The following is a 55,489-nucleotide window of genomic DNA, read 5'->3' as shown; positions in this document are numbered from 1 at the left end:
GGCAGCAGCTGCGACCGAGGTCGTTGCATAACCTGCACGATACCTTGCAGGTTATGCAAAAAGCCAGGTAAGGACGGGTTGCGCACCTCGCTGACTGGGCGGGGAGGTGCGCGGCTCACGATCAGAAGAGTTTGGCGGCGGTGATGGCGGTCTGGATCACTCCGTAGCCGAGGAGGATGGCTACCAGGAGCCAGGAAACGGCCAGGCGGGCGTTCATGCCGCGGCCTCCTTCTCGAAGGCGGTCTCCGTGGTGGCCGGCTCGTGCAAGGACGGGGGGACCGGGCGGATCAGCAGGTTGGCGAGGAAGCCGACGGCCAGGACGCCGACCATGGTGAGCAGGGCGGGCTGGTAGGCCGACGAGGTCAGCGTGCCGGGTTTGCCCTCGGCGTCGAGGAAGCCGTTGACGATCAGCGGGCCTGCGACGCCGGCCGCTGACCAGGCGGTGAGCAGGCGGCCGTGGATCGCGCCGACCTGGTAGGTGCCGAACAGGTCGCGCAGGTAGGCCGGGACGGTGGCGAAGCCGCCGCCGTAGAACGACAGGATCACGCCGGCGAGCAGGACGAAGAGCGGGATCGCGGAGTCGCCGATCGTGGCCAGGAGCAGGTACATGACCATGCCGACACCCAGGTACAGCATGTAGACGGGCTTGCGGCCGATCAGGTCGGACGTCGACGACCAGGCGAATCGGCCGGCCATGTTGAACAGGGACAGGACGCCGACGAATCCGCCCGCGGCGGCGACCGCGACAGCGGACTTGCCGTCGACGCGGAAGAAGTCCTGGATCATCGGGCTGGCCTGTTCGAGGATGCCGATGCCGGCCGTCACGTTGCAGAAGAGCACGATCCAGAGCAGCCAGAACGAGCGGGACCTGATCGCGTTGGCGGCCGACACCTGGGCGGTGGTGACCAGCGGCTTGGCCTTCACCGCCGCCGGGTCCCAGCCGGCCGGGCGCCAGCCGGGCGCGGGCACGCGGATGTTGGCGACGCCGAACATCATGATCAGGAAGTACCCGATACCGAGCGTGAGGAAGAGCAGGACCAGGGCGTGACCGTCCGCGACGGAGGTGGACACGGTGGGGTCGTAGCCGGAGTCGTAGTACGACAGCAGTTGCCGCGATGCCGGGCTGGCGATCAGTGCGCCGCCGCCGAACCCCATGATCGCCAGGCCGGTGGCCAGGCCGGGACGGTCCGGGAACCATTTGATCAGCGTGGAGACCGGCGAGATGTAGCCGATGCCGAGCCCGATGCCGCCGAGCACGCCGTACCCGAGATAGACGAGCCACAGCTGGCCGGTGCCGATGCCGAGCGCGCTGACCAGGAAGCCGGCGGCCCAGAAGCAGGCGGAGACGAACATGGCCTTGCGCGGGCCGTTGCGTTCCACCCAGGTGCCGCCGATCGCGGCGGAGAGTCCCAGCATGACGATCGCGATGCTGAAGATGACGCCGATCGCGGTCTGGCTGGCGTCGAAGTGGGCGATGAACGAGTTCTTGTAGACGCTGGTGGCGTAGACCTGGCCGATGCAGAGGTGCACGGCGAGCGCCGCCGGTGGGATCAACCACCGGCTGTAACCCTCAGGTGCGACGGTGTGTTTGTGATCGAGCGCAGATAACAGGGACATTGTTGACGCCTCCCCTCAGGCGCCCATCATCGAACGGGTTCGATCCGGCTGCAACTTTCCACACGTCAAACGTCAGGAGCCCGATCAAATTCGGTCCACTGTACGGGCGTGAGTGGCCAAAACCACACCTGTGAATATCTACCGGTCCGTGGGGTGGCGCGGGGCGGCGATACGCAGGTCGGCCTCGATGGCCGCGGTGGCGGCGAGCAGCGGTGGGAGCAGGCGCTCCCGGATGGTGCCGACGGTCGCGCGGGCCGCGTGGACGGAGATGTTGAGCGCGCCGGCGGCTGCCCCGGAACGGTCGCGGATCGGGGCGGCGATCGCCCGCAGACCCTCCTCCAGCTCCTGATCGACGATCGAGTGCCCGTCCTCGCGTACGCGCAGAAGCTCCTCCCTGAGGGCACCGGGTGAGCAGATCGTCCGGTCGGTGAGCGGCTCGAGCTTGGCGCGGTCCAGGTAAGCGTCGAGGTAAGGTGCCGGCAGGGCGGCCAGCAGGACGCGGCCCATCGACGTCGCGTACGCGGGAAATCGGGTTCCGACGTTGATCGAGACGCGCATGATCCGGCTGGTCGGCACGCGACTGACGTAGACGATGTCATCGCCGTCCAGAACGGACAGGGAGCACGACTCGCGGACCTCGCCGACCAGGCGTTCCATGTGCGGCTCGGCCACCTCGGGCAGGGTCAGGCCACCGAGGAAGGCGTAGCCCAGCTCGAGCACGCGAGGGGTCAGCGAGAAGAGTCGGCCGTCGGTGCGCACATAGCCGAGATCGGTCAGGGTCAGCAGGAATCGGCGGGCGGCGGCACGGGTCAGTCCACACTGGCGGGCCACGTCGCTGAGGGTCAGTTCGCGGTGTTCCGCGTCAAATGCACGGATAACTGCGAGCCCTCGCTCCAGCGATTGGACGTAGTACGGTTCCCGCGTCATCGGATGATCGATCCAAATCGTTGACGTGACACGAGCCACATCCTAGCGTTCTCTTTGAGAACTTCCGTTCGTTATGCGCACACCTTCTACGGAGGAATAGATTATGCGGCGGCGTTTGATCGCGGGCCTGGCACTGGCGCTGGTGGCCAGCTCGGTCGCGGCCTGCGGTTCGGACAAGGACTCGAGCAGCTCCGGCGGTTCCTCCGGGGGCGTGGACAACGTGACGGTCGGGGTCATCCCGATCATCGACGTGGCCCCGATCTACCTGGGCCAGTCGAAGGGCTTCTTCAAGTCACGCAACATCGAGCTCAAGCTGGAGGCCGGTCAGGGCGGCGCGGCGATCGTGCCCGGCGTGGTCAGCAACCAGTTCCAGTTCGGGTTCTCCAATCTGACCTCCCTGATGATCGCGCAGACCAAGAACGTGCCGGTGAAGGCGATCGCCGCCGGCGTCTCGACGACCGGCGAGCAGGGCAAGGACTTCGGCGCCCTGGTCGTCAAGGCCGGCAGCCCGATCAAGACCGCCAAGGACCTGGTCGGCAAGAAGGTCTCGGTGAACACGCTGAAGAACATCGGTGACACCGCGACCCGCAACTCGGTCCGCAAGGCCGGCGGCGACGACAAGGCCGTCAACTTCGTCGAGATGCCGTTCCCGAACATGCAGGCCGCGCTGGAGAAGGGCGACATCGACGCCGCGTGGGTCGTCGAGCCGCAGCTCTCCGCGATCAAGGCGACCGGTGGTACGGAGATCGCCTCGACCTACGTGGACGTCGACCCGAAGCTGAACGTCGCGGCATACTTCACCTCGCAGAAGCTGATCGCCGACAAGCCCGACCTGGTCAAGCGCTTCACCGAGGCGATCAACGAGTCGCTGACCTACTCGGACGCCCACCCGGACGAGGTGCGGCAGATCCTGAGCACCTACACCAAGATCGACGACAAGACCCGGGCCGCCGTGGTGCTGCCGAAGTGGCCCGTCGAGATCAACAAGGCGTCCGTGCAGACGCTGGCGGACCTCGGCACCAAGGACGGCATCTTCGCCAGCTCTCCGGACCTGGGCAAGCTGCTGCCGTGACCTCCGCTCGTCGTGGCAACCCGGTCCTGCTCGGCTCCGCCGGGCTGGCCGGGTTGCTTCTCCTTCTCGAACTGCTGCCGCGGCTCGGCCTGGTCGACGAGCGGTTCCTGCCGCCGACCAGCCGGATAGCGTCCGCGCTGGCCGACGAGGTGAGCACCGCCGTGTTCTGGCAGTCGCTCGGCGACACGCTGTACGCCTGGGCGGCCGGCCTGCTCATCGCGGTCGTCGCCGGGGTGCTCGCCGGCCTGGTGATCGGATCGGTGCCGGTGCTGCGCGCGCTGACCGCGTCCACGGTGGAGTTCCTGCGACCGATCCCCTCGGTGGCGCTGATCCCGCTCGCGGTGCTGCTCTACGGCACCGACCTGGGCTCCACCCTGCTGCTCGTCTGCTACGCCTCGTTCTGGCAGGTCCTGGTCCAGGTGCTGTACGGCGTCGCGGACGTCGACCCGGTCGCCGAGGAGACCGCGCGCAGCTTCCGGTTCTCCGCGTGGGGCCGGGTGCGGTACGTGCTGTGGCCGACCGCCCTGCCGTACGTCTTCACCGGTTTCCGCCTGGCGGCCTCGGTCGCCCTGGTCCTGGCGATCACCGCCGAGCTGGTCATCGGCTCCCCCGGGCTGGGCAAGGATATCGCGACGGCGCAGGCCTCCGACGCGGTGCCCACGATGTACGCGCTGATCGTGGTGACCGGCGCCCTCGGCGTGATCATCAACCTGCTGACCCGTACCGGCGAGCGCCGCCTGCTCGCCTGGCACCAGTCCGTACGCGGTGAGGTGGCCGTCTGATGGACATCCTGAAGAAGGCCGGTCTCGCGATCGCGCTGCCGATCGTGCTGTTCGCCGGCTGGTTCTGGCTCAGCGACGGCAGTGAGAACTTCTACTCCCCGCCGCTGCGCACGATCCTCACCGCGTTCGGCGACACCTGGACCCTGGAGCGGCTGCGCACCGACGTCGCGCCCAGCCTGCTCCGCCTGCTCGCCGGGTTCCTGCTGGCCGCCCTGATCGGTATCGGACTCGGCGTGGCGATCGGTCTCAACCGGCGGCTGCGTGCCGTCCTCGAACCGGTCCTGGAGTTCTTCCGGGCCATCCCGCCGCCGGTCCTGGTGCCGGTGATCATGCTGTTCGCCGGGATCGGCGACGGCATGAAGGTGATCGTGATCGTCTTCGGCTGCATCTGGCCGATCCTGCTCAACACGGTGGAGGGCGTGCGGGCAACCGACAGCGTGGTGCTGGACACCGCCCGCGCCTACGGTGTGACCGGCCCGGCCCGGCTCACCCGGGTGATCCTGCCGTCCGCCTCGCCGCAGATCGCGGCCGGGCTGCGCCAGGCGCTGTCCATCGCGATCATCCTGATGGTGATCAGCGAGATGTTCGCGTCCAGCAACGGTCTCGGCTTCACCATCGTGCAGTTCCAGCGCAGCTTCGCGATCCCGGAGATGTGGAGCGGGATCATCCTGCTCGGCCTCCTCGGCTTCGCGCTCTCGCTGCTGTTCCGGCTCGCCGAACGGTGGGCGCTGCGGTGGTACGAGGGGCTGCGCGCGGCGCAGCGCCGGGCCGGTTAGGAGGGCCACGATGCTCGAGGTCAAAGGCCTGCGAAAGGTCTACAGTTCTGGCAGCCGGGAGGTCGAGGCGCTGCGCGACCTCACCTTCACCGTCGACAACGGTGACCTGGTCTGCCTGGTCGGCCCGTCCGGCTGCGGCAAGACCACGCTGCTGCGCTGCATCTCCGGCCTGCTCACGCCGACCTCCGGGTCGGTCCGGGTCAACGGCGACGCGGTCACCGGCCCGCCGCCCGGCATGGCCGTCGTCTTCCAGGAGTACGGGCGCAGCCTGTTCCCCTGGATGAGCGTGCGCGACAACGTGGAGCTGCCGCTCAAGCAGAAGAAGGTGGACCGCGCCCGCCGGCGCGAGTTGGTCGACACGGCGCTCGACGCGGTCGGCCTGAGCGGCACCGCGTCGGCGTACCCGTGGCAGCTCTCCGGCGGCATGCAGCAGCGCGTGGCGATCGCGCGGGCGGTGGCGTACGAGCCGGAGACGTTGCTGATGGACGAGCCGTTCGCTGCCGTCGACGCGCAGACCCGGGCCGACCTGGAGGACCTGGTCCGGTCACTGTGGCAGCGGTTGAAGGTGACGGTGCTGTTCGTGACGCACGACATCGACGAGGCGGTCTACCTGGGCCGGCGGGTGGTCATGCTGTCCTCCTCGCCGACCGTGGTGCAGGACGAGCTGGTGGTGGACCTGCCCGCCGAGCGGGACCAGCTGAACACCCGGGCCGATCCGAGGTTCGTGGAACTGCGCACGCGCGTCTACGAGCAGATCCAGAAGGCGAAGAAGGCAGCGGTACGGTGATCACGCCGTACCGCTGAGGTGTCGTTCCGGCGTGGCATCGCCCCGCGCCGGAACCGCTGCCCCTGGACGGCGTCCCAGTCCCATGACGTCACCGATTCCCGGCCTCCTCGTCCTGCTGGTCACGCTGGCCGGCTGCGGCGGCGGCGCCGAACCGGTCCCGCCGCGGACCGGCACCGACCCGATCCTGGTGATCCGCCGGTACCCCGGGCTCGCCCCGGCCGCCTCCCGTTACGCCCTGCCCGCCTTCACGCTGCTGGCCGGCGGCACCGCCGTGCTGGCCGCCGCGGATCAGGGCATCGTGGTCACCGGTGACCGCCGGACGCTCACCGCCGACGAGGTCACCCGGCTCTACGACCAGGCGGCCGGCGCCGATCTCTTCGCGTCGCACCGCTACGGCGACGACGTGCCCGACGCGTCCGTCCTGGTGGTCCGGATCATGTCGGCCACCGCACGGTACGAGACGTCGGTGATCGCGCCGTCCATCTCCGACGGCGGCGACCGGGGCCGGGTCGTCGACTTCGCCGCTGCCGCCACCCGGGCGGGCACTGCCGCCGGCACGTACCTCCCGGAGCGGGTCGCGGTCGTGATCGTGGCCGACGGGGACGGCGCCTCCGACGTACGGCCGTGGCCGCTGACCACGCCCGCGACCGGGATGCCCGGCTACCCGTCCCGGCCGTGCCTGATCACCGGTGCCGGCGAGGTGCGCGCGGCAGTCCGGACCGCTACCACCGGCACGCGCTGGACGACGGACGACGGGCATCAGGTGGCGCTGCGGGTGCGGCCGCTGCTTGCGTACGAACGGTCCTGCGCCGATCTCGAGGTCTGAGGTCGGCTTCCGGCAGGTCACCCAGTCGAGCAGCTCGGGGTGGCTGAAGCTGGGGCCGATCGCGGCGGGCCGATCGCGGGGGACCGATCGCGGCGGGGGGCGGGAGGCGTCCGGCACGATCGGACTGGGAGCTCAGCGCCGGGCGAGACGCCGTTCCCCGCCGACGCCGGGCGTGTAGGGAACGCCGTAGTGGGCGAAGACCCGCGGCTCGTCGGTGGCCGCCAGCTCCCCGTCCATGTCGATCGAGGGCGCGTCCCCGGCGAGCTTCTTGTCGTACCGCACCCGGACCGCGTCGGGTTTGACGGTCGCGCCGTCGAGCGGCACGAAGGCCAGCCGGTGACGGCCGATGAACCCGACGCGCACGGTGACGAAGGCCGGCTCGTCGGTGGCCGTGTCGACATACACCGCCTCGAGGTCACCGATCTTGTCGCCATCCGGGTCGATGACTTTCAGGCCACGCCAATCACGCAAGTTCTCCGCCGGAAACATGCTCCTTGTTCTTCCCCCGGGCAGGAACTCGAAACGCCGCGTGGACGGTCCTCAGGGGCTGGCGCGGCTGCCCGAGGTCTGCGAGCCGTGGCTGCATGCCCTACATCAGCGCGGCCTTCCTAACCGCTATTGCAGCTTCCGGCCTTGGCGCCGAACGTCGCTTATCTCCTTTTCGGTGCCGCTCGGAGGAAATAGTTTTTGGCACGAGCTGGCGCTTACAGCAGCCTTTCTCGGGCTGGGATAATCAAATGGTGGCACAGATGTCGTTGTTCAACCGGGCCGAGCTCGCCGGAATGCGGGACCGCACGCTGTCGCGCAACTATTCGGCGGAGGCGGAGGAGTTTCGGCGTGAACATGAACGGCATCGTGCTTGGGGTTTACGTCAGCGCCATGCACGGAAACTGGTCCGGGTGGGATGGGGTGCTTCGGCGGCGTGGGCTGCCGTCACCGCGGGCGATGACCAGCGGCGGAAGGAGGTCCTCGCTCCGACGAAGCCAGCGGCTCCCGCTGCGAGCCCGCCGGTTCCGGTTGCGGCCCCAACGGCAGGCGAAGATCCTCGTGAACCATCACCATTGCCGCAGCCTGCGCCGCAGCACATGTCCGGGTCGGCCGCAGCGGCCAGCGCTCAGCTTGCGCCTCGGTCTCCCGCACCCGCCAACGCTCAGCTTCCGCCTGGGTCGCTCGCACCGGCCAACGCTCAGCTTGCGCCTGGGTCGCTCGCACCGGCCAGCGCTCAGCTTGCGGCCGGCCGTGGGCAGGCTGGGTTCTTCATTGTTTTAGTCGGCTGGTGTGTGATGGTGGTCAAGGTGGCACTCGATGAGGTGGAATGCCGCCGGGTCCGTCGTGGTCACCGGGCGGTGGTTCAGGTCAGAGCTGCCATTCTTGGAGTTTGTTGCTGTGGCGGGAAGGTTTCTGGCGGGCGTGGTCCACCGACATTTCGGTGTGCCTTTTCCAAGTCTCGCGGCCGCGAGGAATAACAGAGCGTGGGGCAGAACAAGGCGCAACGCTGCGCGCACGGCCGCAGGCAGAACAAGGCGCGACGCTGCCCACACGACCGCGGGGTAGAACAGGGCGGGGCAGAGCACGGCGGGATGCTGCTTCCGCGGCTGGACGTGGAACGGCCGCGACGTTGTTCTGGTGGCCTGGACGTGGAACGGGCCGCGCCGAAGCCGGCGCGGCCCGTTTGTTTCGGGAGGGTCAGCCGCGGGGGGTCGCGGCGCGGATGACGTCCCGGCCGCTCTCGCCCGTGGCGGTCTTCTTGCTGAAGGTGCTGACCGCGGTGGGGTCCGGCTGCGGGACCGGCTCGCACTGCTTGTCGGACCGGTTGCCGTTGACCCGCTTGGGCAGGGCGCCGGTCGCGAGGTAGTTCGCGATCGTGTCGTCCGTGCAGGCCACACCGCTGAGCGAGCCGGCGTGCGTGGTGCCGCCGACGCCCTCGATCAGGACGGACTTCGGGAAGAGCTTCCGGACCTGCAGCGCACCGGCGTACGGCGTCGCCGCGTCGTTGGTCTCACTGATCAGCAGGACCGATGGTGCCTTCTTGCCGCTGATCGTGACCGGCTTGCCCGGCTTGGCGCCCCAGTTGATGCAGGGCGCGTTGTACCAGGCGTTGTTCCAGGTGATGAACGGGTACTTGGAGTAGATCTTCCAGTTGTCCCGCTGCCACTTGGACCAGTTGGTCGGCCACTTCACGTCGCTGCACTGGGTGGCCAGGTACATGGCGTAGTTGTTGTCGGCGCCCACCGCACCCGGCTCGGCGTAGTTCGCCAGGAGCAGCGTCGCGTCCTTCTCGTTCACCCACGCGGCGAACGCGTCGGCGACGTCCTGCCAGCCGTAGACGTAGTAACCGGCCGAGACGAAGATGTCGTTCCACTCGTCCGGGCCGATCTTGCCGGCGGCCGGGGACTTGCGGAGCTGGTTGAGCACCGCGTAGTACTTCGCCTTGACCGACTTGCCGGTCGTGCCGAGGTGGTAGACCGCGTCGTACTTGGCGATCCAGGCGAAGTAGACGTCCATGTTCTTGTCGAACTGGACGTCCTGGTCGAGGTTCGCGTCGTACCAGACGCGACGCGGGTCGACGACGCCGTCGAAGACCGAGCGGCGGATCTTGTCCGGGTGCAACGTGGCGTAGACCTGGCCCAGGTACGTCCCGTACGAGAATCCGTAGTAGTTGATCTGCTTGGCGCCGAGGGCCTTGCGTAGGCTCTCCATGTCGGCCACCGAGTCGGTGGTCTTGACGTGGTCGAGCAGCGCGCCGCCGGCCTTGTCGCACGCCTTGGAGTAGTCGGTGGCCTTCTTCAGCCAGGTCTTCTCCAGGGACCGGGTGACCGGCACGTAGTACGGCCGGTTGTAGCCGGCGTAGTTCACGTCGCAGGACAGTGCCGGAACGCTGGAGCCGACGCCGCGCGGGTCGAAGCCGATCCAGTCGTAGTAGTCACCGGCGCCGTTGGGCACGGTCTCGCCGATGACGGGCAGGCCGAGGCCGGAGCCGCCGGGACCGCCCGGGTTGGTGAGCATGACGCCCTGGTACTTGTCGGCGGTGCTCTTGTGGTTGATCCGGGACACCGCGATCTTGATCTTGGTGCCGTTCGGCTTCGCGTAGTCCAGCGGGACGACCAGGAAACCGCACTGGGCGTTACGGGCCTTGAGGCTCGCCCGGGTGCAGGTACCCCAGTCGATGGCCGGCGGGGTGTAGCCACCGCTGTCGTGCCCGGTGTGGGCCGCCGCGGCGACCGGGATCGTGCCGGCGCCGACGAGGAGGCCGACCGAGGCGGCGATGGTGGCCGCCAGGATTTTGCGCATCCCTTGCCTTCCGTTGACGAAACGCCCTGCGGGCCGTGGTGGGCCCGGGCGATCTCCGCAGACTAGTTATCCAGACATGGAGATGTGGCACAACCTTTACGGCGAATTTCCTGACCGGATCGAGGCGCCGGATCAAACGAGGGCGAGGGCCGGAAATAGGTAGTGATTGATATGACCGGGAGACCCATGACAAATGTCATGCTCATCGATGCGTTTGCCCCCGAAGAAAGGGACACCCCTTGCGCTCGATAATCGGTGCCGCCGTGCTGATCGCCGGACTCGCCACCGCTCCCGCCCCCGCCCAGGCCGCGGCCGCCACTCCGGACATCCCGGTGGCCAACGTCAAGGCCCACCTCGCCCAGCTGCAGAGCATCGCGACCGCGAACGGCGGCAACCGGGCGCACGGCCGGCCCGGCTACCTGGCCTCGGTCACCTACGTGAAAGGCCTGCTCGACCAGGCCGGCTTCACCACCACGCAGCAGAGCTTCACGTACAACGGCGCGACCGGATACAACCTGATCGCCGACTGGCCCGGCGGCGACACCAGTGACACGCTGATGGTCGGCGCGCACCTGGACAGCGTCACGGCCGGTCCCGGCATCAACGACAACGGCTCCGGCTCGGCGGCGAACCTCGAAGTGGCGCTGCAGGTGGCCCGGTCCGGTTTCCAGCCTGCCCGGCACCTGCGGTTCGGCTGGTGGGGTGCGGAGGAACTCGGGTTGCGCGGCTCCACGGCGTACGTCAATTCCCTGACGAGTGCGCAGAAAGCGGCCATCACCGGTTATCTGAACTTCGACATGGTCGCTTCCCCTAACCCCGGCTATTTCCTGTACGACGGTGACAACTCGGACAACACCGGATCGGGTCCCGGACCGGCCGGCTCCGCCGCCATCGAGCGCACGCTCGCCGATTACTTCACCTCGATCGGGGTCCCGACCCGCGGCACCGACTTCGACGGGCGCAGCGATTACGGCCCGTTCATCAGCGCCGGCATCCCGGCCGGTGGCATCTTCACCGGGGCCGAGGGGACCAAGACGTCCGCGCAGGTCGCGCTCTGGGGTGGCACGGCCACCGCGTTCGACCCCTGCTACCACCGGGCCTGTGACACGTCGGCGAACATCAACGACACGGCTCTGGACCGGAACTCGGACGCGATCGTGTACGCGGTCTGGACGCTCGCCAACGGTGGCAGCACCCCGCCGACCGGCACCACGATCTGGTCGGACGGGTTCGAGACCGCGACCGGCTGGACGGCCGGCACCACTGACACCGCGACCTCGGGCCGGTTCGAGCGCGGCGACCCGGAGGCGACCAGCAGCTCCGGCGTGACCACCCAGCTCGGTACCGCCGCGGGTGGGACGTACGCCCTGGTCACCGGCGCGACGGCGGGATCGAGCGCGGGCGCGAACGACGTGGACGGGGGCGTGACCACGCTGACGTCACCGGCGATCACCCTGCCGAGCGGGACGCTGACGCTGAACCTGTCGTGGTACCTGGCGCACCTGAACAATGCGACCAGCGGCGACTACCTGCGGATCAGAATCGCCGGCGGCGCGACCCTGATCAACCTCAACGCCGCCGCCAGCAACAAGGCGGCGGCCTGGACGACCGCCACCGCGAACCTCTCCGCGTACGCGGGTCAGACGATCCGCCTGCAGGTGGAAGCCGCCGACACCGGCACGGCGTCGCTGGTCGAGGCCGCCGTCGACAACGTGGTGATCACCAAGTCGTGACCGGTCAGGAACCGAGATAGCGCAGGATCGCCAGGATCCGGCGGCTGTACCCGGTCACGTGGATCAGGTCCAGCTTGTCGAAGATGGTGTTGACGTGCTTCTCGACCGCGCTCTGCGAGATGTGCAGCCGGGTGGCCAGGGCCGCGTTCGTGTGGCCCTGCGCCATCAGGTGCAGCACGTCCCGCTCGCGCGGGGTCAGCCGCTCCAGCGGATCGGCGCGACCGGACATGAGCTGCCGGACCACCTCGGGATCCAGCGCGGTGGATCCGGCGGCCACCCGGGCGAGCGCGTCGAGGAAGTCGCCGACGTGCGCGACCCGGTCCTTGAGCAGGTATCCGACGCCCTCCGACCGGACGGCGAGCAACTGGGTGGCGTACCGCTTCTCGACGTACTGCGAGAGCACCAGCACCGCCGTGCCCGGCCACCGGCGGCGGATCTCCAGCGCCGCCCGGAGCAGCGCCGAGTCCTCGGCGAGAACTAGGCGCACGGCACCTCGACCCGGATCGTCGTCCCGCCGCCGGCCGGGCTGTCCACCTCGAGGCGGCCGTCCAGGGCGGCGACCCGGCGGGCCAGACCGTGCAGGCCGGTGCCGTCCGGGTCGGCGCCGCCCACGCCGTCGTCGTGGACACGCATCCGGACCCCCTCAGCGCTCGCTCCGATCACGACGGTGATCGTCGACGGCCTCGACCACCTCGGCACGGCTGGTGGCCAGCTCCCGGATCCGGGCGCGCAACGCCTCCCGGCTGCCGGAGGGCTCCAGCAGGTTCCGACTCAGGCGCTGTTCCATCCGGTCACCGCGGTGATCCCCTGCAGGTTCATGGTCAGCAGGGCCACGCCGAGCAACGCCTGCGCCAGGGCGTCCGGCACGCTCATGGCGCCGGTCACCACGGCCCGGGCCACGATGCCGGCCAGCGCGATCCCGACGACGAGCAGGCCGGCGACGACCGCGGCGAGCAGCGCCAGCGGGAGGCGGGCGGCGAGATAGCCGTACGCGCGGCGGGTCTTGATCGTGATCGGCGGTGGCGCGGGCTCGCCGAGGGCGAACGCCACCCGAAGACGCTAGGAATTCCCGGCTTCCGGCGGTATGTGGCGGCCCGCCGACCTCACCTGCGGAAAACCACAGGGTCTTCCGCTCCGGCGCTCGGATGCGTAATACTCGGCTGCGAGCATTCGGCGGCGAGAGGGTTGGGGAGGCGAGATGGCGAAGCGACGGAAGGTGGGCAACCTGCTCGGGTTGCACATCCTGGCGCAGCTGAGCATCCGGCCCTTGCATCCGTACGAGATCGCCGCCCAGCTCAAGGCATTCGGCAAGGACGCCGACATCAAGATCCAGTGGGGTTCGCTCTACACGGTCGTGCAGAACCTGGAGAAGCACGGTTTCATCGAGGCGGCGGAGACGGTCCGGGAAGGCCGTCGGCCCGAGCGCACGGTGTACCGGCTGACCCCGGCCGGCCGTGACGAGCTCACCGACTGGATGCGCGAGCTGGTCGGCACCCCCGCCGCGGAGTACCCGAAGTTGCAGGCGGCCCTCTCGGTCGTCGGCGTGCTCCCGCCCGACGAGGTGATCGAGCTGTTCGAGCAGCGGCTCGGCATCCTCGCGCTCGAGAACGACAAGATGCGTCAGGACCTGCGCACCCTGGTCCACGAGGTGCCCCGGCTCTTCCTGGTCGAGGCGGAATATCGCCTGGCCATGCGGGAGGCCGAGGTTGCCTGGATCACCGCGCTGCTCGACGAGCTGCGCACCGGCACGATGCCGGGAATGGCCACCTGGCGGCGCATCCACGAGACCGGGCAACTCCCGGAAGACCTCTCCGACTTCATGACGGAGACGTAAGAAGAACGGCCCCGGCGGTGCGGGAACACCGGCCGGGGCCGTTGCCCCATCAACCGGCCGCGGGAACGGCCTGGTCATCCGAGGCGTGTAGCAGCAACAAGGATAACCGGGACACGGCCCGTGGCGATCTGGAGAAGGATCACCATGACTGATGCCGTGACGGCAGAAGATCTGCGAAAGACCTATCCCGGCGGGGTGCGGGCCCTCGACGGGCTCACCCTCACCGTCCGCGCCGGCGAGGTGTTCGGCCTGCTCGGGCCGAACGGCGCTGGCAAGTCCAGCACCGTCAAGATCCTGACGACGCTGGCGCGTCCCGACTCCGGCCGGGCCACCGTCGCCGGCCACGACGTGCTGCGGCACCCCGATCGGGTGCGCCGCGAGATCGGCGTCGTCCCGCAGCGCTCCGCGCTGGACCCGGCGGCGAGCGGTCGCGACAATCTCACGCTGCAGGCCAGGATCTTCGGCGTACGGGGTCGTCGCCGCGTCGACGAGCTGCTGGAACGCTTCGACCTGGCCGGCGCCGCGAACCGCGCGGTCCGTGGCTGGTCGGGCGGTATGCAGCGCCGCCTCGACGTTGCGCTCGCCCTGGTCCACAAGCCGGGCGTGCTCTTCCTCGACGAGCCGACGACCGGGCTCGACCCGGAGGGCCGCGCCCAGATGTGGACCGAGATCGGCCGGCTCGCCGCCGACGAGTCGATCGCCATCCTGCTGACCACCCACTACCTCGACGAGGCGGACCGGCTCGCCGCCCGGCTCGCCATCGTGGACGGCGGGCGGATCGTCGCCGAGGGCACCCCGGCGCAGCTCAAAGGGGAGTTGCGGGGTGACGCCGTACACCTGGAGCTGCGTCAGCCACCGGACGAGCCGCAGGCGCGGCAGGCAATCTCGCACGTCGCGGGCCTGCGGGACGTCGCCCTCGACGGGCGGACGCTGAGCGCCCGTGCCGACGACGGCGCGGCCGCCGTGCCCGCCGCTCTGGCCGCCCTGGAGTCGGCCGGCATCCGCGTCGCGACGGTGACCGTCGCCCGCCCGTCGCTCGACGACGTCTATCTCCGCCACGCGGGACGGCGGTTCGCGTCATGACCACGCTCGTCACGCACACCTGGTGGATGACGAACCGGCGACTGAAGGTGCTGGTCAAGCAGCCCGCGTTCGTCCTCATCCTGCTGATCCAGCCGGCGATCTGGCTGTTCCTGTTCGGCAACCTGTTCCGCAAGGTCGTCGAGTTGCCCGGCTTCGGCGGCGGCTCCTACCTGGACTACATCATCCCCGGCGTCGTCGCGATGACAGCGGTCTCGTCGAACATGTGGTCCGGCATGGGAGTGCTCGAAGAGATCGAGCGCGGCACCCTGAACCGCCTGCTCACCACCCCGGTGGCGCGCGGCGCGATCATGAATTCGCTGGTCCTGGAGCAGGCGCTGTCCACGGCCGTCCAGGTCGGCGCGATCATCCTGCTCGGTCTGCTCGCCGGTGCGTCGTACCCGGGCGGCGCGGTCGGCCTGATCGTCATGCTCCTGGCCGCGCTGCTGCTCGGCACGATCTTCAGCGCCTTGTCGAACACGGTCGGCATGCTGGCCCGCCAGCGCGAGACGATCATCGGGATCAACACGCTGCTGCTGCTCCCGCTGACGTTCCTGTCGTCCGCGTTCATGGCGTCGACCCTGATGCCGGCATGGATGCGCCGGATCGCCGAGTTCAACCCGGTCAACTGGTCCCTCGACGCCGCCCGCGCCGCCATGCGATCAGAACCGGACTGGGGCGTCGTCGCGAGCCGCGGCGGCTGGCTGCTGATCCTGGCGGTGGTGATGCTGGTGCTCTCGACGCGCACGTTCCGCGCGTACCAGAAATCGGTTTAAGAGCTCAGAATCAAGAGCTTCATGTCCCCTCTCCGCTGTGGTCCGGATCGTCGCTCCCGCGGGGACCCTTCCGGGCCGAGCAGGGCGCTGGCGCGCCCAGAACGCTCAGCCCGCAAGGGCGATCTCCGTGGATGGGCACGGTCAGACCGAAACCCCGACCCCAGCCGACCGCCCCGGCTCGGCTCGGGCCGCCGAAGTCCGGCCGGTTCACTCCGACAGCAGAACCGCGGCATTCAGTTGGCTGACCCCCGCGATCGAATAGGCGATCAGCATGCCGGCCAGCGGGAAGAATCCGACGTCGTCCGGCACGCGGTAGAACGCGAAGAATGCGGTGAAAACGGTCGACACCACCAGGACAAGCCCGACCACGGCGATGGCGACCGCGGCGATCCGTATCGCGCGCCGCCCGGTGCGCCGAGTGGTCAGCACGAGCAGGAACACGCCGGCCAGCACCACCACGACCGCACCGGCCAGGGTCAGGAGACCGGCGTGCTCCGCCACCGCGTGCGTCTCGTACAACTCCCGCCGCATCGCCAGCAGAAGCCGGACGAGCAGGGCGAACGCCGCCACGCCGAGCACCACCGCCAGCCCGGACAGCACCACGGGCGCCACCGGCGGCGAAGCATCCGGCATCGGAGCATCCGGCGCCGGGGCTTCGGGCACCACGTCGTCCGGAGGGACGTCCGACTCCTGGAACAGCGAATCCGGCATGCCTCCGTTCATATCGCCCCGTGTCCACCGCCGAGCGGCGCTGATCACCGCGCGGTTCGCTCGGGTCTGGGCCACGCCGCGGCCCCGGGGTGATCCGCCGGACAGACCCTAAAGGCGGGGAGCCGCTGCCCGATGATGCGGCAGTCCTGGACCGCAACGGGAAACGGAGACCCGCGCCGATGACGATCCCCGCGCAGCCTGCCGGCTGGTACGCAGACCCGAGCGGCCTGCCCGCGACCCGCTGGTGGGACGGGCAGCAGTGGACCGACCACCTTCAGCCCGGTGCGGCCGTGCTGCCGCCGACGGCCGGGCTGGGTGGCTACTTCCCGCAGGTGGCGCCGTCCGGGCCGCTCGTGCCCGGGGCGCACACCGTGGTCCCTTCCGATCCGGAGTCGGCGCCGCTCTTCGCCACCCGGTCGACCGGCGCCACCGGCGGCCTCGCGGGTGACCGGAGCGGAGGCGGACCCGCGGGTGACCGGAGCGGAGGCGGACCCGCGGGCGAGCGGCGCGGTGGCGGGGTTGCCGGGGGTGGGTATCCGGGTGGGCGCGACGGCAGCTCGGGTGGCGCGCTGCCGGCGCCGGCCGCGGAACAGATCAGCTACGCCATGCCGCCGGTCGACGGTGGGTCGATGCCCTCGGCGGTGTCCCTGACGAACGATCATCCGGCGTTGTCCGCTGCCGACGCGTTGTCGGCCTTCGGGAACAGCGCGTCGCCGGAGCCGGACAGGCGCCCGGGCGCCCGCCACGCCACCGGCCTGCTCACCCACCCCCTGCTCCTGGCCAGCCTCGCCGCCGTGATCCTGGCCGCCCTGGTCGTCTACTCGTTGCTGCTGCGCTGACCACGGGAGACCGCGACGCGCGCACCCCGCCCCAGCAATGCCTCGCCGTCGCGGTGACCGGCTGGCGCTCACGGCTCCCGCCGGGCCGGAAATCAGCCGTGAGTGCCAGCCGGGGCCGTGACAGGTGCAAGGAGGATGACAGTCGGGCGGGAATTGAAAACTGTCCTGATTGGGTACTGGACGGCCAACGACGGAAGTGGCCGACAGTGACCGATCATGGACGGAACGCCGCGGCCAGCCACGGCGGCCGGTAACGTGGCGATCTCACTGCCGGCCCGGCGTCCCCGGGAGGTCCACGATGGCCGAACACGCGGCGGAACAACGCCGGAACTGGCTGATCGCGCTGGGCGCGGCGGCCGTGCTGTTGATCCTGCTCGCCCTGACCCTGTCCTTCTGCGACAACACGGCCGGCGACGACAACACCGCCGCGCTGCCCGGGACGACGGCGTCGGCGGAGACGCTGCCGCCGGTCGACGGGCCGGCCTCGCCGGGCACGCTGTCGCCGGGAACGCTGTCACCGAAGACGACCGTGACCCCGACCGGCAACGGCGGCCAGGGGGTTGACCCGGCCGCGACCACGCCGCTGGCGACCAAGTCGTCGCCCGGCAAGAAGGCGAGCACGAAGCCGACCCCGGCCGGCGGGGTGGACGCGGGCGGGGGCAGCGGGCTCACCGGGCGGCGGGTGTCGCTCCTCGTGGCGGGCGTGTTCCTGCTGGTGGCGGCGCTGATCACCGCACGGTTCGCGGTCGGTCGCACGGCGCGCGACTGACGGCCGTACGCGCAGATGTCCTTGATGACACGGCGGAGCCCGCGCCGCGCCGGGCTGCCGGGGCCGGAGCGGAGCTGGCGGGGTTTCCGGATCCGGAATCCGCGGGCGGCGGCGTTCTCGGCGGTCCTGGCCGTCCTCGGCTCGACGATCACCGTGATGGGCCTGCTCACCGACGACGCGCTGCCGCCTCCGGCACTCGAGGCCGCGGCGCCCGAGACACCCGAGACAGCGGCGCTGACGTGGGATAACGTCCCCGCGCCGAGCCCGAGCACCAGCACCAGCACCAGCACGAGGCAGCCCGCGAGGCCGGGCAAACCGCCGGCGCGGCTCGACATTCCGGCGATCGGCGTGCACACCGCCGTGACCTCGATCGGCCTGCGTCCGGACGGCACCCTGGACACGCCGCCGCTGCGGTCCGACGCCCCGGCCGGGTGGTATCGGGGTTCGGCGACGCCCGGCGCGCCCGGCCCGGCGATCATTGTCGGTCACGTCGACACGGCCAGGGACGGCCCGGCGGTCTTCTTCCGGCTGCGGGAGCTCAAGCCCGGCGACGAGATCGAGGTGCGCGGCGACAGCCGGACCGTCGTCACGTTCAAGGTCACGAAGGTCGCGAGTTACCTGAAGAAGGCCTTCCCCAGCGAGGCGGTCTACGGGCCGACGCCCGGGCCGGCGCTGCGGCTGATCACCTGCGGCGGCTCGTTCGACCGCGACCGTGGCAGCTATCGGAGCAACATCGTGGTCTTCGCGACGGCCCTACCATAGCGCCCGCGAGAGAGCGCTCTCGGTACCGGTTCCGTCTCGGACGGGCATCGAAGTTCCGGAACCTGGGCGGCTTGCCCGCATTGGCGGGGGTACGCGCTGAGAGCGCTCTTGACATGGAGGGCAGCCGATTGCTTCGGTGACGTGGATCATTGCGATCTTGTTTCGGAAGGGGCTCCTTCGCATGACGACTTCTCCCCGGCGCACCGCTGCGCGCCGGACCACCGCCGGAGCGTTCGCGCTCGGCCTAGTCCTCACGGCGGTGACGGCGCAGGCGACGCCGGCCGCCGCGCATCCCAAGACCAACTCGCCCGATCTGGGCGCCAACGTGACCGTCTTCGACCCGAGCCAGCCGGTCAGCGAGATCCAGGCAACCCTGGACGCCGTGAACGCCAAGCAGGTCGACAACGAGATGGGCACCGACCGGTACGCGTTCCTGTTCAAACCGGGCACCTACGGCACCGCCGAGCACCCGCTGCAGATCAAGGTCGGGTACTACACCGAGCTCGCCGGCCTGGGTGCCAACCCGGGTGACGTCGTCATCAACGGCAAGGTCGAGGTCTACAACCGCTGCCTGGAGAACGGTGGCACCAGCAACTGCCTGGCGCTGGTCAACTTCTGGCGGACCGTGGGCAACCTGACCGTCAACATCAACGGCGCGGGGCAGGACGACTGCCGGAAGACGGCCAACTTCTGGGGCGTCTCGCAGGCGGTCTCGCTGCGCCGCACCCAGTTCACCGGCGGCACACTGTCGCTGATGGACTACTGCACCGCCGGTCCGCAGTACGCCTCCGGCGGCTTCATCGCCGACAGCAAACTGCCGGCCACCACCAACGGCTCGCAGCAGCAGTGGCTCACCCGCAACAGCGAGGTCGCGAGCTGGTCGAACGGCGTGTGGAACCAGGTCTTCTCCGGGGTCGTCGGCGCTCCCGACGACTCGGCGTTCCCGAACCCGCCGTACACGACTCTCGACAAGACCCCGGTCAGCCGGGAGAAGCCGTACCTGTTCGTCGACGCCAAGGGCAAGTACCAGGTCCACGTCGCCGCCGCGCAGCGCAACACGTCCGGCGTCACCTGGGACTCCCCGGGCCGGAACATCCCGCTGAGCGACTTCTACGTCGCCAAGCCGGGTGACTCCGCCGCGAAGATCAACCTGGCCGCGACGCTCGGCAAGAACATCCTGTTCACGCCGGGGGTCTACAACATCGACCGCAGCATCGACGTGTGGCGGCCGAACACCGTGGTGCTGGGCCTGGGTCACGCGACGCTGACCGCGGTCAAGGGCTCCACCCCGCTGCAGATCGAGGACGTCCCCGGCGTCGTCGTCGCCGGCCTCACCATCGACGCCGGCACGCAGAAGTCGTCAGCGCTGCTGCGCGTCGGCCGGAGCCACGGGCACGGCTTCACCCAGCCGAACAACCCGACCACGCTGCAGGACGTGTACTTCCGCGTCGGCGGCCCGCACGTCGGCAAGACCACGACCGCGCTCGAGGTCAACAGCGACGACGTGCTCATCGACCACACCTGGGTGTGGCGCGCCGACCACGGCGTCGAGGGCTTCACCGGCGGCGACACCGAGCGGTGGAAGACCAACATCGGCACGTACGGCGCGATCATCAACGGTGACGACGTGACCGCGACCGGCCTGTTCGTCGAGCACTTCCAGAAGTACAACACCATCTGGAACGGCAACGGCGGCACGACCGTGCTCTACCAGAACGAGCTGCCCTACGACCCGCCGACGCAGGCCGACTGGATGAACGGCAAGGTCGAGGGTTACGCGGGTTACAAGGTCGGGGACAAGGTCAAGACCCACCAGCTGTACGGGGCGGGCGTCTACGTCTTCAACCAGAACAACCCGTCGATCCACACCGAGAACGGCTTCGAGGTCCCGCAGAAGCCGGGCGTCCAGCTGCACCACATCATGACGGTGAACCTGAGCGCCGGCGTGATCGACCACGTCGTCAACGGCGTGGGCGACACGGCCGACACCACGAAGGTCGGCGTGCCGGTCTACGTGAACCAGTACCCGGCCGTACCGTGATCGCGTTGTGAGAGCCGCGGCGGTCACCCTTTCCGGAGGGTGACCGCCGTGTTACTTTTCGGCCGGGCTTTGGGTATTCGGACGTGATGACCACCACCACCGAACCCTCGCTCAACCGGGTGATCGGGCCGGGACTCCTGCTGCTCTTCGTGATCGGCGACATCCTCGGCACCGGCGTCTACGCGCTGACCGGGAAAGTCGCCAACCAGGTCGGCGGGGCGGTCTGGCTGCCGTTCCTGCTGGCGTTCGTGGTCGCGCTGCTGACCGCGTTCAGCTACCTCGAACTGGTGACCAAGTACCCGCGGGCGGCCGGCGCCGCGCTCTACACGCACAAGGCGTTCGGCCTGCACTTCCTGACGTTCATGGTGGCCTTCGCCGTGATGTGCTCCGGGCTGACCTCGGCCTCCAGCGCGGCCAAGGCGTTCGCCGGGAACTTCGGCTCGGCCCTGCACGCCGACGTGCCCACCACCCTGGTCGCGCTCGGGTTCATGCTCCTGGTCGCGCTGGTCAACTTCCGTGGCGTCGGCGAGAGCGTCAAGGCCAACGTGGTGCTGACCTGCGTCGAACTGACCGGGCTGCTGATCGTGATCGTGATCGGGGCGCTGGCACTCACCGGCGGCAAGGGCGACCTCTCCCGGCTCGGGGACTTCAACACGCAGCCCGGGGACAGCGTGATCCTGTCCGTGACCGCCGGGACGGCGCTCGCCTTCTTCGCCATGGTCGGCTTCGAGGACTCGGTGAACATGGCCGAGGAGACCCGCGACCCGTCGCGTACGTTCCCGAAGGTGATGCTGACCGGGATCTGCCTGACCGGAGTGATCTACGTGCTGGTGGCGATCTCCTCGGTCGCGCTGGTGTCGCCGGCCGCGCTGGGCGAGGGCGAGACCCCGCTGCTCAAGGTCGTGCAGGCCGGGGCGCCCGGGTTCCCGATCTCGGTGTTCGCGTGGATCACCATGTTCGCCGTGGCCAACAGCGCGCTGATCAACATGATGATGGCGAGCCGGCTGCTGTACGGGATGGCGAACGAGGGCGTGCTGCCGCGCATTCTCGGACGGGTGCACGCGTCACGGCGTACCCCCTGGGTGGGGATCGTCTTCACGACGCTGATCGCCTTCGGGCTGATCTGGTTCGCCGACCTGACCGCGCTCGGCGGGACCACCGCGCTGCTGCTGCTCTGCGTGTTCACCGTGGTCAACGTGGCGGTGCTGGTGCTGCGGCGCGACCGGGTCACGCACCGCCACTTCCGGGCGCCGACGGTGATCCCGGTGCTCGGGGCTCTGGCCTGCGCGTTCCTGGCCAGCCCGCTGAGTGGACGGGCCGCCACCGACTATCGGGTCGCCGGGATCCTGCTGGTGATCGGGGTGGTGCTGTGGGCGATCACCTACGCGGTGCACCGCAGGACGGAGCACCCTGCTCGTGGTCACTGAAGGTGATGTGCGAAGCTGCCCGCTACCACATGCACCCTCATCTCCAGCCCGGAGGCCGATATGGCAGAAATTCTCTCCCTTGTGGCCGGGCTCGTGATCGGTCTGATAGCCGGATGGTTCATTCGTGGTCGCCGCGGTGGGGCTGAGGCTCCCGCGGTGACCGCACCGGCTGCTGCCAGCGAGACCGCCCGATCCACCACTACACCTACGCCTGCGTCCTCCGCGGTCGCTACGCCTGCGTCCTCCCCGGTCGCGGAGTCCACCGAGTCGACGGCCGTCATCGAGGCGGCGCCGGTCGTGGCCGAGCCCGTCGCTCCGGTTACTCCTGCCGCTCCTGCCGTCTCCTCGGACGACGCGGTCACCGAGCCGGTCCCGGCCTCCTCGGCGTCCTCCTCCCCCGCTTCTTCCGCTTCGCCCGCTTCCTCCGCTTCCTCCGCTTCCTTCGACGACGACGTCACCGAGCCGGTCGCCGCCTCCGCTTCGTCCGACGACCACGTCACCGAGCCGGTCGCTGCTGAGCCGGTCGCCGAGACGGTCGTCATCGAGACCGCCGAGACGACCACGATCATCGAGCCGGTCGCCGACGAGGCTGGTCCGGTGGACGAGCCGGCCGCTGAGCCCAGCGTTGCCGAGCCCGTTGCCGAGCCCGTCGCTGTTGCCGAGCCCGTCGCCGCGCCGGAGCCCGTCGCCGCCGCCGAGCCGGTCACCGCGCCCGAGCCCTTCACCGCGCCCGAACCTGTCGCCGCCGCCGAGCCGGTCACCCCCGCGGCCGAGCCCGTCCCGGTCGGTCAGGAGTTCATCGACGAGCCGGTCTCGGAGGAAGCCGAGGAGGCGTCCCCGATCGTCGAGCCCATCACGGTCGACGACATCGTTCCCGCCCCGGTCCACGAGCCGGACGACCTCACCAAGATCCCCGGCATCGGCCCGAAGGTCGCGATGGCGCTGGCCGCGGCCGGGATCACCACGTACGCGAAACTCGCCGAGACCGACGCGCTCGAGCTCAAGCAGGCCATCGCCGCGGCCGGCATGCGTGGCTCGGCGAGCCTGGTCTCCTGGCCCGCCAAGGCCCGCGAACTGGCCGGCGCCGCAGGCTGACCGGATGGGTCCGGCCTCCTCCGGGTGGCCGGACCCTTCGTTGTTGCCCAGCTCACGCGAACTTGACCCCGAAGAAGTAGCAAGTCAGGAGCGCCCCCGCCGATGTGAGGGGCTGTCCGGTTGCCAGCAAGTTTCTTCAGGAGGTCTCGATGACCACGATCACCGCCACCGCGTCGTCGTCCGACAGCCACGCCGCCTGGGCTCGGCTCCAGAACTCCCGCCGCCAGCTGGCCCAGGATCTGATCCCGGTCCAGGCGGACGCGCGGACGATCACCGCCGACCGGGCCGCCGTCGCCGCCGCCGAGGCCGAGGTCACCCGGATCGCGGGCCTCCGGAACGCCGCCGCCGGCAAGGTCGCCGACATCGCCGTGCAGGCCGAGAGCGCCGCGGTCGCGAAGGAGCGGACGGTCACCGAGACCGAGAAGGAACTCCCCTACGGCCGGGCCCTCGATGTGATGGTCTGACGGATCCCCGACATGCCGGATCCGGTGAAATCGGCACGTCGCCGGGATCCTGCCCGGCAACCCGTCCAAGACCACATCGGACCAGCTAGATCGCCGCACAACGGCCAGAACCCGACAAAGATCAACAACCGAAGGTCACCGCCGGGGAACAGTTCGTAATCTCCCAGGGGTTCCCGCTCGGCCCCGGACGTCGCACCATGGACCAAGGGTGATGCGATGAGCGGGCGACGACTGGCAGTTGTGGTGACGGTCGAACACCACGACGATCCGGTGCTGCGCAGATACGCGGTTCCTTCGGCGGACGTGCGATCCCTCGCCACCGTCGTGGGCGATCCCGGCCTGGGCGGGTTCGAGATGGAATTCCTCCAGGACCCGGAGACCTGGCACGTCTACCAGCGGCTGCAGGCCCTGTGCGACGGCCGGAGCGGTGACGACTGCCTGCTGGTCTACTTCCGCGGCATCCTGCTCACCGGCCCCAGCGGCGGCCTCTACCTGGCCACCCCCGACACCGTCATGCAGCGGCCCGCCGACACCGCGGTCGACGTGACGCGGCTCGACGCGCTGATGCACCGCAGTCTCGCCGGTCAGGTCGTGATCGTCCTCGACGGACGCACCGGCGGCCCGGTCGACGCCGGGGCGTACTTTCCCGCCGCGCGCTCCGCCGAGTCCCGCAGCCGCGTGGTCATCACCGCGGCGGCCCGGCCCGAGCCGCCCACGTTCGCCGGCCTGCTCGCCGACAGCATCCGGGGCGGCGCCGCCGACCGGAACCGCGACGGCTACATCGGCATCGACGAGGTCTTCGAGCACCTGCGGGAACGCGACCCTTCCGTACGTCACTGGGTCTTCGGAACCGGCCGCCAGCCGTACGTCGCCAAGGTCCGCAAGCCCGGCAGCGACCAGATGGGCCTGATCGCCGAACTGGCCGCGGCAGCGTCCGGCGCCGACCTCGACCAGGCCGCCCAGGCCCGCGCCACGCTGAGCCGCATGGCCACCGGCAACGACCGCGTCGCCGCCGCCGCTTCCGCGGCGCTCCGGCGGACCTCCCTGCGACTCACCCCATCCACGATCGATTTCGGCCGCGTTGCTCCAGGAACCCAGCCATTGACGGTACGGGTCCAGATCACCGGCCCGCCGCTGACGGCAGCGTCCACGGTGACCGTGTCGGGGGACGGCCTGCACGCCGAGGTGGAGGGCGACGAGCTGCGGGTTTCGTGGCTCCCTGCCGCGGGTCGGCTCGCCGGTTCCGTCAGCATCACGGGGCCGGCCGGGTCCGCCCAGCTCGCCGTCGCGGGCGAGGTGTCCGCCGAATCCTCTTCGCCGCCGGCCACTCCAGTACCCGGCCCGGACCGCACTCCACCGCCGACCACCCCAGTAGCGTCAACCCCGTCGGATCCGCCGGCGCCTCCGGCCCAGCTTCCGACTCCACCCGGGCGGCCGCTCACCGTGCCTGGCCAGCCCTTTTCCGTGCCGGCACCGCCCGGTCAGGCCCTCACACCGCCAGGCCAACCACTCACGCCTCCAGGCCAACCACTCACGCCGCCGGGCCAACCACTCACGCCTCCAGGCCAACCACTCACGCCGCCGGGCTCGTCCTTCACATTGCCAGGGCAACCCGTTACGCCGCCGGGCCAGCCCTTCACGCCGCCCAAGCCGCCCGTCGCAGCGCCGAGGCCGCCCGGCGAGCCGCTGGTCCTGCCGACATCCGCCGCGCCCACCGGCCGTCGGCCGAACCTGGAGAACCGGCAACCCACGGCAACACCGGCTGAGGACCCGGCCGACCGCACCGAAGCAACGGCCGTGCAGCGCCAGGACCCAGGCCCGGAGCGGCCCATAAGCCCAGTCCAGCCTTACGCCACGGCCCCAGAGCAGCCCGGGAGCCCGGCCCAGCCCCACGCCCCGCAGCCGGCGGCGTCCGAGCCGGAACCTGCCGCGCAGACGCCGCGCGGCCCCTGGTCAGGCACACCGCATCGCCCGGGCGCCCGGTCGGCTTCCCGATCCGGCGAAACCACCGAGAGCCTTACCCCGCCGACCGGCACCTGGTGGGCACAGTCCCCGGAAGCCGGCCAGCACACCGGCCCGACGCCCACCTCGGTGAGCTCCGCGTGGCCATCCGCCCAGTCGCCCGCTCAAGGACAGCCCGTCCACGACGAACCGCCCACCGTCGACATGGAGAGCACCCAGCACGTCCCCTATCAATCACCTCCCATCGGCGTGGAGACCACACAGCACGTTCGTCATCAACCGCCTGCCGTCGACATGCAGACCACGCAGCACGTCCCGTATCAACCGCCTGTCGTCGACATGGAAACCACCCAGCGCGTCCCCCGACTCCCAGCCGCGATGCCGCTCACCGGCGGTCAGGCTGCGCAGTCCGGCGCACTCGGCCATCCGGACGCCACCGCCGACTTCGAGGCCTCCTCCGCGGATGCTGACGCCTCGTCGCAGGTGACCATGCCCAACCTCGTCCCCCCGCCGCAGGTGGACGAGGGCGCCGGCACGACCGGGCACGAGACCACCCACGCCGCAGCGGAAACCGCCGCGATAAGCCATGAGACCGCCCAGGCCGCAACGGGAACCGGCACGACCAGCCAGGAGACCGCCGGAGCCGCAGCGGGAACCGGCGCGACGGCTATCTGGCCCGGCACGCCGGCGGAGCCGGCCATCACCGCGGACAGTTCCGGCCCGTGGCCTACTTCGCCCAGAGTCCCGGAACCGCGGCGTGCCCCGGAATCCCAGCCGGACCACGATCATCCGGCCACGGCCCAGCAGCCCGAACCCGGATCCTCCTCCCGGGAGGGCACACCGGCCGCGCCCGAACACGTCCCAGCCTGGTCGGACGTGGCCCCGGCCTGGTCGGACGCAGCCTCCGGCGGCCATCGACCCGTCACCGGGAACGGCGGTCCCAGCGACCCTGCCGACGACCTCTCCCCGGCAACCGAACTCACCGAAGCCGATCTTCAGCAGGTCGAACCCGCTTCGCAAGCCGTGAGCCCGCCGCCGTCCTCAGCCGGCACGGCCCCGGACGGCGAGTCCCGCAACGACCCGACGGAACGCTCCGGCGCGGGCACGACCGGGGTAGCGGCCGCTGCAGCAGGGGGCTTCGTCGGGAGCTGGCTGGCCACCTCGTCGCCGAGCCGACCGATGAACCAGAGCTCACCCGGCCCGGCCCGTGACGCCGACGACGACGCACCGGATCACGGCTCCCCGGCCACTCCGATGGCAGCCGCCGAAGCCCGGAGCACGTCACCGTCCGCCAGTTCCTCCACCGGGTCAGGCCCCGCGCAAGTTGGCGGGACTAGCCCATTCGACCAGGCGGAGCCCGGTTTCGGGTGGCAGCCAAGCTCCGCAGGAAGCACTGCCCAGCAGCCAGAATCTCCCACCCCGGCATCAGCCGTCTCGGGCCCGGACTCCCCTGACTCCCCGGAACACCGCCCAGAAGCCGCCACCTCCGGATCCAGGGTCCCGATCCGAAGAGCTCCGGACCAGCAACCGCCGGAGTCCACCCCACCGCCCATCCCGGACGTCACGGAGCAACGCTCGGAGACGGCCGCAACGCCGACGGATCAGCAGGCGACCGACGCCGCGACACCGCGCGCGGGTTTCACGGGGCAGCGGCCGGAAACCGCCGTTCCTCGGGCAAGTTTCGCCCCGCAGTGGCCTGGCGCAGCGACTGCACCGGGCACCGGCCATCCCGGCGACTGGCCGGGTGCTGCCACCTCCGGAGAGTCCTGGCCGGATCAGCCCGGCAGCGGGAACCCGGTTGGCGCCCCGGTGGATCCCTGGGCGGAGGGCGCTGCAGCGGCCGCGGCCGGAGGCTGGCCGCACCCGCTGCAACAGGGCGACGAGGCGACCGTCGCCGGCGCCGACTGGCCGGCCACCGTGAACCCGTTGGCAGGATCGGCGGCCACACCGAGCCCCGCCGGAGCCGGCGACGAGCGCACCTGGCCGGGCAACTTCCACCCCGACGCGCCCATCGCGGGCAGCCGGATCCCCGCCTCGAATGCACCCACCGGCACGAACCAGCCGACCAGCGGTTTCGACAACGCGAACAGGCCCGTCAGTGCGAGCGGGCCAACCACCGGGCGCGGCGACGCGAACAGACCTGTCAGCACAGGCGCACCCGCCGGGCCGGGCAGCGCGAACGGGCCCGTCAGCACAGGCGCACCCAACGGACCGGGTGGCGCGAACGGGCCCGTCAGCACAGGCGCACCCCACTGGCCGAGCGACGCGAACGGGCCCGTCAGCACCGGCGCGCCCACCGGACCGAGCGGTGGGAACGTGCCTGACGCGGTTGGCGGCATCGGTGGCGGGCTCGCGGGTGCGTCGTCCGGGCGGGTCTCGTGGAGCGGCCCGGACGACTGGACCGCCGGGACCGGACTCGCCGGTTCGCCAGGCACTCCCAGCTGGGCAGCGCCGGCCGAGCCGAGCGACTGGCAGCCCAGCAGCGGAAACACCACCTGGCCGACGTCGCCCGCCGGCTGGCCGGCCTCGCCGAGTTGGCAGCAGCCGCCCGGGCCGGGTGCCCCGGGCAGTGTCCAGGATCCGCCGCACGGCAGGCGGCGCCTCAGGGTGGCCGGGATTCTGCTGCTCGCGTTGATCCTCGCGGGCGGTGCTTACCTGGGCATCCGCTGGACCGCCAGCCGCAACGGCCCCGAGCCGACCGCCGCGCCGACGGCGACAGCGACCCAGCAACAACAGCAGCCTCCGCCGTCGGCCGCTCCGGCGAGCCCGTCGGCGCCGCCCGCGGTGGCGAGCCTCGCCGAGCCTGTCGTGACCGACGCGATCAATGGTGTCGGGCGGGAGCCGGAGGGCGTCGCCGTCGCACCGGACAACGCCACCGTCTACGTCGCGGACCAGGGTGCCAAGGCGGTGTTCTTCGTCGACCCGGCGAGCAAGAAGGTCAGCTCGCTCGCGGTGCCGAACACGCCCCGCTTCCTGGCGCTGTCCAAGGACGGCTCGCGGCTTTACGTCTCGATGTTCGAGAACGACTTCAGCGCGAACGGGATGGCGGTGATCGACACCGCGCAACGCACCGTGATCACGTCCGTGAAGACCGGGCCACGGCCGTTCGAGCCGGCAATCGCGCCGGACGGGCGGGTCTGGCTGCCGATCCACAACGGGGCGCGGGTGGAGATCTACGACGCGCAGACGCTGGCGAAACAGCAGCAGATCAGTGTGCCGCCGAACCCCCACTGGATCGACTTCACGCCGGACGGCACGCGGGCGTTCACCTCGGATCACGAGTCCAGCAAGATGTCGGTGATCGACACGACGAGCTTGAAGGTGCTCGCCAACATCTCGGTCGGGCGCTCCCCGCACAGCGTGGCCGTCACGCCGGACGGCAAGACGGTCGTGGTGACGAATTACGACGTCAACACCGTCGAGACCTACGACACCACGACCCTCGAACTGACGCAGCGTTACACGGTGGGCAAGCTGCCGCAGGCGGTGATCGTTTCCGCGGACGGCGTCCACGCCTATGTGGTCAACGAGGGCTCGGACACGTTGTCGGTGCTCGATCTGAAGGAGCGGAAGGTGGCGGCCACGGTCAAGGTCGGCGACAGCCCACGGGTCATCGCGTTGTCCCCGGACGGTCTGCGGCTTTTCGTGACCGCGGGGCGGGACGGGGCGATCACGGTGCTGAAGGCGGCGGAGAGCTGACCGGTACGCTCCGCGGATGCGTCTGCTGACCTTCAACACGCTGTTCACCGGGGATGTCCGGCCACGGCTGGAGGCGCTCGGCCGGATCCTGCGTGATTCCGATGTCGACATCGTCTGTCTCCAGGAGGTCATGTACCGGCGCAACGCGGCGCTGCTCCGGCGGCACTTCCCGCACTCGGCGTGCGCGGGCTCAGTCGTACTGAAAGGGGGTCTTGTCCTTCTGTCTCGTACTCCGATCGATCGGTGGCGTTTCGTGCGATTCCCGCTCGCCGGGCCGGCCCGCCCGGAGTTCCTGATGCGCAAGGGTGCGCTGATCGCGGAACTCGGTGACCTGGTCGTGGTGAACACGCATCTGTCGGCGAACCGCGACGACGACTGGTCGCCGGGCAACCGGTTCACCATCGTCGAACAAGGTGAGCTCGACGTGCTGGCGCGCGAGCTGGCCGCGATCGATCAGAGCCGCCCGGTGGTGGTCGCCGGTGACCTCAACCTGCCCCGGGACACCCGCGTGCTCGCCGATTTCCGGGAGCGCGCCGGACTTGCCGACGCGATGGCTGGGGACAGGCGCCCGACTTATCGCCCGTTGCCGCAGTGGCCGCATCCACCCGCATTCGATCATCTCCTGGTGCGCAACGCCGGAATCGAGCACGCCGATCTGGCCCTGCAGGACGAGGTGACCCTGCCGGACGGGCGGCGTGTGCCCCTATCCGACCACTTCGGAGTGGTCGCGGAAATAGCCCTCTAGAACTGTCTTCCGGCGCAGGATCTAGTTCTGCAGAGGGAGTTCGTGCCACGGAAAGCCTGATAACTTCGCCGCATGGCAACGGAATCCGGCGTCGACCGCACCAGACTCGCTGAGCTCGCCGAGCGTGAGCGGGCCACCTTCGCCGGGCGGCACCCCCGCTCGGCGGCGGCTTACGGGCGCGCCGACCATCTCTTCGGGCGCGTGCCGATGACGTGGATGAACAAGACCGCGGCCGGCTTCCCGGTCTATCTGAGGACGGCCCGCGGCAACCGGCTGACCGACCTCGACGGCAACGAATTCGTCGACTTCTGCCTGGGTGACACCGGGGCGATGGCCGGCCACTCCCCCGCGCCGGTGGTCACCGCGGTCACCCGGCGTCTCGGTGAGCTGGGCGGCGCCACCACGATGCTGCCGACCGAGGATGCCGCTGTGGTCGGCGCCGAGCTGGCGAGTCGCTTCGGGCTGCCGTTCTGGAGTTTCGCGCTGACCGCCACCGACGCCAACCGCTGGGCGATCCGCCTGCTGCGCGCAGTCACCGGGCGGCCGAAGGTGCTGGTCAACAGCTATTGTTACCACGGCTCGGTGGACGAGTCGCTGATCGTCGTCGGGCCCGACGGGCACGGCCGCAGCCGCGAGGGCAACGTCGGCGCGCCGGTTGACGTGACCGCGACGAGCCGGGTCGCCGAGTTCAACGACCTCGCCATGCTGGAGCGCGAGCTGGCGCACGGCGACGTCGCCGCGGTGCTGATGGAGCCGGCGCTGACCAACATCGGCATCGTGCTGCCGGAGCCGGGCTATCTGGCCGGCGTGCGTGAGCTGACCAGGAGATACGGGACCTATCTGATCAACGACGAGACGCACACCTTCTCGGCCGGGCCGGGCGGGGCCACCCGGCTCTGGGATCTGCAGCCCGACGTGCTGACCATCGGCAAGGCGATCGGTGGCGGCGTGCCGGTCGGGGCCTACGGGCTCTCCGCCGAGCTGGCCGACGCGCTGACCGGCCGCGGCGACCTCGACCTGGTCGACATGGGCGGCGTCGGCGGCACGCTCGCCGGGAACCCGGTGTCGATGGCCGCGACCCGCGCCACGCTGGAGGAGGTGCTGACCGAGGGCGCGTTCGCCACGATGATCACCACGGCGACGGCGTTCGCCGAGGGACTTCAGAAGATCATCTCGGCGTACCGGGTTCCGTGGTCCGTCAGTCGCCTCGGCGCCCGTGTGGAGTATCGGTTCGCCGACCCCGCCCCGCGTAACGGCACCGAGTCCGCGGCGAGCGCGGACGCCGAGCTGGAGGACTGCCTCCACGTCTATCTGGCGAATCGCGGGGTGCTGCTGACGCCGTTCCACAACATGGCGCTGATGTGCCCGGAGACTACGCTCGACGATGTTGCCCGCCACCACGAGATCTTCGACGAGGCGCTGGCCGAGCTGACAGCCGGCTAGGCGAGGCCGCGCCGGAGGTCTCGGCGTCGGCGCCGACAACCGCGACCGCGTTGGTCACCCGCTGAGCTGTGTGGCGCGCTGTCCCGCCGAGGAGCCGGCCCGGGCCGCCGTGGGCGCGGGCCCGGGCCGTCGTGCTGTGGCGCCGTGCCGTGCCGTGCCGTGGCACCGGGCCGGCCGGGCCGGGGCGCCGCGCCGGGCGGGCCATGGCACCGGGCCGGGCCGGGACGTGGCACCGCGCCTGGCCGGGATGTGGCGCGCCGTGACACCGCGCCCGGCCGGGCCGTGGCGTCGGACCGGGGCTGGGCCGGGGCCGAGCGTGGCGTCGGGCCGGGGCTGGGCCGGGGCCGAGCGTGGCGTCGGGCCGGGCCGGGCCGGGGTGGGGCGTCGGGCCGGGGCGTGGCGGTCGCCGTGGTGGTGGCGTGTGCCGTGGTGGGGACGTGCAGCCGTGGCGCCGGCGTGTGCTGTGGGTCAGCCGGCGCCGAGGTCGGTCAGGGCACCGTGACCGGCGTGCCCGGCAGCACGATGCGGGTGGTGACGTGCGGCGCGAGGCGGGCGAGTGCGTCGGTGTAGTGGCGGGGGTCCTGGTCGCCCCGGGTGATGATCCGGTCACCGAGCTGTCCGCTGTGGAACGCGTAGTGGTGCGGCAGCGCGACGGCCGGGTTGAGCGCCGCGGTCAGTGCGGCGGCCTGTTCGGCGTCCATGACGACCTGCGCCAGGCCGGCCGGGCGGATGCACAGGCCGTTGACGGGCAGGATGGCGAGGTCGAGCGGGCCGAGGCGGGCGGGGATCTCGTCGAGCTCCGGGACGCGCAGCGAGTCGCCGCCGAAGAAGACGGCGCGCCCGTGGGCCTTGATGACGAAGGTGACCTCGTGGACGCCGTGCTGCCCGGGCGTGGCGGTCACGGTGAGCTCGCCGAGCGTTGCGGACTCCCACGCCTCGATGGTGTGCAGCCGGGTGAAGCCCTTGCTCGCGGCGAGGGCCGTGACGGTGCCCGGGCCGAACACCGGGGTGGCGAGGTCGAAACCACCGGCGACCAGGGCGTCGAGGTTACAGTGGTCGTAGTGCTCGTGGCTGATGACGAGCGCGTCGACACGGCCGAGCGACGCCACGTCGTACGCGAGAGGTTCGCCCTGGTGGTAGGTGGCGCTCTCACTGAACCAGGGGTCGGTGACGATGCGCAGGTCACCGATCTCGATCAGCTGGCAGGCGTGGGCGATGCGGGTGACGGTCAGGGAGGTCTTCATGACGGTTGTCCTTGCTGTGCGGGGCTCTTGCCGGGGGCGGAGGGGTCAGTTGCCGAGGTCGGTGATGGCGCCGAGAAGCTCTTCGGGCGTTTCGAGCTGGGGCAGGTGCCCGCTGCCGGGGAGCACGGTGAAGACGGACATGGGGATGGCGGCGGCGTAGGCCTTGCCGTACTCGGGGGTGACGATGCCGTCGCTCTCGCCCCAGATCACGTGAACCGGGAGGTCGAGGCCGCGGAGCCGCTCCAGCAGAGTGGGGTCGGACATGGCGGGGCCCGCGTAGGACGCCAGCGCGGCGAGGTCGGGGCTCGGGCCGCTTCCGCCGACGGCCGGCGGGCGCGGCGCCTTGGCCGGGTCGTGCCATGACAGCTTGGCGAGCTCGGCCGGTGCGAGGCCGCGGACGCTGGTCATCTGGTGGCCTTCGACCTCGATGCCGATGCCGTCGACGATCACCGCGCCGGAGAGCCGGGGGCTGCCCAGCAGCGCCATCTCGGCGGCGACCCAGCCGCCGAAGCTGTTGCCGATGACGGTGACGTCGGCGAGTTCGAGCCGGTCGAGGAGGGCGATGTAGGTGGCGGCGAGATCGCGGGTCGTCGCCGGCCCGGCCGGGCGGGCCGTGCCTCCGAAGCCGGGGTGGGTGGGAACGATCACCCGGGCGTGGGTCCGTTCGGCGAGCAGGTTGGCGAAGCCTCGCACGGAGGCGACCCCACCGCCGCCGTGCAGCACGAGGAACGGGCGGGTGCGGTCGTGGTCGTCGAGTGTGACCTCGACGTCGCCGAGCGCGACGGTGGTGGTGCGGGCGGGCCGGAGGCTGCCGGCCGGGACGGTGATCTTCATGCTGCTATCCCTTCGTGGACCGGGCCGGTGGTGGCCCGGCCTCATGTAAGGAACCTTAGATCACGTCCCCGATCTTTGCAAGGTTCCTTATATAAGGGACCTGATTCGGGGAAAGCGAGCCCAGGTCAGCGGGGTGGGCGGAACGTGAAGGCGTAGAGCCCACGACGGCCGGCGGCGCAGAGGTCGAGGCCGCCGGGGATCCAGGCGGATTCGTAGAGCGAACCGTCCACCCGCATCGCCGCCACGGGCTGCCACCCCGGCGTCTCGGCCAGGCCGGCGAGGGGCCAGATCCGCAGCTCACCGGACGCGCTCGTCGTCGACAGCCACTGGCCGTCGGCCGAGATCGACCCGTGCGTGACCTCGCCGGCGCCGGGGAACGTGGCGACGGCGAGGGGGCGCAATGACCGTACGTCAAATGTCGCAATGCCGGCGTCGCAGATGAGGGTGAGCTGGTCAGCGGCCCGGTGCATCGCCCGGGTAGGGCCCGGCGGCGACAGCGGCAGCGGGCGGAGGCGGCCCTTCGGGTAGTGCCAGACCGCGACGGCGCCGCTCGCATCGGCGATGATCATGCGGTGCCGGGGCAGGAACGCCGCTGCCCGGATCGGATGTTCGTGCTCACGGCGGTAGACGTCGGGGCCGGTGACCGAGCGGATCTCCAGCGTGCCGGCCTCGTCCCAGCGGGCGAAGAGGTCAGTGGTGACCGCGCAGCCGGCCGCGCCCGGGTGGACGGTGTCGGCCCAGCCGTCGCCGACGTCGCGGAGCAGGGCGGTGCCGGTGGCGGTGGCCGCCACGAGCCAGGTGCCGTCCGGGCCGAAGGCACACGATCGGATCGGATCGGCCCAGGTCCAGACCGGTTTGCTGGTCGCGCCCGACCACAGCCGGACGACGCCGTCCTGCCCGCCGGTCAGCAGCGGCGCCGGCGGGGACGGGGAGACCGCGCAGGTGTTGAGCCAGTCGACCGGACCGCCGACGGTTTCCTGCGCCAACCGGGGCAGGTCCCACACCCGGATCGATCCGTCACTGCCGGTGGTCACCAGCGTCCGCCGGTCGGACGCCACGACGCAGTCGGTGACCCAGCTCGGATGCGCGCGGACGACCGCCACCTCCGTCCCGTACCGGTCGGAGACCCGGACCGTCCCGTCCTCCCCACCGGAGATGATCCGATCGCCGAAGGCCGCCAGCGCGCTCACACACCCCCGGTGCCCGCCGAGGGTCACCGCCGCCTCGTCCCCGCGGAGCGGATGAATCCGCACCTCCCCGTCGATCCCGCCGACCGCCACCCACGTTGCGGCCGGCGCGAACTCGGTGACCCCGGCCTTCCCGCCCGCGACCAGCATCTTCCGCCGGCCGCTGCGCATCTCGTGCCCGGCCACCGCGCCCTCCTCGGTGACCGTGACGACCCGGTCGTCGTCGAGGAACGCGCATCCCACCAGCTTCTCCCCGGCGTGGTGCCCGAGGATCCGCCAGTTCCCGACCGCGTCGAGCACGATCAGCTCCCCGACGGCGCTGACCGCCGCGACCCGATGGCTGGCCGGCGACGCCGCGCACCCGAGGATCTCCCCGGCGGCCGTCCACAGGACGCGTTCCTGGCGGCGCGCGACATCCCAGACCCGTAACGTGGCATCGCTGCCGGCCGACAGCAGGTAGCCACCGTCGAACGTCGCGGCCAGTGCCTTGACCGCCCCCACGTGCCCGGTGAACCGGGCGAGCGCCGTCCCCTCGGTCCCGTCGTGCAGCGTGATCACCCCGGTGTCACCGCCGGCCGCGATCCACTCCATCCCGGGTGCGAGGGCCACGCAGTTGAGCCACCCGGCGTCTCCGGCGATCACCCTGGTCAGGCTGTCCGGCCCGACGTCCGGCAGGGGCCGGCGCGCGACCAGCCCGGCCCGGGTGCGCTGCGCGGCGCCGAGCGCGGCGACGTCGGCGGCGAGTTCGGGCGCTCCGCCCAGGCGCGACAGCAGCACGTCGGTCAGCGCGCCGGCGGGGCTGATCGCGTGCAGCAGGTGGGCGCTGCGCGACAGCCGGGCCCGCAGCGCGCCGGCCCGCGGGTCCGGCATCCGCGCCAGGTCGGCGACCGCGGCCGCGACGCCGGACAGCGGGATCTGCACGGCGAGGCGCCGCAGGTCGGTCACGGCCACGAACAGCTCGTCCCACCAGCGCGCCTCCTGCAGGTGGAACGCCAGGTGGCGCCAGAGATAGCGCTCGGTGACCGGCATCGTCCACCACGGCCCGCCGCTGCGCGGACGCGACACCTCCATCAGCCTGCGGTTCACTTGCGCGATCTCGTGGTCGGGCAGGCGATGGCGGAGGTACGTCCGGAGCACGCCACTCATCCACAGCCCCGCCCTGTCCCGCCGCACGAGGCCGAGGCGGGCGAACGCCGTACGCAGATCCTCTGCTTCCGAGGGTGACGTGCCGCCCGTGCCGGACCACAGGAGGTCGATGATCGGGTCCGGGACCGGCCCGCCCTCCGGGAAGATCGCCAGTTCGAGGAATCGTCGCCGGTCCGCCTCGGGCAGCCGGTCCAGGGCGGCGCTGACCAGCCCGTCCACTGCCCGTTCGCGTTCTCCGGGCACGGTGAGGTCCAGCGCCACCCAGCCGCCCGCGCCGACCTGGTCGATGAGCTGGTGGGCGGCCCCGCCGTGACGCAGCACGCCGTTGGCGAGCGCGGTGAGCAGCGGCCACCGCCCGGTCAGCGCGTGCAGCGCGGTCAGGTCCGGCAGCGGCAGCCCGGGCAGGTCGCGGGTGAGCAGCGCGGTCGCGTCGTCGTGGGTCATCTCGCCGACGTCGATCCGGAGCAGGCCGGGCGGGAGCACGCCGCCGACCCGGGTGGTGATCAGCAGCCGGCAGCCCGCGCCGAGGAACGGGGTGAGCTGGTCCGCGGTCCACACGTCGTCGGCGACCAGCAGGACCGGCGGGCGCAGCGCCAGCTCGGCGGCGAGCCGCTCACCGGCCTGGGCGGGGGTGACGACGCCGGGCGGCTCACCGGTGAGATGCGTGACCAGGTCCGCGATGACGGCGGCGAGCGCCGGGCCGGTGGCCTCCTGCCCGACGGCTGCCCACAGCATCCCGCCGGGGAAGCGCCCGCGCAGGCCGGCGGCGACCTGCCGGGCCAGCGTCGACTTGCCGATGCCGGCGAGCCCGTGCAGCGCGACGTCCCCGGCGAGCAGCCGCTCCCGCACGCGGGTCTGCAGCGCGGTGCGTTCCACCAGGTCGTCGCCGGGGCCGGCGGCCATCCACGGCGCCTCCCGGGGACGCGGGACCGGAGCCGGGGCCGGGGCCGCCGCGGGGTTGCGCAGGCGACCGGCCCATCGCCGCCACCGTAAGCCGTCTGTCACACATGCACCAACGGCGTGGCGACGGGCAGGTCACTGCATCGGGCCGGGTCTCGTGGATGTCCCGGCCGGGCGGATCCGCCGAACCGGCTCTACTTGGTGACCAGGCTCTTCAGGGTGCTGACCAGGGTGTGGTCGCTGACCTCGGCGTAGATCTTCTTGTCCGGGCCGACGAGCACCGAGAACGGGCAGGCGGTCTCGTTGCTGGCCAGCTTCTTGTCGAGCAGTTGTTTGCGGGTCGCGACCTCGAACACGCGCAGCCGCCAGCTCGCCCGGTAGAGGGTGAGCGTGTCGGGGTCCGGCTCGTCGTACTTGCAGGTGCGCAGCTTGGATCCGGCACTGGTCCGGTCCAGGCAGGCGGCGAGCTGCACCTTCGCCGGGCTGTTCGGGCCCCAGGTGTTCTCGGCCGCCTTGCCGGTGCCGATGTCGTCCAGGTAGTAGGTGCGGTTGTTCCAGCGGACCGCGTTCTCGCCGTCCTTGATCAGCAGGGCCACCGGGTGCGGGGCCTTGCCGGCGTGCTTCGGGGCGTCCGGGAAGAAGGCGTTGTCGTCGCAGACCGCGTTCAGGTCGTAGATGTCCTTGGCCGGGCTCGCGGCCGGTTGCGGGCCGGTCGACTCGGGGGCCGGCTCGCCGGTCGGCCGCGCGGACGGGAACGGCAGGCCGGTCGGCCAGCTGAACGGATCCTCCTGGCCGAAACCGCCGTCCGCGCTGGAGGAGTCGTGCTGGTCCTCGGCCATCATGTAGATGCTGCCGGTGCAGAGCAGGCCGATCACCGCGACGGCCGCGACGATCACGCCCGCCAGCAGCCCGCGACGGCCGCGGGGTGGGGCTGCCACGGCCGGGGGCCAGCCGGGCTGGGGGTACTGCGCGTACTGACCGGGGGCCGGGTAAGCGCCGGGCGCCGGATAACCGGGCGGTGGATAGCCGGGCGCCGGATAACCGGGCTGCGGATACGCGTCCGCCGCCGGAGGTGGCTGCGGGAACGGGAAGAGCTGCGCCGGCTGATCGTTCGGCGGCGGAACCGGCGGCGCCCACGCCTCGACGGGTGGCGGCGTAGCGGCCCCCTCGGCCGGGCGCGCCCACTCCGAGGCCGGCGCCGGCGAGGAGGATCCGGGTGCCGGCGGACCGGTGGGCGATGCCGGCGTCGCGGACGTCGGATCCGGAGCCGGTCCGGCCGATGACGACGATGCCGGATCAGGTGATGACGACGCCGGATCAGGCGTGCCGCCGCCTCCGGGTGCTGCCCCCGTGCCGTCCACTGACATGCCCTCCCCCTGTTGTGCCGGGCAAATGTATCGAGAGCCGTCACCTGACCGGCGGCCGGGTGGTCCCTCCGGCGGCGGGCGGCCGGAGGGACCGGCCGGTCACGGGCGGGTGCCGGACTGGCTGCCCGCGGTCACCGTGGCGACCTGAGTGCCGGAGAGGGTCCCGCCGGTGTAGAGGCCGCCGCCGGCCGCCGTGCCGGAGACCGACCCGCCGGTGCAGACCGCATACGTCGTCCCCCGGGTGATCTGGCCGGACGAGAAGACCACACCTTTGAACGCCTTCGCCGACCGGTAGGCCGCGATCTGGGTGCCGGACGTGGTGGCCAGGTGCACGATCGTCCCGGCCGGCTGGTTGGCGCCGAACGTGACGGACACCCAGCCCTGGCCGGAGCTGGGCAGTGTGCTGGTGGTCGCGCTGATGCCGGTCGAGATCAGGGTACCGCCGGTGATGGTGAGCGCGCCGTTGGAGTCCAGACCGCCCTCGCCGCCGCCGCGCGTGGCGGACCCGCTGACCACGACGGTGCCGCCGCCGATGGTGAGCGCGCCGTTGGAGTCGAGGCCGTCGGTGCCGCCGTCCACCACGACGGTCCCGCCGGTGATCGAGACCAGCGCGTTCGGCGAGTTCTGCATCTCGCCGTAGGCCGGGTCGGCGGCGTTGACCGCGTCGTCCGAGGCGGTGGCGCTGACGCTGCCGCCGGTCACGTAGACCTTCAGGCCCTCGACCCCCTCGTACGACCTGGTGACGCCCACCGTGCCGGCGCTGACCGTGACGGTTCCCTCGGCGTGGACCCCGTCGTCACCCGTGGCGACCGTTGTCGCGCCGCCGTCGACGGTGATCGCCCCGTCCGAGTGCACCCCGTCGTCGGAGGACCTCAGAAACGCCTCAGAGAATGCTGTGCACAAGCTGTCAAATCCGGGCGATGGTGCACTCTTCCAGGAAGGACGGATCAGGCGTCCAGCCCATCCCGGAAACCTCCGAAACCGTGACGAACCCCGCATCACAGACAATCGGCTCGGTGGTGATGTCCCGGGCGTAGTACTTGTCCGAGCCGGAGACGTCCGACGGCAGCGTGAACCCGGGCAGCGAGCTGAGGGCCACGTTGGCCGCGCGCCCGATCCCGAACTCGTGCATCCCCCCGCACCAGACCGGGACGCCCAGTGCGATGGCCAGGTCGTGGGCGCGGACCGCCGGGGTGAGCCCGCCCATCCGGGACACCTTGAGGTTCAGCACCCGGCCGGCCTTCAGCACCAGCGCCGTGACCACGTCGTCCACCTCCTCGATCGACTCGTCCAGGCAGATCGGGGTCTCGAGGGTCTCCTGCAGCTCGGCGTGCGCGAAGAGCGCGCGCGGCGGGAACGGCTGCTCGATCATGAGCAGCCCCAGGCTGTCCAACCGCTGGAAGACGTCCCGCTCGGACACCGGGTAGGCGCCGTTCGCATCGACATGGATCGGCATCGCCGGGAACGCGGAGAGGACCGCCCGCACCGGCTCGACATCCCAGCCCGGGGCGATCTTCAGCTTCACTCGCTGATAGCCCTCGGCCACCCGCGCCGCCACCTGCTCCAGCAGCGCGTCGACGGTCGGCTCGATCCCCAGCGAGACCCCGGCCGCCACCCGGCCCCTGGTCCCGCCCAGCGCCCTGGCCAGCGGAATGCCCTCGCGCTGCGACCACAGCGCCCACGCCGCCATGTCCAGCCCCGCCCGCGCGAAGTAGTTCCCGCGCACCTTCGACAGGGCCGCCGCCAGCTCGGCCGGATGCTCCCACTCCGCGGCCAGGACGATCGGCCGCAGGTGGTCGCGGGCCACCGCCCAGCAGCTCTCCACGGTCTCGGCGGAGTAGAACGGCCCGCTCGGTGACGCGATCTCCCCCCACCCGGTCACCCCGTCCTGATCGGTGAGCGCGACCAGGATGTGCTCCAGCTCCCGCTTCGCGTGCGAGCTGGTGCGGAACTCGTGCACCAGCGGCAGCCGCACCCGGCGTAGCTCCACCTGCTGAATCCTGATCACGGGCCCTCCCAGTAGAGACCGAGCTCGGCGGCCAGCTCGTCACGCTCCCGCAGGCGCCGGCCGGCACCCTTGGCGCTGGCGATGGTCAACGTGGCCAGCAGGTGCAGCGCCAGCACGATCGAGGTCGGCGACTTGACGTACGACGCGCTGCCCGTCCCGACCACGATGCGAGCCGCCGCGACGCCGGTCAGCGGCGCGTCCTCGGCGTCGGTGATCAGGACCAGGTCGCCGCCGTGCCGCACGTACGCCGACGCGACCTCGACGGTCTCCCTGCGGTAGCGCTCCAGCGAGACCGCGACCAGCAGATCCCCCTGCCGGATGTCGCTGAGCACGTCGAGCGCCCGCAGCGGCACCCCGTCGACGAGGTGCACGCCGGAGAGCCCCGCGCTCAGGTCCGAGGCGAGCAGCGAGGCGTAGCTCAGCGACTTCCCGTACCCGATCAGGTAGCGCCGGCGCGCCGACACGATCAGCCCGGCCGCGTGCTCGATCGACTCGTGCTCGGCGGCCCACTCCAGGGCCTGGTCGAACTCGGCCCGCTGCTGGTCCAGCACGCGCTGCTTGAGCACCCTGGCCGAGCGGCGCTGGACGTTGCGGTCGAAGCGGTCGGCGGGTGTGGTCCGTGACGTCACGCCTCATCCTCGAACAGGTAGGCGACGCGCCCGGGGTCGCCCTCCGGCCGGGCCACGCCGACGAGCCGGCCACCGGTCGCGAACCGGGTCAGCAACTGTTGCCGCAGCCAGGCGCGGTCCTGCGGATCAGGCGCCGCGCACCGCTCCCCCGCCGCGACCAGGATGCTTTCACCCCCATGGCCGGTACGGCCGCGGGAGCCCTCCGGTGCGGCATCGGTCAGCTCCCAGCTGACCAGGACCCGGTCGGTGCCCGGCTCGCGATAGAAGTCGGGCAGGAACCGAATGCCGGTGGCGCCCAGCACGGCGAAGTTGAAATGGGCGTTGCGCAGGGCGTAGGGGTCGAACGTCCACCGCATCGTGCGTGCGCCGGTGCGCCGGGCGGCGGCGGCCTGCGCATACTTCAGCAGTCGCCCGAGGCCGGCGCCCTGGAAGCCCGCCTTGACCACGGCGGCCTGCGAGTAGTGGTAGAGCTCGCCGGCCTCGACCCCGGTGAATCCGTAACAGAACCCGGTCAGCGTCCCGTCGCCGGTGAACGCGCCGATCACCGTGCCGGCGTTTTCCCCCAGCGCGGCCAGCAGGCGCGGGCTGAGGCCCCACTCGGGCTCGGTGTAGCCGAACACCTCGCGGTAGAGGGCGGCGGCACCGGTCCACTCGGCCATGCCGTCCAGCTCGCGCACCGTCACGTCCATCATCGCCTCCGCCGCTCTCGACCAAAAGATAGCGAACGTATCTTCGTCATCGTGACGGTCGAAGGGCTCGTTGACAACGAAGATGGCACATCTTAGCGTTCGGATATGTCGTCACCAGTGATCGCGGCCCTGCACCGCTACACGCACGCCGAGTCGCCCACCGGCGATCCGCCGGCGCTCGCCGAGCTGGCCGGGATCCTGGAGGCGGACGCGGCGGCGGCCGGGTTCAGCACCGCCCGTGAGCGGCATCCGACCGGCGACCACCTGATCTGGACGCGCCCGGCGCGGGGCGGGGCCACCGGGTCGATGCTGTTCCTGACGCACTACGACACGGTCTGGCCGGTCGGGACCCTGCGCGAGATGCCGTGGACCGTGGACGGCGACGTGATCCGCGGTCCCGGCGTCTACGACACGAAGTCCGGCATCGCCGCCCTGCTCGCCGCCGTCACCGCGGCCGACGGCCCGCACCCGGAGATCCGGGTGGTCGTGGTCGCCGACGAGGAGATCGGGTCACCCACCGCGACCGGCCTGGTCACCGCCGAGGCCCGGCGGGCCGGCATGGTGCTCGGCCTGGAGCCACCGCACCCGGGCGGCGACCTGAAGACCGGCCGGCGTGGCAGCACCCGCGCCCGCATCGAGGTGACCGGGGCCGAGGCGCACGCCGCGCTGGACCCGGACGCCGGGGTCAACGCGATCGACGAGCTGGTGGACCAGCTGATCCGGGTCCGCGGGCTCCGGGGCGACCGGCCGGTGCTGGTGAACACCGGGACGATCGCCGGCGGCGGGCGCACCAACGTGGTCGCCGGCCAGGCGCACGCCGACCTGGGCCTGCGCTTCGCCGACCCGGACGACGAACGGGCCGTGCTCGCCGAGCTCGCCGCGCTGCGGCCGATCCGCCCGCGCGCCGTCGTCGCCACCAGGCTGCTGTCCCACCGGCCGACCTGGCGCCCGGCCCCGGCCGGTGACGACCTGCTCGCCCGGATCGTCGCGGTCGCCGCCGGGATCGGCCAGAGCCTCGACGGCCGCCCCGCCGACGGCGCCGCCGACACCAACACCACCGGCGCGCTGGGCCACCCCACGGTGGACGGCCTGGCACCCCGGGGTGGTGGCGCCCACGCCCGCACCGAGTGGGTGTCGGTGGCCGGCATCGCCGAGCGGGTCACCCTGCTCACGGCCCTGCTCGCCACCCTGCCCGGGCCCTGCCGATGACCGCACCCGGCTGGTGATCAGGAGCGGGGTGGACGCGTACTGTCGCGTTTGTAACAATTCGCGGGCAGGTTTCGGCCCGGAGGACGACGGGGTAAGCCCGGGGTGGCCACTGGACCTCCCGGAGGTGACGTCGACCATGAACGACCACGAGCGCCGCGCCCTGGCCGATCTCGAACGCCACCTCCAGCACGACGCGGAGTTCGCCGCGCGGATGAGCACCTTCGCCGGCGTCCCCGCGGCGGCGGAGCAGGCGTCCCCGGCCGTCCCGGTCCTGTGCGCGCTGCTGTTCATCGCCGTCCCGCTGGTCATGCTCCTCTTCGGCTGGGTCGGCGTCCTGATCGTCCTCGACCTGTTCGCGGCGGCCGTCGCCGTCATCCTGATCCGCCGCCGCGCCGCCCGCTGACCACGCGGCTCCAGGCCGCCGCGGAGGCGCTCAGGCGCTGACGTCCAGCAGGTCGCCGGTCTGGTTGAGCACGTTGCGGAGCTGGGTGAAGTCGACACCCTTGTCCTGCAACATGCTGACCAGGCTGGACGCGCTGGTCGCGGCGCTGGTGACGTCCGAGGAATCCATGTCGAGAAGGTCGCTGACCTGCTTGAGCTTCCGCGGGTCCGCCAGGCCGGCGTTCTCCCCGCGCGGCCCGCCGGGCGGCGGCGGGGGCGGCGTGGCCTGGCTCCGGGCGTGCTGGTCGGCGATCTTCTCGGCGACGTCGTCGGTGATCGCCGTCGACGACGGCATGCCGGCCTTGATCGCGGCGATCAGGTCGTCGTGGGCGGTGCCGCCGACGGTGGCCAGGTCGTTCAGGCTCTTGCCGGTGGAGAGCCGCTCCTTGAGCTCGTCGGTGCTCAGGCCCAGCGTCTCGGCGACCTTGGCCATCGGGTCGTCCTTCGGCCGCTGCTGCGAGCCGTACGCCGACTGTGCCTGCGCCACCTGGTAGTTCGTCGAGTTGCTGATGCTGCTGATCGAGGTCACCGTGACTCCTCGTGCCTTCCGTGACGCCTGTCGCCCCGGTCAGGGAAAGACATCGGCGGCCGGCCGGGCAAGCTCTGGCTTTGCAACCCGATCCACAGCAATCGGCTATCAGCCGGCGGTGATCGCGGTGGCGGTGACCACGCCCTCCGAGTCCGCGACGCCCTGCACGGTGATCGTCAGGCCGGCGGTCAGGTCCGCCATCGTCGCGGCGGTGCTCCTGCTGACCGTGGTGGTCTCGGACGCCCGCACCGTCACCGTCTCCCCCGCCGCGGTCGTGACGTAGACGATGTTGCCGTCGACCCTGCTGATCGTCCCGGCGGTCGCGCTGCCCGGTATCGGCTGACGGTTCTGACCGAATTCGCCCATGCCGCTGGGCATTCCGGCGCCGACCGGCGCGCTCGCGGGTGCGGACGACGACGAGCCCCAGTGCTTCTGCACCTGCGCGCCGCCGGCGAACCCGGCGACGAGCAGCACCACGCCGGCCAGCACCAGCGTGGTGTGGTTCCACCAGCGCTTCGGCGCGGCGTGGGCGATGGCGCTGTTCAGGTCTTCGTGCTCCGCCTCGGTCGGGGTGCGCGGCAGGACCTCGGTGTCGTCGTTCATGAGCCTTCCCCGGCGTTCATCGTGATGTTCTGCTACTCGTAGCGCAGGGCGTCGATGGGACGCAGCCGAGCCGCGCGAGCCGCCGGCAACCCACCGAAGAAGAGCCCGATCAGCACCGAGACGCCCAGGGCGAGCGCGACCGAGCTGGGCACCACCACCGGTCTCACGCCGACGACCTCGAACCTGCTGCCGATCAGCGCGGCGGCCACGCCGAGACCGCCGCCGATGACGCTGAGCAGCGTCGCCTCGATCAGGAACTGGCTCAGCACCACCCGCCGCGGCGCGCCGAGAGCCTTGCGGATGCCGATCTCCCGGGTCCGTTCGGTGACCGTGACCAGCATGATGTTGGTGATCCCGATGCCACCGACCAGGAGGCTGATGGCGGCGACCGCGCCGAGCAGCGTGGTGAACGTGTCGGCGGTCTCGGTCTGCGTCGCCAGGAGCTGAGAGGCGTTCTGGATCCGGTACGCCGTGGTGCCGTCGCTGCCGGCCGGCATCTTCTGGCCGAGGATCGTGGCGATCTGGCTCTCCGCGGCGTCGACCCGATCGCTGTCGCGCGCCTCGACCAGGATCGAGCTGAGCGTCCCGTATCCCGCGAGCACCTGACGGACGGCGGAGATCGGTGCGACCGCTGTGTCGTTCGTGTCGCTGAAACCGCTGGAGCTCTTCCCTGCCAGCACCCCGACGACGGTGAACAGCGCGCCGCCCGCGGTGACCTGCCGGCCGATCGGGTCCACGCCGGGGAACAGTTCCTCGGCGACGGTCTGACCGATCACGACCACCCGGCGGGCCTGCGCCTCGTCGTCGTCGGTGAACAGCGCTCCGGTCCGGACCGGGAAGTTCGAGGCGCCGAACCAGCCCGGTGTGGTGCCGACGAACGATCCGACGTCGTGGTCGCTGCCCTCGTAGGTCAGCGTCGCCGACGTGTTGACCACCGGTGACACCGACGTGACGTCCGGCGCGAGCACCGGGTCGTCGAGCGCGTCGGCGACCTTCATGGTCAGGCCGCCGCCGCTCGTGCCGCGGCTGGTGCTCATCACGGTCAGCGTGTTCGTGCCCAGCGCCGAGATCCGGTCCGCGATCGCCTGGGCCGAGCCGTTGCCGACCGCGACCAGCAGGATGACCGCGGCCACGCCGATCAGGATGCCGAGCATGGTGAGCGCCGAGCGCAGCTTGTTGGCCGACAGCCCGCGCAGCGCGAAACGGACGATCTCGGTGAGGCTCACGCCGCCCTCGCCCCCGCCGTGCTCACGACCAGGTTCCGGCCCGCCGCCTCCGCCGCGTGCCGCCCCGCGTGCTGACGGCGCACATCAGAGGTGACCCGCCCGTCGAGGAGCCTGATCAACCGGTCGGCACGGGCGCCCACCTCCTCCTCGTGGGTGATCAGCACGATCGTGCGCCCGACCGCGTGCAGGTCGTCGAGGACGGCGAGCAGGTCCTCGGTGGCGTGGCTGTCCAGGTTGCCGGTGGGCTCGTCGGCGAGCAGCAACGCCGGCTCTGTGACCAGCGCCCGGGCCACCGCCACCCGCTGCTGCTGACCACCGGAGAGCTGGTTCGGCTCGTGCTCGGCGCGGTCCGCCAGACCGACCACGTCCAGGGCGAACATGGCCCGGCGACGGCGTTCGGCGGCCCGCATCCCGGAATAGGCCAGGGGCAAGGCGACATTCGCCACCGCTGACGTACGCGGAATGAGGTTGAAGGATTGGAACACGAACCCGATAAGCCGGTTCCGCACGAGCGCGAGCTGGCTGTCGCTGAGCGAGCTGACGTCCACCCCGTCGAGCAGGTACCGGCCGCTGCTGGGGATGTCCAGGCAGCCGAGGATGTTCATCAGGGTGGACTTGCCGGACCCGGACGATCCCATGATCGCCACGTACTCACCGCAGCCGACCTGCAGCGTCACGCCGTCGAGGGCGCGCACCGCGGTCTCGCCCGCGCCGTACACCTTGCGCACGTCGCGGACGTCGAGAACCGCCCGGGTCCCGGCCATGGCTCAGCGACCGCCCGGCGGGGCGCCGCCACCGCTGAAGCCGCCACCCCCGGTCCCGAAGCCACCCCCGGTGCCGGTGCGGCTGCCGGTGCCGGTGGTGCCGGTGGTGCTGCCGGTCGGGACGACGACCTTCTCCCCCGCGGTCAGGCCGGAGGTGATCTGGTCGGCGTCGTCACCCTGCAGACCGATTTCGACCTGCCGGACCTCCTGGGTGCCGGCCGCGGTCAGGACGGTCACGGTGGACCGGCGCGCGGAGACCGTGACCGCCGCCGAGTTGACCTTCACGGCGTTGTCGACGCTGCCGGTGACGACCGCGACGCTGACCGTCTGGCCCGGTTTGGCGCCGTCCGGCGGGTCGGGGAGGCTGACCGTCACGCCGTACGTCACGACGTTGTTGCTGGTCGTCGCGGTCGGGTCGATCGCCACCACCTTGCCGGTCGTCTCGGCGCCCTCCAGCGCGTTCCACGTGATGGTGGCGGACTGGCCTTCCTTGAGCGCGGTGGTGTCCGACTCGGAGAACGCCGCGGTGATCTGCAGCCGGCTCAGGTCCTGGATGGTGATGAACCCGGTCGGCGATGAGGAGCTGGACGAGCTCGACGCGCCGGAGCCGCCGCTGCCGCTCCCGCCGGTCGACGAGGCGCTGGACGACGAGGAACCGGAGGACGAGCCGCCGAGCGAGCCGTTGACCGCGGTGACAGTGCCGGCCATCGGGGCGGTCAGCCTGGTGCCGGCCACCGCGGCCTTGGCGTCGGCGACGGCCAGCTGCGCCGAGGTGACCTCGTTCTCCGCGGTGGTGGTGTCGGTGCCGGCGGCCTGCGCGCGGTCCAGCGAGTCGTTCGCGGCGTCCAGGTTCGCGTTCGCCAGATCCAGGTCACGCTGCGCGCCGGTGGCGTCGGCTTGGGCCAGCAGCTGGCCCTTGGTGACCTTGTCACCGACCTTGACCTTGATGGCGGTGACCGTGCCCGCGGTGGTGAAGGTGGCCGCGGCGGTCGACGCGCTCGCGACGGCACCGTCCGCGCTGACGGTCTTGGTGACCGTGCCCTGCGAGACGGTGACGGTGCGGACGTCGGTGGCTTTCGCCTCGTTGCCGGAGGAGGTGCTCCGGATCAGGTTGACGCCCCAGATCGCGGCGCCGACGATCAGTAGTGCCAGCAGGGCGTTGACGGCCGTGCTCGGCGTGCGAAGGGCTTTCACGACTCCATCATGTCCGGCGCGGCCGGTTCGTGGTGGGGCGTTCGCCGGTATTCCCGCCTCACCAGGAGCGCACGACCTGGTCCCCGGCCACGAGCCCGTCGACGACCTGGGTGTACTGGTCACCGCGCAACCCCACGGTCACCGTCCGGCGCGTGCCGGTCGAGCCCTGGCGCAGCAGCACGGTCCCGGAGCCGCCGGAGATGTCGTGCACCGCCGTGGACGGCACCCGCAGCACGTCGGTCACCGTACCGACCCGGACCCTGACCTGCGCGGACTGGCCGACGAGCAGGTCGCTGGGCGGGGTGGTGAAGGAGACCACCGCGCCGTAGCGGACCAGCGTCCCGTCCGAGGTGCCGACCGGGTCGACCTGGACAACGGTGCAGGCCAGCGCCTCGTCGTGATCGGCGAGCGTGATCGTGCCGGTCTGGCCGACCGCGAGCGAGCCGGCATCCGCCTCCGGGAACTCCGCCTCCACCTGCATGTCGTACGTGTCGGCCAGGGTGAGGAACGTCTTCCCGCTGCTCACCGTGTCCCCCACGCTGCCGGACACGGAGACGACGGTCCCGGCGATCGGCGCGGTGATCACCGTGCCGGTCAGCGCCGCCTGCGCCTTGGTGACGGCCTGCCCGGCCCGGTTCACCGCCTGGCGGGCGTCGAGGATCGGGTCGTCGCCGGTGCCGGGGAATCCACGGGTGGCGCAGGCGGCCGCGCCGGCCCGCGGCTCCGGAACGACCCCGGTCAGGTGCCCGCGCGCCGGGGTGGAAGTCACGGCGCAGGCGGTGGCGGAGGCGGTGACCGCGGCGGCTCGGCCCTCCGCGTCGCCGAGCCGCTCCTGGGCGTCGCCGAGGTTGGCCCTGGCGTCGGCGAGGTCGCCGGCCGCCTCGGTGTCGTCGACGGTGGCGAGGACCTGACCGGCCTTGACCCTGGTGCCGGCCCGCACCTGGATCGCCTCGACGGTGCCGCCGGCCGCGAACGACAGCTCCCGGGTCGTGGCCGGCCGGACCGTGCCCGTGGTGGCGACGTCCAGCGTGACCTCGCCCTTGGTCACGCCGACCGCGACGACCCCGGCGGTCGGCTCGTCGCCGGAACGGTGGTGCACCACACCGAGGACCACGGCGGTCGCCACCCCCACGGCGACGATTGCGGCGCCTGTCCACCGAATGCGTCGTTTGGACCGGATTCGGCCCGACACGTTCACCATGTTCGTAGATTGTGGCTGTTCCTGTACGCGAACGGACGAGAATCCCGGGAGCACCGATGCCGAGCACCCGCCTGCGCCGCACCGGCCAGCTTCGTCGCCGGCGAGTGACCAGCTCCCGGTGACCGATCAGCTCCTGTAGGAGCGGCATCCATACCGCGCGACCATGGTGCGGACGGCTTCGTCCACCACCGCGGTCGTGCGGTCAGGGGTCACCGTCCAGTCCGGGAGCACCAGACTCGGCCAGAACAGGTAGTTGGAGATCATCCCGAGGAACTGCGTAGCGGCCATCTCCGGATCGGCGAGGTCCGCTGTCCCCGCGTCGCGCTCGGCCACGAGGTAGATCCGGACGGACTCGAAGTACGGCAGTTTGCCGCGGGAGAACTGCGCCTTGGCCAACTCGGGGAAGCGTGGCAGCTCGGCGATGACGATGCGGAACAGGTCCGTCATCCCCGGCTGGCTCAGCAGCGTCGCGTAGCGCCGGCCGAGCACCGTCAGGCCGGCCGTCAGGTCACCGGCGGGCGGCACGTCCGCGTCCTCGTTCTCGGCCCACGAGTCGATGACGATGGCGTCGAACAACGCCGCCTTGGTCGGGAACTGCTTGAACAGCGTCGCCTTCGACACCCCGGCGCTCTCGGCGACACGTGCCAGCGAGGCCCGGTCGTAGCCCAACTTGAGGAAGAGCTCGGTGGCGGCTCGCACGATGAGCGCGCGCTTCTCCTGTGCCACGCGCTGGTGATACGCCGACGGTGCTGGGGTCATGGCGCCCATCATAGCGAGGTGAGTGGGTTGACTCACCACTCCCGGCCGCGTAGCTTCGTCGTGGTGAGTCGAGTGACTCACCATGCTGTCGCTCGTTCGTCCCCGGAGGATCAGATGTCCCGCTTCGCCCATCAGACCGTTCTCGTGACCGGCGGCACCGGCGGGCAGGGAGCCAGCCACGTCCGCGCCCTGCACGCCGAGGGCGCCAACGTCGTCATCGGCGCCCTCGATGCCGACCGCGGCGCCGAGCTGGCCGCCGAGCTGGGAGACCGGGCGCGTTTCGTCCACCTCGACGTCTCCCGGGAGGAGTCGTGGGCCGCCGCCGTCGCGGAGACCGAGAAGACCTTCGGCGCGCTCACCGTCCTGGTCAACAACGCCGGGGTGCAGAACCCGCCGGCCCTCATCGAGGCCACCGACCGGGCCACCTGGGCTCGCATCCTCGACATCAATCTCACCGGCACCTTCCTCGGCATCAAGGCGGCCGCCCCGGCGCTGCGACGCGCGGGAGGAGGAGCGATCGTCAACATCGCCTCCGTCATGGCCACCGGCGGCACCGCCTTCTACGCGCCCTATGTCGCCAGCAAGTGGGCGATCCGGGGGCTCACCCAGACCGCCGCCCTCGAACTGGGCCGCGACAGCATTCGCGTCAACGCCATCCACCCCGGCGTCATCGCCACCCCGTTCATCACCGAGCCGGCGGCCGGCGCCCACGCCCCGATCGCCGACTTCTACTCGCCCGAGCCGTTCGCCGTCCCGCGACTGGGACAGCCCGCCGACATCACCGCGCTGCTGCTGTTCCTCATCTCGCCGGACGCGGCCTTCGTCACCGGCGCCGAGTACGTCGTCGACGGTGGCCTGCTCCTCGGCCCCGCGCTGCAGAAGGAAACCGTATGACCTCCGCGAGCCAGCATGCCGAGCGCAGCGTGCTCGACCCACTGGCGCACCTGCCGCACCAGATCAGGCGCGCCATCGAGATCACGCCCGCGGCCGGGACCCGCGAACGCATCGTGGACATCACCACCACCGGCCGGCGTACCGGACGACCCCGCCGCATCGAGATCTTCTTCTATCGCGCCAACGGCGCTACCTATCTCTGCAGCGGAGCGGGCGGAGGCGCGACCGGCTGGTACGCGAACCTGAGAGCGAACCCCGCTTTCACCTTCCACCTCAAGAACGGCATCAGAGCGGACCTGCCGGCGCACGCGACGACGGTCACCGATCCCACCGAACGGGCCGCGGTCATCACGGCCATCGTCGACGACCTCAACCAGCCCCACGACCCCGGCACCATTCGACCGACCCGGCGGGAGGACTGGGCCGCCAGCAGACTGATGCGCATCGACTTCGACTGAGCCGCCCGCCTGGTTGCCTCCGGCAGCGTGACAAGATGCCCGCGACAGCTCACGCCGACCCGGTCCGCTCGAAGCCGGCGATCACGTCCGCGACGGCTCAGCGGGGAGCGGTGGAGAGCGGCGCCCCCAGGGGGAACCGCACTCCGGTGAGGTCCTCCGAGAGGGCCCACAGCCGCTGCTGGACAGCCACGTCGTACGACTGCGGGCTGGAGGTGACCAGTCGCGGGTGGCCCTTGACCTGGTTGCGTCCGCCGGGGCCGTAGTACTGACCGCCGAGCACGGCGGGGTCGGTGGCGGCGCGCAGGGTCGGCAGCGCGCCCATCGCCGCCGTCTGGGTGATCAGCGGCGCGAGCCAGGTGACCGGGAGCCGCAGGGCCGCAGGGGTGTTGCGCATCAGTTCGGTGCTGGAGATGCCGGGGTGCGCGGCCACCGCGACGGTGGTGCCGTGCGGGGTGAGGCGGCGCTGCAACTCGTAGGTGAACATCAGGTTGGCCAGCTTGGACTGGCCGTAGGCGCCGACCCTGCTGTACGACCGCTCCCACTGCGGGTCGTCGAAGTGGATCCCGGCCCGGATGCGGTGCCCGGTGCTGCTGACCGTCACCACGCGCGAGCCGGGCACCGGCAGCATCAGGTCGAGCAGCAGCCCGGTGAGCGCGAAGTGTCCGAGGTGGTTGGTGCCGAACTGCATCTCGAAGCCGTCGCGGGTGCTCTGCTTCGGCGTGTACATCACCCCGGCGTTGTTGATCAGCAGGTCGAGCCGGCCGAGCCGGGATCGCAGCGCCGCCGCGGCGGTCCGGACGGAGTCGAGCGAGGTGAGGTCCAGCTCCTGCACTGTCACGTCGCCGGTCATGCGGGCGGCGGCCTGCCTGCCCTTGCCGGCGTCGCGCACGGCGAGCACCACCGAGGCCCCCCGCCCGGCGAGCGCCCTGGCGGTCTCATACCCCAAGCCGGTGTTGGCTCCGGTCACGACCGCGACCCGCCCGCGCTGGTCCGGAATGTTCGCCGTCGACCACTTCTCGTCCATGCCAGGCTCCCCATCAACTAAAGTACCGAAGGTATCTTGCACCGACGACGTTAAAGTACCTGCGGTACGTTGTCAACGTACCGCAGGTACTTAAGTTAGGCTGTCGATCGTGACGTTCCAGCGGGCGCGAACTGAGGAGCAGCGGGAGATCCGCCGGCGGGCGATCCTCGACATGGCATCGGCGATGCTCGACGAGATGCCGGTGGCCGCGGTGACCTTGAACGAGCTCAGCCGCCGGGTCGGCCTGGCGAAACCGAACGTGCTGCGCTACTTCGAGTCGCGCGAGGCGGTGCTGCTGGAGCTGCTCGACCACTTCCTGAAGGAGTGGCTGACGGAGCTCGCCGGCGAGCTGGCCGACGGCGTCGACGAGAAGCAGCCCATGCCGGAGCGGGCGACAGCGGTGGCCGGCGTCCTCAGCCGCTCGCTCGCCGCCCGGGTGACCCTGTGCGACCTGTTCGGCGCCCAGGGCAGCGTCCTGGAGCACAACGTCTCGGTCGAGGTCGTCAGCCGCTACAAGCGCGCCTCGCTGGAGCGGCTGACGACCATGACCGCCCTGATCGGGAAGTACCTGCCGGAGCTGGGCGACGACGCGACCCTGTTCAGCCTGCAGACCATGGTGCTGGCCGGTGCGCTGTCGGCCTACAGCGCGCCCCCACCCAGCCTCCTGGCCGCCTATCAGGCCGAGCCCGAGCTGGCCCGCTTCCACCTGGAGCTGAAGGACTCGCTGCGGCTGGCGTTGACCGCGGCCCTTCTGGGCGTGCTGCCCCGCCCCTGATCCACGCGCCGGGCGGCGCCGCCCTACGGCTCCAGGAGCAGGACGTGGAGATGGCGGGGCCCGTGCACGCCCTCGACCCGGTTCAGCTCGATGTCACTGGTCGCCGACGGCCCGCTGATCCAGGTCAGTGGACGCGCCGGGTCGAGGCGGGCGACGGCCTCCGGGACCGAGGCCACCACCTGACGGGGGTGCAGGACGACGATGTGCACGTCCGGCAGGAGCGTGATGATGCGCCGCCCCTGGTCCGGTGACGCGTCGAGCACGATCGTCCCGGTCTCGGCGACGGCGATCGCCGCGGCGGTCAGGACCGCGTCGGCGGCGGCGATCCGGTCCGGCGGAAGGTCGTCGTCGACCAGGGCACCGTCGGGGCGCCAGGACGACGGCAGCCCGGGCGGCACCACGACGGTCCCGCCCGCGATCTCCGCGGCGACCGCCGCCACGGCGTCCGCCGGGATCCGCCGCACCGACGCCTTGTAGTCCACGAGCCGGTCGACCAGCACGTCGAGGTCGGCGGCCGGGAACGTACGCCGGTAGTCGCGCGGCGCCGGCCCCGGGGCGGGAGCGTCCCGCAGTGCCGCCCGCACCCGTCCCAGGATCACGTCCTTCGCGCTCATCGCGACGCCCACCAATCGCGGAAGGTCTGCTCGGGGATCTCCGGCAGGTCACGCGCCTCGTTCCACCCCAGCGGCAGGCCACGACCGCGGCGCCCGGCGATCCGCGCGAGCTTGGCGGCCCGTTGCGCGCGGGCGTACAGCTTCGGCCGGTCCATCGTGTACGCCGCCGCCCGCATCGCGGCCCGCTCGATCCGCCCGTGCGGCGCCCGGTTCCGCAGGTGCACCAGGATCGACGGGATGTCGATCTTCACGGGACAGGCGTCGAAGCACGCCCCGCACAGCGACGACGCGAACGGCAGCGAAGCGTTGTCCTCGACCCCGGTGAGCTGCGGGGACAGCACCGCCCCGATCGGCCCGGGATAGACCGACCCGTACGCGTGCCCGCCGGTCCGTTCGTAGACCGGGCACACGTTGAGGCACGCCGAGCACCGGATGCAGTGCAGTGCCGACCGCCCCGCCTCGTCGGCGAGCACCGCGCTGCGCCCGTTGTCGAGCAGCACCAGGTGGAAGTTCTGCGGCCCGTCCCCGGGCGTTACCCCGGTCCACATGGTCGTGTACGGGTTCATCCGCTCCCCCGTCGACGCCCGCGGCAGCAGTTGCAGGAACACCTCCAGGTCCTGCCACGCCGGCACGACCTTCTCGATGCCCATGACGGTGATCAGCGTCTCGGGCAGGGTCAGGCACATCCGCCCGTTGCCCTCGGACTCGACGACGGCGAGCGTCCCGGTCTCGGCGATGCCGAAGTTCGCCCCGCTGATCGCGACCTTCGTCGACAGGAACGTCTCGCGCAGGTACTTCCGGGCGGCCGCGGCCAGCACCGGCGGGTCGTCGGTCAGCGCCGGGTCCACCCCGGGCATCGCCGCGAGGAAGATCTCCCGGATCTCCGAGCGGTTCCGGTGGATCGCCGGCACCAGGATGTGGCTCGGCTTGTCGTTGCCGAGCTGCACGATCAGCTCGGCCAGGTCGGTCTCGACCGGCTGGATCCCGGCCGCTTCGAGGGCCTCGTTGAGCGCGATCTCCTGGGTGGCCATCGACTTGACCTTGATGACCCGCTCCGAGCCGGTCTGTCGCACCAGGTCGGTGACGATCGCGTTGGCCTCGTTCGCGTCGGCGGCCCAGTGCACCACGCCGCCGCGCTCGGTGACCCGGGCCTCCAGCTGTTCCAGCAGCTCGGGAAGCCGGGACATCACGTCGGCCTTGATCGCCGAGCCGGCCGAGCGCAGCTCCTGCCAGTCCGGCAGCTCCGCGATCACCCGGCCGGACTTGCCGCGGATCGTGGTGGTCGCGTGCCGCAGGTTGCGCCGCAACTGGTCGTTCGCGAGCGCCTTGTGCGCGGCGGCCGGGAACGGCTCGTCGCCGCGCAGGTGCCCGACGCCGCGGGGCGCGGTGGCCGGCATGCCCAGGAAGGTCGTCATGTCGCGGCCAGGATCTCGGCCAGGTGCACGGTCTTCACTCCGGAATCCTTCCGCCGCAGACCGCCACCGATGTGCATCAGGCACGAGGCATCCCCGGCCGTGCACACGGAGGCGCCGGTCGACTCGATGGTGGTCATCTTGTCCGCGAGCATGGCCGCCGACGTCTCCGCGTTCTTGACCGAGAACGTGCCGCCGAAGCCGCAGCACTGCTCCGCGGCCGGCAGCTCGACCAGTTCCAGGCCGCGAACGTTGCGCAGCAGCCGTAACGGCTTGTCCCCGACCCTGATCATCCGCAGGCTGTGACACGTCGGGTGGTAGGTGACCCGGTGCGGGTAGTACGCCCCCACGTCCTCCACCTTCAGCACGTCGACGAGCAGCTCGGACAGCTCGTACGTCCGGGCGCCCACGTCCCCGGCGCGCGCGGCCAGCCCCGCCTCGCCGGCCGCGGCGGCCACCATGGCGTGCTGATGCCGGATCGACCCGACGCACGACCCGGACGGCGCGACGATCACGTCGTACGGCGAGAAGGTCTGAACATATCGCTTGACCAGCGGTAACGCATCCCTCTGGTAACCGGTGTTGACGTGCATCTGCCCGCAGCACGTCTGCTCGGAGGGGAACACGACCTCGTGGCCGAGGCGTTCCAGCAGCCGGACGGTGGCCTTGGCCGCCTCCGGGAACAGGGTGTCGGCGAGGCACGTCGCGAAGAGCGCGATCCGCACGGTCACCTCCCCACTCGCGCGGCGGCGGCCCGCCAGAGGTCGTCGTCGCCGCGCGGCTCGTAGCGCACGATCTGTTGAGTCTGCCGCACCAGCGCGCGCATCGCATCGAGCCCGCCGGGGACGACCCCGGCGGCGCGCGCCTGCACCAGCAGATTACCGATGGCGGTGGCCTCGACCGGCCCGGCGAGCACCGGAAGCC

Annotated in this window: 56 protein-coding genes and 1 pseudogene (2 of these 57 cut by a window edge); 24 read left to right on the top strand and 33 right to left on the bottom strand. The window is 71.2% G+C overall.

Annotated features, from left to right (window positions below; all coding sequences use genetic code 11):
- The 4 genes from Acy02nite_RS30655 to Acy02nite_RS30645 form a co-directional block, all read right to left on the bottom strand.
- Positions 1 to 86 carry the beginning of a winged helix-turn-helix domain-containing protein gene (locus tag Acy02nite_RS30655; protein WP_203747499.1) on the bottom strand. Its footprint begins 574 nt before the window's first position, so 86 of the gene's 660 nt are visible here — the first part of the coding sequence; its start codon is at positions 84 to 86; its stop codon lies off the left edge, out of view.
- A gap of 35 nt (positions 87 to 121) precedes the next feature.
- Entirely contained in the window at positions 122 to 217 is a 96-nt protein-coding gene (locus Acy02nite_RS47800) for an MFS transporter small subunit (RefSeq protein WP_425548182.1), read from the bottom strand.
- A complete protein-coding gene (locus Acy02nite_RS30650; RefSeq protein ID WP_203747703.1) occupies positions 214 to 1,611 on the bottom strand; it encodes an OFA family MFS transporter in 1,398 nt (465 codons plus the stop codon). The genes Acy02nite_RS47800 and Acy02nite_RS30650 overlap by 4 nt, the downstream gene beginning before the upstream one ends.
- A gap of 144 nt (positions 1,612 to 1,755) precedes the next feature.
- Positions 1,756 to 2,544: an IclR family transcriptional regulator domain-containing protein gene (locus tag Acy02nite_RS30645; protein WP_203747496.1), complete on the bottom strand. Its 789-nt coding sequence runs from the start codon at positions 2,542 to 2,544 to the stop codon at positions 1,756 to 1,758.
- A 103-nt stretch (positions 2,545 to 2,647) separates the two neighbouring features.
- On the opposite strand from Acy02nite_RS30645, the gene Acy02nite_RS30640 reads away from it, so the two are divergent.
- The 5 genes from Acy02nite_RS30640 to Acy02nite_RS30620 all read left to right on the top strand — a co-directional run bounded on the left by Acy02nite_RS30640 (position 2,648) and on the right by Acy02nite_RS30620 (position 6,787).
- Positions 2,648 to 3,616: an ABC transporter substrate-binding protein gene (locus tag Acy02nite_RS30640; RefSeq protein ID WP_203747494.1), complete on the top strand. Its 969-nt coding sequence runs from the start codon at positions 2,648 to 2,650 to the stop codon at positions 3,614 to 3,616.
- Positions 3,613 to 4,398 carry an ABC transporter permease gene (locus tag Acy02nite_RS30635; protein ID WP_203747478.1) on the top strand — a complete coding sequence of 262 codons (786 nt, stop codon included), beginning with the start codon at positions 3,613 to 3,615 and terminating at the stop codon, positions 4,396 to 4,398. The genes Acy02nite_RS30640 and Acy02nite_RS30635 overlap by 4 nt, the downstream gene beginning before the upstream one ends.
- Positions 4,398 to 5,174, top strand: a complete 777-nt coding sequence (locus tag Acy02nite_RS30630; RefSeq protein ID WP_203747476.1) for an ABC transporter permease — start codon at positions 4,398 to 4,400, stop codon at positions 5,172 to 5,174. Before Acy02nite_RS30635 ends, Acy02nite_RS30630 begins: the two co-directional genes overlap by 1 nt.
- A 10-nt stretch (positions 5,175 to 5,184) precedes the next feature.
- Positions 5,185 to 5,961, top strand: a complete 777-nt coding sequence (locus Acy02nite_RS30625; RefSeq protein ID WP_203747473.1) for an ABC transporter ATP-binding protein — start codon at positions 5,185 to 5,187, stop codon at positions 5,959 to 5,961.
- A gap of 82 nt (positions 5,962 to 6,043) precedes the next feature.
- The gene (locus Acy02nite_RS30620; protein ID WP_203747470.1) at positions 6,044 to 6,787 is read left to right on the top strand and encodes a hypothetical protein; all 744 of its coding nucleotides are present in this window, start codon (positions 6,044 to 6,046) and stop codon (positions 6,785 to 6,787) included.
- Positions 6,788 to 6,919: 132 nt separating this feature from the next.
- Here the strand turns inward: Acy02nite_RS30620 and Acy02nite_RS30615 are convergent, their stop codons facing one another.
- Together Acy02nite_RS30615 and Acy02nite_RS30610 are read right to left on the bottom strand one after the other, a co-directional pair.
- Positions 6,920 to 7,258: a PRC-barrel domain-containing protein gene (locus Acy02nite_RS30615; RefSeq protein WP_239175361.1), complete on the bottom strand. Its 339-nt coding sequence runs from the start codon at positions 7,256 to 7,258 to the stop codon at positions 6,920 to 6,922.
- A 1,215-nt stretch (positions 7,259 to 8,473) separates the two neighbouring features.
- Positions 8,474 to 10,078 carry an alpha/beta hydrolase gene (locus tag Acy02nite_RS30610; RefSeq protein WP_203747464.1) on the bottom strand — a complete coding sequence of 535 codons (1,605 nt, stop codon included), beginning with the start codon at positions 10,076 to 10,078 and terminating at the stop codon, positions 8,474 to 8,476.
- Positions 10,079 to 10,317: 239 nt separating this feature from the next.
- Between Acy02nite_RS30610 and Acy02nite_RS30605 the strand changes: the two genes are divergently transcribed.
- Positions 10,318 to 11,811, top strand: coding sequence for a M28 family metallopeptidase (locus Acy02nite_RS30605; protein WP_203747461.1), 1,494 nt, complete (start codon positions 10,318 to 10,320; stop codon positions 11,809 to 11,811).
- Positions 11,812 to 11,815: 4 nt separating this feature from the next.
- On the opposite strand, the pseudogene Acy02nite_RS30600 reads toward Acy02nite_RS30605, so the two are convergent.
- The 4 genes and pseudogenes from Acy02nite_RS30600 to Acy02nite_RS30585 all read right to left on the bottom strand — a co-directional run.
- Positions 11,816 to 12,265, bottom strand: a pseudogene (locus Acy02nite_RS30600) (LuxR C-terminal-related transcriptional regulator); the annotation flags it as partial.
- Positions 12,266 to 12,288: 23 nt separating this feature from the next.
- Positions 12,289 to 12,444, bottom strand: coding sequence for a sensor histidine kinase (locus Acy02nite_RS30595; RefSeq protein WP_203747455.1), 156 nt, complete (start codon positions 12,442 to 12,444; stop codon positions 12,289 to 12,291).
- A gap of 10 nt (positions 12,445 to 12,454) precedes the next feature.
- The gene (locus Acy02nite_RS30590) at positions 12,455 to 12,598 is read right to left on the bottom strand and encodes a hypothetical protein (protein WP_203747452.1); all 144 of its coding nucleotides are present in this window, start codon (positions 12,596 to 12,598) and stop codon (positions 12,455 to 12,457) included.
- Positions 12,583 to 12,861 (bottom strand): hypothetical protein, encoded by a 279-nt coding sequence (locus Acy02nite_RS30585; protein ID WP_203747449.1) that lies wholly within the window; start codon positions 12,859 to 12,861, stop codon positions 12,583 to 12,585. Before Acy02nite_RS30585 ends, Acy02nite_RS30590 begins: the two co-directional genes overlap by 16 nt.
- A gap of 148 nt (positions 12,862 to 13,009) precedes the next feature.
- On the opposite strand from Acy02nite_RS30585, the gene Acy02nite_RS30580 reads away from it, so the two are divergent.
- From Acy02nite_RS30580 to Acy02nite_RS30570, 3 genes are all read left to right on the top strand, one after another.
- Positions 13,010 to 13,645, top strand: a complete 636-nt coding sequence (locus Acy02nite_RS30580) for a PadR family transcriptional regulator (protein ID WP_203747446.1) — start codon at positions 13,010 to 13,012, stop codon at positions 13,643 to 13,645.
- Between the two features lie 144 nt (positions 13,646 to 13,789).
- A complete protein-coding gene (locus tag Acy02nite_RS30575; protein ID WP_203747443.1) occupies positions 13,790 to 14,728 on the top strand; it encodes an ABC transporter ATP-binding protein in 939 nt (312 codons plus the stop codon).
- Positions 14,725 to 15,501, top strand: coding sequence for an ABC transporter permease (locus Acy02nite_RS30570; RefSeq protein WP_203747428.1), 777 nt, complete (start codon positions 14,725 to 14,727; stop codon positions 15,499 to 15,501). The genes Acy02nite_RS30575 and Acy02nite_RS30570 overlap by 4 nt, the downstream gene beginning before the upstream one ends.
- Before the next feature lie 207 nt (positions 15,502 to 15,708).
- On the opposite strand, the gene Acy02nite_RS30565 is transcribed toward Acy02nite_RS30570, so the two are convergent.
- Positions 15,709 to 16,212 carry a hypothetical protein gene (locus Acy02nite_RS30565; RefSeq protein WP_203747413.1) on the bottom strand — a complete coding sequence of 168 codons (504 nt, stop codon included), beginning with the start codon at positions 16,210 to 16,212 and terminating at the stop codon, positions 15,709 to 15,711.
- A 179-nt stretch (positions 16,213 to 16,391) separates the two neighbouring features.
- Between Acy02nite_RS30565 and Acy02nite_RS46730 the strand changes: the two genes are divergently transcribed.
- The 7 genes from Acy02nite_RS46730 to Acy02nite_RS30530 all read left to right on the top strand — a co-directional run bounded on the left by Acy02nite_RS46730 (position 16,392) and on the right by Acy02nite_RS30530 (position 23,609).
- Positions 16,392 to 17,051 (top strand): DUF2510 domain-containing protein, encoded by a 660-nt coding sequence (locus tag Acy02nite_RS46730; protein WP_239175360.1) that lies wholly within the window; start codon positions 16,392 to 16,394, stop codon positions 17,049 to 17,051.
- Positions 17,052 to 17,349: 298 nt separating this feature from the next.
- Positions 17,350 to 17,820 (top strand): hypothetical protein, encoded by a 471-nt coding sequence (locus Acy02nite_RS30555; RefSeq protein ID WP_203747410.1) that lies wholly within the window; start codon positions 17,350 to 17,352, stop codon positions 17,818 to 17,820.
- 24 nt (positions 17,821 to 17,844) lie between these two features.
- The gene (locus Acy02nite_RS30550) at positions 17,845 to 18,582 is read left to right on the top strand and encodes a class F sortase (protein WP_203747407.1); all 738 of its coding nucleotides are present in this window, start codon (positions 17,845 to 17,847) and stop codon (positions 18,580 to 18,582) included.
- A gap of 181 nt (positions 18,583 to 18,763) precedes the next feature.
- The gene (locus Acy02nite_RS30545) at positions 18,764 to 20,623 is read left to right on the top strand and encodes a pectate lyase-like domain-containing protein (protein ID WP_203747405.1); all 1,860 of its coding nucleotides are present in this window, start codon (positions 18,764 to 18,766) and stop codon (positions 20,621 to 20,623) included.
- Positions 20,624 to 20,709: 86 nt separating this feature from the next.
- A complete protein-coding gene (locus Acy02nite_RS30540; RefSeq protein ID WP_203747402.1) occupies positions 20,710 to 22,050 on the top strand; it encodes an APC family permease in 1,341 nt (446 codons plus the stop codon).
- Positions 22,051 to 22,206: 156 nt separating this feature from the next.
- Positions 22,207 to 23,145, top strand: coding sequence for a helix-hairpin-helix domain-containing protein (locus Acy02nite_RS30535; protein WP_203747399.1), 939 nt, complete (start codon positions 22,207 to 22,209; stop codon positions 23,143 to 23,145).
- Positions 23,146 to 23,294: 149 nt separating this feature from the next.
- Positions 23,295 to 23,609: a hypothetical protein gene (locus Acy02nite_RS30530; protein ID WP_203747396.1), complete on the top strand. Its 315-nt coding sequence runs from the start codon at positions 23,295 to 23,297 to the stop codon at positions 23,607 to 23,609.
- A gap of 135 nt (positions 23,610 to 23,744) precedes the next feature.
- Here the strand turns inward: Acy02nite_RS30530 and Acy02nite_RS30525 are convergent, their stop codons facing one another.
- Both Acy02nite_RS30525 and Acy02nite_RS30520 read right to left on the bottom strand, forming a co-directional pair.
- Positions 23,745 to 24,788 carry a hypothetical protein gene (locus Acy02nite_RS30525; RefSeq protein WP_203747393.1) on the bottom strand — a complete coding sequence of 348 codons (1,044 nt, stop codon included), beginning with the start codon at positions 24,786 to 24,788 and terminating at the stop codon, positions 23,745 to 23,747.
- A 2,558-nt stretch (positions 24,789 to 27,346) separates the two neighbouring features.
- Entirely contained in the window at positions 27,347 to 27,868 is a 522-nt protein-coding gene (locus Acy02nite_RS30520) for a hypothetical protein (RefSeq protein ID WP_203747390.1), read from the bottom strand.
- 19 nt (positions 27,869 to 27,887) lie between these two features.
- Between Acy02nite_RS30520 and Acy02nite_RS30515 the strand changes: the two genes are divergently transcribed.
- The 3 genes from Acy02nite_RS30515 to Acy02nite_RS30505 all read left to right on the top strand — a co-directional run bounded on the left by Acy02nite_RS30515 (position 27,888) and on the right by Acy02nite_RS30505 (position 31,458).
- Positions 27,888 to 29,270: a YncE family protein gene (locus tag Acy02nite_RS30515; RefSeq protein ID WP_203747387.1), complete on the top strand. Its 1,383-nt coding sequence runs from the start codon at positions 27,888 to 27,890 to the stop codon at positions 29,268 to 29,270.
- 16 nt (positions 29,271 to 29,286) lie between these two features.
- Positions 29,287 to 30,015, top strand: a complete 729-nt coding sequence (locus Acy02nite_RS30510) for an endonuclease/exonuclease/phosphatase family protein (protein WP_203747383.1) — start codon at positions 29,287 to 29,289, stop codon at positions 30,013 to 30,015.
- A gap of 72 nt (positions 30,016 to 30,087) precedes the next feature.
- Positions 30,088 to 31,458 carry a transaminase gene (locus Acy02nite_RS30505; protein WP_203747368.1) on the top strand — a complete coding sequence of 457 codons (1,371 nt, stop codon included), beginning with the start codon at positions 30,088 to 30,090 and terminating at the stop codon, positions 31,456 to 31,458.
- A 488-nt stretch (positions 31,459 to 31,946) separates the two neighbouring features.
- Here the strand turns inward: Acy02nite_RS30505 and Acy02nite_RS30500 are convergent, their stop codons facing one another.
- The 8 genes from Acy02nite_RS30500 to Acy02nite_RS30465 all read right to left on the bottom strand — a co-directional run bounded on the left by Acy02nite_RS30500 (position 31,947) and on the right by Acy02nite_RS30465 (position 41,462).
- Positions 31,947 to 32,702: an MBL fold metallo-hydrolase gene (locus tag Acy02nite_RS30500; protein WP_203747365.1), complete on the bottom strand. Its 756-nt coding sequence runs from the start codon at positions 32,700 to 32,702 to the stop codon at positions 31,947 to 31,949.
- A 45-nt stretch (positions 32,703 to 32,747) separates the two neighbouring features.
- Complete coding sequence (locus tag Acy02nite_RS30495; protein ID WP_203747362.1) at positions 32,748 to 33,536, bottom strand: alpha/beta fold hydrolase; 789 nt, start codon at positions 33,534 to 33,536, stop codon at positions 32,748 to 32,750.
- Positions 33,537 to 33,661: 125 nt separating this feature from the next.
- Positions 33,662 to 36,874 (bottom strand): NB-ARC domain-containing protein, encoded by a 3,213-nt coding sequence (locus Acy02nite_RS30490; RefSeq protein ID WP_203747359.1) that lies wholly within the window; start codon positions 36,872 to 36,874, stop codon positions 33,662 to 33,664.
- Positions 36,875 to 36,963: 89 nt separating this feature from the next.
- The gene (locus Acy02nite_RS30485; protein WP_203747356.1) at positions 36,964 to 37,707 is read right to left on the bottom strand and encodes a hypothetical protein; all 744 of its coding nucleotides are present in this window, start codon (positions 37,705 to 37,707) and stop codon (positions 36,964 to 36,966) included.
- Positions 37,708 to 38,235: 528 nt separating this feature from the next.
- Positions 38,236 to 39,135 carry a carbohydrate-binding domain-containing protein gene (locus Acy02nite_RS30480; RefSeq protein WP_264653338.1) on the bottom strand — a complete coding sequence of 300 codons (900 nt, stop codon included), beginning with the start codon at positions 39,133 to 39,135 and terminating at the stop codon, positions 38,236 to 38,238.
- Positions 39,044 to 40,144 (bottom strand): o-succinylbenzoate synthase, encoded by a 1,101-nt coding sequence (menC, locus tag Acy02nite_RS30475; protein ID WP_203747338.1) that lies wholly within the window; start codon positions 40,142 to 40,144, stop codon positions 39,044 to 39,046. The genes Acy02nite_RS30480 and menC overlap by 92 nt, the downstream gene beginning before the upstream one ends.
- The gene (locus Acy02nite_RS30470; protein WP_203747325.1) at positions 40,141 to 40,773 is read right to left on the bottom strand and encodes a MurR/RpiR family transcriptional regulator; all 633 of its coding nucleotides are present in this window, start codon (positions 40,771 to 40,773) and stop codon (positions 40,141 to 40,143) included. Before Acy02nite_RS30470 ends, menC begins: the two co-directional genes overlap by 4 nt.
- Complete coding sequence (locus Acy02nite_RS30465; RefSeq protein ID WP_203747323.1) at positions 40,770 to 41,462, bottom strand: GNAT family N-acetyltransferase; 693 nt, start codon at positions 41,460 to 41,462, stop codon at positions 40,770 to 40,772. The genes Acy02nite_RS30470 and Acy02nite_RS30465 overlap by 4 nt, the downstream gene beginning before the upstream one ends.
- 105 nt (positions 41,463 to 41,567) lie before the next feature.
- On the opposite strand from Acy02nite_RS30465, the gene Acy02nite_RS30460 reads away from it, so the two are divergent.
- A complete protein-coding gene (locus tag Acy02nite_RS30460; RefSeq protein WP_203747321.1) occupies positions 41,568 to 42,671 on the top strand; it encodes a M20/M25/M40 family metallo-hydrolase in 1,104 nt (367 codons plus the stop codon).
- A 136-nt stretch (positions 42,672 to 42,807) separates the two neighbouring features.
- Positions 42,808 to 43,074, top strand: a complete 267-nt coding sequence (locus Acy02nite_RS30455; RefSeq protein WP_239175359.1) for a DUF3040 domain-containing protein — start codon at positions 42,808 to 42,810, stop codon at positions 43,072 to 43,074.
- 30 nt (positions 43,075 to 43,104) lie between these two features.
- On the opposite strand, the gene Acy02nite_RS30450 is transcribed toward Acy02nite_RS30455, so the two are convergent.
- The 7 genes from Acy02nite_RS30450 to Acy02nite_RS30420 all read right to left on the bottom strand — a co-directional run bounded on the left by Acy02nite_RS30450 (position 43,105) and on the right by Acy02nite_RS30420 (position 49,388).
- A complete protein-coding gene (locus Acy02nite_RS30450) occupies positions 43,105 to 43,641 on the bottom strand; it encodes a hypothetical protein (RefSeq protein WP_203747308.1) in 537 nt (178 codons plus the stop codon).
- 108 nt (positions 43,642 to 43,749) lie between these two features.
- Complete coding sequence (locus tag Acy02nite_RS30445; protein WP_203747305.1) at positions 43,750 to 44,244, bottom strand: hypothetical protein; 495 nt, start codon at positions 44,242 to 44,244, stop codon at positions 43,750 to 43,752.
- A 32-nt stretch (positions 44,245 to 44,276) separates the two neighbouring features.
- Positions 44,277 to 45,470, bottom strand: coding sequence for an ABC transporter permease (locus Acy02nite_RS30440; RefSeq protein ID WP_203747302.1), 1,194 nt, complete (start codon positions 45,468 to 45,470; stop codon positions 44,277 to 44,279).
- On the bottom strand, positions 45,467 to 46,234 hold the full coding sequence (locus Acy02nite_RS30435) for an ABC transporter ATP-binding protein (protein WP_203747299.1): 768 nt from the start codon (positions 46,232 to 46,234) through the stop codon (positions 45,467 to 45,469). Before Acy02nite_RS30435 ends, Acy02nite_RS30440 begins: the two co-directional genes overlap by 4 nt.
- Positions 46,235 to 46,237: 3 nt before the next feature.
- Complete coding sequence (locus Acy02nite_RS30430) at positions 46,238 to 47,428, bottom strand: efflux RND transporter periplasmic adaptor subunit (RefSeq protein WP_203747296.1); 1,191 nt, start codon at positions 47,426 to 47,428, stop codon at positions 46,238 to 46,240.
- A gap of 58 nt (positions 47,429 to 47,486) precedes the next feature.
- The gene (locus tag Acy02nite_RS30425) at positions 47,487 to 48,560 is read right to left on the bottom strand and encodes an efflux RND transporter periplasmic adaptor subunit (RefSeq protein ID WP_239175358.1); all 1,074 of its coding nucleotides are present in this window, start codon (positions 48,558 to 48,560) and stop codon (positions 47,487 to 47,489) included.
- Positions 48,561 to 48,755: 195 nt separating this feature from the next.
- A complete protein-coding gene (locus Acy02nite_RS30420; protein WP_203747290.1) occupies positions 48,756 to 49,388 on the bottom strand; it encodes a TetR/AcrR family transcriptional regulator in 633 nt (210 codons plus the stop codon).
- 114 nt (positions 49,389 to 49,502) lie between these two features.
- On the opposite strand from Acy02nite_RS30420, the gene Acy02nite_RS30415 reads away from it, so the two are divergent.
- The gene (locus Acy02nite_RS30415) at positions 49,503 to 50,282 is read left to right on the top strand and encodes an SDR family NAD(P)-dependent oxidoreductase (RefSeq protein WP_203747287.1); all 780 of its coding nucleotides are present in this window, start codon (positions 49,503 to 49,505) and stop codon (positions 50,280 to 50,282) included.
- Positions 50,279 to 50,740 carry a nitroreductase/quinone reductase family protein gene (locus tag Acy02nite_RS30410; protein WP_203747284.1) on the top strand — a complete coding sequence of 154 codons (462 nt, stop codon included), beginning with the start codon at positions 50,279 to 50,281 and terminating at the stop codon, positions 50,738 to 50,740. Before Acy02nite_RS30415 ends, Acy02nite_RS30410 begins: the two co-directional genes overlap by 4 nt.
- A gap of 97 nt (positions 50,741 to 50,837) precedes the next feature.
- Here Acy02nite_RS30410 and Acy02nite_RS30405 read toward each other — a convergent pair whose 3' ends face one another.
- Positions 50,838 to 51,764, bottom strand: coding sequence for an SDR family NAD(P)-dependent oxidoreductase (locus tag Acy02nite_RS30405; protein WP_203747274.1), 927 nt, complete (start codon positions 51,762 to 51,764; stop codon positions 50,838 to 50,840).
- Positions 51,765 to 51,873: 109 nt separating this feature from the next.
- Here Acy02nite_RS30405 and Acy02nite_RS30400 point away from each other — a divergent pair, with 109 nt between their 5' ends.
- Entirely contained in the window at positions 51,874 to 52,539 is a 666-nt protein-coding gene (locus tag Acy02nite_RS30400; protein WP_203747271.1) for a TetR/AcrR family transcriptional regulator, read from the top strand.
- A gap of 23 nt (positions 52,540 to 52,562) precedes the next feature.
- On the opposite strand, the gene Acy02nite_RS30395 is transcribed toward Acy02nite_RS30400, so the two are convergent.
- The 4 genes in view from Acy02nite_RS30395 to Acy02nite_RS30380 are tightly spaced (at most 2 nt apart) and all read right to left on the bottom strand, a layout consistent with a single transcriptional unit that may run on beyond the window.
- Entirely contained in the window at positions 52,563 to 53,153 is a 591-nt protein-coding gene (locus tag Acy02nite_RS30395; RefSeq protein ID WP_203747264.1) for a LutC/YkgG family protein, read from the bottom strand.
- On the bottom strand, positions 53,150 to 54,568 hold the full coding sequence (locus Acy02nite_RS30390; protein WP_203747249.1) for a LutB/LldF family L-lactate oxidation iron-sulfur protein: 1,419 nt from the start codon (positions 54,566 to 54,568) through the stop codon (positions 53,150 to 53,152). Before Acy02nite_RS30390 ends, Acy02nite_RS30395 begins: the two co-directional genes overlap by 4 nt.
- Positions 54,565 to 55,290 (bottom strand): (Fe-S)-binding protein, encoded by a 726-nt coding sequence (locus Acy02nite_RS30385; RefSeq protein WP_203747246.1) that lies wholly within the window; start codon positions 55,288 to 55,290, stop codon positions 54,565 to 54,567. The genes Acy02nite_RS30390 and Acy02nite_RS30385 overlap by 4 nt, the downstream gene beginning before the upstream one ends.
- Positions 55,291 to 55,292: 2 nt before the next feature.
- Positions 55,293 to 55,489 carry the 3' portion of a rhamnulokinase gene (locus tag Acy02nite_RS30380; RefSeq protein WP_203747243.1) on the bottom strand. The gene runs 1,183 nt beyond the window's last position, so the window shows 197 of its 1,380 coding nt (coding positions 1,184-1,380); the start codon falls outside the window, past its right edge — the gene reads right to left on this strand; its stop codon occupies positions 55,293 to 55,295.

This window comes from Actinoplanes cyaneus, assembly GCF_016862095.1.
Classification (GTDB): domain Bacteria; phylum Actinomycetota; class Actinomycetes; order Mycobacteriales; family Micromonosporaceae; genus Actinoplanes; species Actinoplanes cyaneus.
The sequence above is the reverse complement of the archived record's forward strand: the minus strand, read 5'-3'. Positions and strand labels throughout refer to the sequence as shown.

Coding starts and splice junctions, on each gene's coding strand:
- Acy02nite_RS30410 (WP_203747284.1), top strand. CDS start 50,279: ATGACCTCCGCGAGCCAGCATGCCGAGCGCAGCGTGCTCGACCCACTG.
- Acy02nite_RS47800 (WP_425548182.1), bottom strand. CDS start 217: ATGAACGCCCGCCTGGCCGTTTCCTGGCTCCTGGTAGCCATCCTCCTC.
- Acy02nite_RS30565 (WP_203747413.1), bottom strand. CDS start 16,212: ATGCCGGATTCGCTGTTCCAGGAGTCGGACGTCCCTCCGGACGACGTG.
- Acy02nite_RS30570 (WP_203747428.1), top strand. CDS start 14,725: ATGACCACGCTCGTCACGCACACCTGGTGGATGACGAACCGGCGACTG.
- Acy02nite_RS30420 (WP_203747290.1), bottom strand. CDS start 49,388: ATGACCCCAGCACCGTCGGCGTATCACCAGCGCGTGGCACAGGAGAAG.
- Acy02nite_RS30575 (WP_203747443.1), top strand. CDS start 13,790: ATGACTGATGCCGTGACGGCAGAAGATCTGCGAAAGACCTATCCCGGC.
- Acy02nite_RS30625 (WP_203747473.1), top strand. CDS start 5,185: ATGCTCGAGGTCAAAGGCCTGCGAAAGGTCTACAGTTCTGGCAGCCGG.
- Acy02nite_RS30495 (WP_203747362.1), bottom strand. CDS start 33,536: ATGAAGATCACCGTCCCGGCCGGCAGCCTCCGGCCCGCCCGCACCACC.
- Acy02nite_RS30445 (WP_203747305.1), bottom strand. CDS start 44,244: ATGAACGACGACACCGAGGTCCTGCCGCGCACCCCGACCGAGGCGGAG.
- Acy02nite_RS30390 (WP_203747249.1), bottom strand. CDS start 54,568: ATGACGACCTTCCTGGGCATGCCGGCCACCGCGCCCCGCGGCGTCGGG.
- Acy02nite_RS30620 (WP_203747470.1), top strand. CDS start 6,044: ATGACGTCACCGATTCCCGGCCTCCTCGTCCTGCTGGTCACGCTGGCC.
- Acy02nite_RS30530 (WP_203747396.1), top strand. CDS start 23,295: ATGACCACGATCACCGCCACCGCGTCGTCGTCCGACAGCCACGCCGCC.
- Acy02nite_RS30405 (WP_203747274.1), bottom strand. CDS start 51,764: ATGGACGAGAAGTGGTCGACGGCGAACATTCCGGACCAGCGCGGGCGG.
- Acy02nite_RS46730 (WP_239175360.1), top strand. CDS start 16,392: ATGACGATCCCCGCGCAGCCTGCCGGCTGGTACGCAGACCCGAGCGGC.
- Acy02nite_RS30610 (WP_203747464.1), bottom strand. CDS start 10,078: ATGCGCAAAATCCTGGCGGCCACCATCGCCGCCTCGGTCGGCCTCCTC.
- Acy02nite_RS30545 (WP_203747405.1), top strand. CDS start 18,764: ATGACGACTTCTCCCCGGCGCACCGCTGCGCGCCGGACCACCGCCGGA.
- Acy02nite_RS30540 (WP_203747402.1), top strand. CDS start 20,710: ATGACCACCACCACCGAACCCTCGCTCAACCGGGTGATCGGGCCGGGA.
- Acy02nite_RS30505 (WP_203747368.1), top strand. CDS start 30,088: ATGGCAACGGAATCCGGCGTCGACCGCACCAGACTCGCTGAGCTCGCC.
- Acy02nite_RS30645 (WP_203747496.1), bottom strand. CDS start 2,544: ATGACGCGGGAACCGTACTACGTCCAATCGCTGGAGCGAGGGCTCGCA.
- Acy02nite_RS30510 (WP_203747383.1), top strand. CDS start 29,287: ATGCGTCTGCTGACCTTCAACACGCTGTTCACCGGGGATGTCCGGCCA.
- Acy02nite_RS30465 (WP_203747323.1), bottom strand. CDS start 41,462: ATGGACGTGACGGTGCGCGAGCTGGACGGCATGGCCGAGTGGACCGGT.
- Acy02nite_RS30455 (WP_239175359.1), top strand. CDS start 42,808: ATGAACGACCACGAGCGCCGCGCCCTGGCCGATCTCGAACGCCACCTC.
- Acy02nite_RS30630 (WP_203747476.1), top strand. CDS start 4,398: ATGGACATCCTGAAGAAGGCCGGTCTCGCGATCGCGCTGCCGATCGTG.
- Acy02nite_RS30460 (WP_203747321.1), top strand. CDS start 41,568: ATGTCGTCACCAGTGATCGCGGCCCTGCACCGCTACACGCACGCCGAG.
- Acy02nite_RS30555 (WP_203747410.1), top strand. CDS start 17,350: ATGGCCGAACACGCGGCGGAACAACGCCGGAACTGGCTGATCGCGCTG.
- Acy02nite_RS30415 (WP_203747287.1), top strand. CDS start 49,503: ATGTCCCGCTTCGCCCATCAGACCGTTCTCGTGACCGGCGGCACCGGC.
- Acy02nite_RS30640 (WP_203747494.1), top strand. CDS start 2,648: ATGCGGCGGCGTTTGATCGCGGGCCTGGCACTGGCGCTGGTGGCCAGC.
- Acy02nite_RS30480 (WP_264653338.1), bottom strand. CDS start 39,135: ATGCGGGGTTCGTCACGGTTTCGGAGGTTTCCGGGATGGGCTGGACGC.
- Acy02nite_RS30500 (WP_203747365.1), bottom strand. CDS start 32,702: ATGAAGACCTCCCTGACCGTCACCCGCATCGCCCACGCCTGCCAGCTG.
- Acy02nite_RS30590 (WP_203747452.1), bottom strand. CDS start 12,598: ATGGAACAGCGCCTGAGTCGGAACCTGCTGGAGCCCTCCGGCAGCCGG.
- Acy02nite_RS30395 (WP_203747264.1), bottom strand. CDS start 53,153: ATGAGCGCGAAGGACGTGATCCTGGGACGGGTGCGGGCGGCACTGCGG.
- Acy02nite_RS30580 (WP_203747446.1), top strand. CDS start 13,010: ATGGCGAAGCGACGGAAGGTGGGCAACCTGCTCGGGTTGCACATCCTG.
- Acy02nite_RS30595 (WP_203747455.1), bottom strand. CDS start 12,444: ATGCGTGTCCACGACGACGGCGTGGGCGGCGCCGACCCGGACGGCACC.
- Acy02nite_RS30435 (WP_203747299.1), bottom strand. CDS start 46,234: ATGGCCGGGACCCGGGCGGTTCTCGACGTCCGCGACGTGCGCAAGGTG.
- Acy02nite_RS30550 (WP_203747407.1), top strand. CDS start 17,845: ATGACACGGCGGAGCCCGCGCCGCGCCGGGCTGCCGGGGCCGGAGCGG.